Annotated in this window: 49 protein-coding genes and 1 pseudogene (2 of these 50 only partly in view); 37 read left to right on the plus strand and 13 right to left on the minus strand. The window is 73.8% G+C overall.

What is annotated here, in order from left to right:
• Positions 1-464 carry the 5' portion of a pirin family protein gene (locus V5O46_RS02265; protein WP_332882753.1) on the minus strand. It extends 205 nt beyond the left edge of the window, so 464 of the gene's 669 nt are visible here — the first part of the coding sequence; it begins with the start codon at positions 462-464; the stop codon falls past the left edge of the window.
• Positions 465-583: 119 nt separating this feature from the next.
• Here V5O46_RS02265 and fasR point away from each other — a divergent pair, with 119 nt between their 5' ends.
• From fasR to V5O46_RS02290, 5 genes are all read left to right on the plus strand, one after another.
• Entirely contained in the window at positions 584-1,789 is a 1,206-nt protein-coding gene (gene fasR, locus V5O46_RS02270) for a fatty acid biosynthesis transcriptional regulator FasR (protein WP_332882643.1), read from the plus strand.
• Between the two features lie 89 nt (positions 1,790-1,878).
• Positions 1,879-2,826: an ACP S-malonyltransferase gene (locus tag V5O46_RS02275; protein ID WP_332882644.1), complete on the plus strand. Its 948-nt coding sequence runs from the start codon at positions 1,879-1,881 to the stop codon at positions 2,824-2,826.
• A 16-nt stretch (positions 2,827-2,842) separates the two neighbouring features.
• A complete protein-coding gene (locus V5O46_RS02280) occupies positions 2,843-3,874 on the plus strand; it encodes a ketoacyl-ACP synthase III (RefSeq protein ID WP_332882645.1) in 1,032 nt (343 codons plus the stop codon).
• 102 nt (positions 3,875-3,976) lie between these two features.
• On the plus strand, positions 3,977-4,225 hold the full coding sequence (locus V5O46_RS02285) for an acyl carrier protein (protein WP_332882646.1): 249 nt from the start codon (positions 3,977-3,979) through the stop codon (positions 4,223-4,225).
• Between the two features lie 106 nt (positions 4,226-4,331).
• Complete coding sequence (locus tag V5O46_RS02290) at positions 4,332-5,603, plus strand: beta-ketoacyl-[acyl-carrier-protein] synthase family protein (RefSeq protein WP_332882647.1); 1,272 nt, start codon at positions 4,332-4,334, stop codon at positions 5,601-5,603.
• An 85-nt stretch (positions 5,604-5,688) separates the two neighbouring features.
• Here the strand turns inward: V5O46_RS02290 and V5O46_RS02295 are convergent, their stop codons facing one another.
• Positions 5,689-6,183 carry a DUF3145 domain-containing protein gene (locus tag V5O46_RS02295; RefSeq protein ID WP_332882648.1) on the minus strand — a complete coding sequence of 165 codons (495 nt, stop codon included), beginning with the start codon at positions 6,181-6,183 and terminating at the stop codon, positions 5,689-5,691.
• 256 nt (positions 6,184-6,439) lie between these two features.
• Here V5O46_RS02295 and V5O46_RS02300 point away from each other — a divergent pair, with 256 nt between their 5' ends.
• Positions 6,440-7,339, plus strand: a complete 900-nt coding sequence (locus V5O46_RS02300) for an SGNH/GDSL hydrolase family protein (protein ID WP_332882649.1) — start codon at positions 6,440-6,442, stop codon at positions 7,337-7,339.
• Between the two features lie 424 nt (positions 7,340-7,763).
• A complete protein-coding gene (locus V5O46_RS02305) occupies positions 7,764-9,032 on the plus strand; it encodes a pyroglutamyl peptidase (RefSeq protein WP_332882650.1) in 1,269 nt (422 codons plus the stop codon).
• A 36-nt stretch (positions 9,033-9,068) separates the two neighbouring features.
• Here the strand turns inward: V5O46_RS02305 and V5O46_RS02310 are convergent, their stop codons facing one another.
• Complete coding sequence (locus V5O46_RS02310; RefSeq protein ID WP_332882651.1) at positions 9,069-9,872, minus strand: EI24 domain-containing protein; 804 nt, start codon at positions 9,870-9,872, stop codon at positions 9,069-9,071.
• A gap of 123 nt (positions 9,873-9,995) precedes the next feature.
• Between V5O46_RS02310 and V5O46_RS02315 the strand changes: the two genes are divergently transcribed.
• Complete coding sequence (locus V5O46_RS02315; RefSeq protein ID WP_332882652.1) at positions 9,996-11,132, plus strand: serine hydrolase domain-containing protein; 1,137 nt, start codon at positions 9,996-9,998, stop codon at positions 11,130-11,132.
• Positions 11,133-11,218: 86 nt separating this feature from the next.
• On the opposite strand, the gene V5O46_RS02320 is transcribed toward V5O46_RS02315, so the two are convergent.
• Positions 11,219-11,638 (minus strand): organic hydroperoxide resistance protein, encoded by a 420-nt coding sequence (locus V5O46_RS02320; protein ID WP_332882653.1) that lies wholly within the window; start codon positions 11,636-11,638, stop codon positions 11,219-11,221.
• A 135-nt stretch (positions 11,639-11,773) separates the two neighbouring features.
• Positions 11,774-12,796, minus strand: coding sequence for an NADP-dependent oxidoreductase (locus tag V5O46_RS02325; protein WP_332882654.1), 1,023 nt, complete (start codon positions 12,794-12,796; stop codon positions 11,774-11,776).
• A 119-nt stretch (positions 12,797-12,915) separates the two neighbouring features.
• On the opposite strand from V5O46_RS02325, the pseudogene V5O46_RS02330 reads away from it, so the two are divergent.
• Positions 12,916-13,350, plus strand: a pseudogene (locus V5O46_RS02330) (MarR family winged helix-turn-helix transcriptional regulator); the annotation flags it as partial.
• A 253-nt stretch (positions 13,351-13,603) separates the two neighbouring features.
• Here the strand turns inward: V5O46_RS02330 and V5O46_RS02335 are convergent.
• Positions 13,604-14,374 carry an SCO2400 family protein gene (locus V5O46_RS02335; RefSeq protein WP_332882655.1) on the minus strand — a complete coding sequence of 257 codons (771 nt, stop codon included), beginning with the start codon at positions 14,372-14,374 and terminating at the stop codon, positions 13,604-13,606.
• Positions 14,375-14,586: 212 nt separating this feature from the next.
• Between V5O46_RS02335 and V5O46_RS02340 the strand changes: the two genes are divergently transcribed.
• The 7 genes from V5O46_RS02340 to V5O46_RS02370 all read left to right on the plus strand — a co-directional run bounded on the left by V5O46_RS02340 (position 14,587) and on the right by V5O46_RS02370 (position 23,737).
• The gene (locus tag V5O46_RS02340; protein ID WP_332882656.1) at positions 14,587-15,753 is read left to right on the plus strand and encodes a mandelate racemase/muconate lactonizing enzyme family protein; all 1,167 of its coding nucleotides are present in this window, start codon (positions 14,587-14,589) and stop codon (positions 15,751-15,753) included.
• A complete protein-coding gene (locus tag V5O46_RS02345) occupies positions 15,750-16,784 on the plus strand; it encodes a zinc-dependent alcohol dehydrogenase (protein ID WP_332882657.1) in 1,035 nt (344 codons plus the stop codon). Before V5O46_RS02340 ends, V5O46_RS02345 begins: the two co-directional genes overlap by 4 nt.
• Before the next feature lie 124 nt (positions 16,785-16,908).
• Positions 16,909-17,880: a hypothetical protein gene (locus V5O46_RS02350; protein WP_332882658.1), complete on the plus strand. Its 972-nt coding sequence runs from the start codon at positions 16,909-16,911 to the stop codon at positions 17,878-17,880.
• A gap of 87 nt (positions 17,881-17,967) precedes the next feature.
• Positions 17,968-19,080: a multiple monosaccharide ABC transporter substrate-binding protein gene (gene chvE, locus V5O46_RS02355; protein ID WP_332882659.1), complete on the plus strand. Its 1,113-nt coding sequence runs from the start codon at positions 17,968-17,970 to the stop codon at positions 19,078-19,080.
• Positions 19,081-19,126: 46 nt separating this feature from the next.
• Positions 19,127-20,677, plus strand: coding sequence for a multiple monosaccharide ABC transporter ATP-binding protein (gene mmsA, locus V5O46_RS02360; protein ID WP_332882660.1), 1,551 nt, complete (start codon positions 19,127-19,129; stop codon positions 20,675-20,677).
• Positions 20,674-21,918, plus strand: a complete 1,245-nt coding sequence (gene mmsB / locus V5O46_RS02365) for a multiple monosaccharide ABC transporter permease (protein WP_332882661.1) — start codon at positions 20,674-20,676, stop codon at positions 21,916-21,918. The genes mmsA and mmsB overlap by 4 nt, the downstream gene beginning before the upstream one ends.
• A gap of 115 nt (positions 21,919-22,033) precedes the next feature.
• Positions 22,034-23,737 carry a pyridoxal phosphate-dependent aminotransferase gene (locus V5O46_RS02370; RefSeq protein WP_332882662.1) on the plus strand — a complete coding sequence of 568 codons (1,704 nt, stop codon included), beginning with the start codon at positions 22,034-22,036 and terminating at the stop codon, positions 23,735-23,737.
• A 569-nt stretch (positions 23,738-24,306) separates the two neighbouring features.
• Here the strand turns inward: V5O46_RS02370 and V5O46_RS02375 are convergent.
• Together V5O46_RS02375 and V5O46_RS02380 are read right to left on the minus strand one after the other, a co-directional pair.
• Entirely contained in the window at positions 24,307-25,383 is a 1,077-nt protein-coding gene (locus V5O46_RS02375; protein ID WP_332882663.1) for a hypothetical protein, read from the minus strand.
• A gap of 120 nt (positions 25,384-25,503) precedes the next feature.
• Positions 25,504-26,151, minus strand: coding sequence for a DUF4360 domain-containing protein (locus V5O46_RS02380; RefSeq protein WP_332882664.1), 648 nt, complete (start codon positions 26,149-26,151; stop codon positions 25,504-25,506).
• Positions 26,152-26,439: 288 nt separating this feature from the next.
• Between V5O46_RS02380 and V5O46_RS02385 the strand changes: the two genes are divergently transcribed.
• From V5O46_RS02385 to V5O46_RS02400, 4 genes are all read left to right on the plus strand, one after another.
• Positions 26,440-29,196: a beta-galactosidase gene (locus tag V5O46_RS02385; RefSeq protein ID WP_332882665.1), complete on the plus strand. Its 2,757-nt coding sequence runs from the start codon at positions 26,440-26,442 to the stop codon at positions 29,194-29,196.
• Between the two features lie 148 nt (positions 29,197-29,344).
• Positions 29,345-29,953 (plus strand): toxin-antitoxin system, toxin component family protein, encoded by a 609-nt coding sequence (locus V5O46_RS02390; protein WP_332882666.1) that lies wholly within the window; start codon positions 29,345-29,347, stop codon positions 29,951-29,953.
• Complete coding sequence (locus V5O46_RS02395; protein WP_408648857.1) at positions 29,950-31,203, plus strand: MAB_1171c family putative transporter; 1,254 nt, start codon at positions 29,950-29,952, stop codon at positions 31,201-31,203. Before V5O46_RS02390 ends, V5O46_RS02395 begins: the two co-directional genes overlap by 4 nt.
• Positions 31,196-32,590 carry an FAD-dependent oxidoreductase gene (locus V5O46_RS02400; RefSeq protein ID WP_332882667.1) on the plus strand — a complete coding sequence of 465 codons (1,395 nt, stop codon included), beginning with the start codon at positions 31,196-31,198 and terminating at the stop codon, positions 32,588-32,590. The genes V5O46_RS02395 and V5O46_RS02400 overlap by 8 nt, the downstream gene beginning before the upstream one ends.
• Positions 32,591-32,933: 343 nt before the next feature.
• On the opposite strand, the gene V5O46_RS02405 is transcribed toward V5O46_RS02400, so the two are convergent.
• From V5O46_RS02405 to V5O46_RS02420, 4 genes are all read right to left on the minus strand, one after another.
• Positions 32,934-33,776, minus strand: coding sequence for an SMP-30/gluconolactonase/LRE family protein (locus tag V5O46_RS02405; RefSeq protein WP_332882668.1), 843 nt, complete (start codon positions 33,774-33,776; stop codon positions 32,934-32,936).
• Positions 33,773-34,546 carry an IclR family transcriptional regulator gene (locus tag V5O46_RS02410; RefSeq protein ID WP_332882669.1) on the minus strand — a complete coding sequence of 258 codons (774 nt, stop codon included), beginning with the start codon at positions 34,544-34,546 and terminating at the stop codon, positions 33,773-33,775. The genes V5O46_RS02405 and V5O46_RS02410 overlap by 4 nt, the downstream gene beginning before the upstream one ends.
• A 124-nt stretch (positions 34,547-34,670) precedes the next feature.
• A complete protein-coding gene (locus V5O46_RS02415) occupies positions 34,671-35,945 on the minus strand; it encodes a PucR family transcriptional regulator (RefSeq protein ID WP_332882670.1) in 1,275 nt (424 codons plus the stop codon).
• A gap of 3 nt (positions 35,946-35,948) precedes the next feature.
• A complete protein-coding gene (locus V5O46_RS02420) occupies positions 35,949-36,101 on the minus strand; it encodes a hypothetical protein (RefSeq protein WP_332882671.1) in 153 nt (50 codons plus the stop codon).
• 189 nt (positions 36,102-36,290) lie between these two features.
• On the opposite strand from V5O46_RS02420, the gene V5O46_RS02425 reads away from it, so the two are divergent.
• The 15 genes from V5O46_RS02425 to V5O46_RS02495 all read left to right on the plus strand — a co-directional run bounded on the left by V5O46_RS02425 (position 36,291) and on the right by V5O46_RS02495 (position 55,428).
• Complete coding sequence (locus V5O46_RS02425) at positions 36,291-37,253, plus strand: DUF3068 domain-containing protein (protein ID WP_332882672.1); 963 nt, start codon at positions 36,291-36,293, stop codon at positions 37,251-37,253.
• A 276-nt stretch (positions 37,254-37,529) separates the two neighbouring features.
• On the plus strand, positions 37,530-38,681 hold the full coding sequence (locus tag V5O46_RS02430) for a glycosyltransferase family 4 protein (RefSeq protein ID WP_332882673.1): 1,152 nt from the start codon (positions 37,530-37,532) through the stop codon (positions 38,679-38,681).
• A complete protein-coding gene (locus V5O46_RS02435) occupies positions 38,678-39,418 on the plus strand; it encodes a class I SAM-dependent methyltransferase (protein ID WP_408648858.1) in 741 nt (246 codons plus the stop codon). Before V5O46_RS02430 ends, V5O46_RS02435 begins: the two co-directional genes overlap by 4 nt.
• Positions 39,415-44,154 carry an alpha-(1->3)-arabinofuranosyltransferase domain-containing protein gene (locus V5O46_RS02440; RefSeq protein WP_332882675.1) on the plus strand — a complete coding sequence of 1,580 codons (4,740 nt, stop codon included), beginning with the start codon at positions 39,415-39,417 and terminating at the stop codon, positions 44,152-44,154. Before V5O46_RS02435 ends, V5O46_RS02440 begins: the two co-directional genes overlap by 4 nt.
• Positions 44,151-45,419, plus strand: coding sequence for a condensation protein (locus V5O46_RS02445; RefSeq protein ID WP_332882676.1), 1,269 nt, complete (start codon positions 44,151-44,153; stop codon positions 45,417-45,419). The genes V5O46_RS02440 and V5O46_RS02445 overlap by 4 nt, the downstream gene beginning before the upstream one ends.
• Entirely contained in the window at positions 45,416-46,171 is a 756-nt protein-coding gene (locus V5O46_RS02450; RefSeq protein WP_332882677.1) for a class I SAM-dependent methyltransferase, read from the plus strand. The genes V5O46_RS02445 and V5O46_RS02450 overlap by 4 nt, the downstream gene beginning before the upstream one ends.
• A gap of 28 nt (positions 46,172-46,199) precedes the next feature.
• Entirely contained in the window at positions 46,200-47,111 is a 912-nt protein-coding gene (locus tag V5O46_RS02455) for a hypothetical protein (protein ID WP_332882755.1), read from the plus strand.
• Positions 47,108-47,335, plus strand: coding sequence for a Trm112 family protein (locus V5O46_RS02460; RefSeq protein WP_332882678.1), 228 nt, complete (start codon positions 47,108-47,110; stop codon positions 47,333-47,335). Before V5O46_RS02455 ends, V5O46_RS02460 begins: the two co-directional genes overlap by 4 nt.
• Positions 47,332-48,177: an FkbM family methyltransferase gene (locus V5O46_RS02465; RefSeq protein ID WP_332882679.1), complete on the plus strand. Its 846-nt coding sequence runs from the start codon at positions 47,332-47,334 to the stop codon at positions 48,175-48,177. The genes V5O46_RS02460 and V5O46_RS02465 overlap by 4 nt, the downstream gene beginning before the upstream one ends.
• Entirely contained in the window at positions 48,152-48,751 is a 600-nt protein-coding gene (locus V5O46_RS02470; RefSeq protein WP_332882680.1) for a hypothetical protein, read from the plus strand. Before V5O46_RS02465 ends, V5O46_RS02470 begins: the two co-directional genes overlap by 26 nt.
• A 192-nt stretch (positions 48,752-48,943) precedes the next feature.
• A complete protein-coding gene (locus V5O46_RS02475; protein ID WP_332882681.1) occupies positions 48,944-49,801 on the plus strand; it encodes a Rieske (2Fe-2S) protein in 858 nt (285 codons plus the stop codon).
• A gap of 900 nt (positions 49,802-50,701) precedes the next feature.
• Positions 50,702-51,784, plus strand: a complete 1,083-nt coding sequence (locus tag V5O46_RS02480; protein ID WP_332882682.1) for a MerR family transcriptional regulator — start codon at positions 50,702-50,704, stop codon at positions 51,782-51,784.
• A 111-nt stretch (positions 51,785-51,895) separates the two neighbouring features.
• Positions 51,896-52,447 carry an O-methyltransferase gene (locus V5O46_RS02485; protein ID WP_332882683.1) on the plus strand — a complete coding sequence of 184 codons (552 nt, stop codon included), beginning with the start codon at positions 51,896-51,898 and terminating at the stop codon, positions 52,445-52,447.
• A 100-nt stretch (positions 52,448-52,547) separates the two neighbouring features.
• Positions 52,548-53,999 carry an acyl-CoA synthetase gene (locus V5O46_RS02490; RefSeq protein WP_332882684.1) on the plus strand — a complete coding sequence of 484 codons (1,452 nt, stop codon included), beginning with the start codon at positions 52,548-52,550 and terminating at the stop codon, positions 53,997-53,999.
• On the plus strand, positions 53,992-55,428 hold the full coding sequence (locus V5O46_RS02495; RefSeq protein ID WP_332882685.1) for a carboxyl transferase domain-containing protein: 1,437 nt from the start codon (positions 53,992-53,994) through the stop codon (positions 55,426-55,428). Before V5O46_RS02490 ends, V5O46_RS02495 begins: the two co-directional genes overlap by 8 nt.
• A 248-nt stretch (positions 55,429-55,676) precedes the next feature.
• Here V5O46_RS02495 and V5O46_RS02500 read toward each other — a convergent pair whose 3' ends face one another.
• Complete coding sequence (locus tag V5O46_RS02500; protein WP_332882686.1) at positions 55,677-55,817, minus strand: hypothetical protein; 141 nt, start codon at positions 55,815-55,817, stop codon at positions 55,677-55,679.
• A gap of 590 nt (positions 55,818-56,407) precedes the next feature.
• Here V5O46_RS02500 and V5O46_RS02505 point away from each other — a divergent pair.
• Positions 56,408-56,779 carry a CU044_2847 family protein gene (locus V5O46_RS02505; protein WP_332882687.1) on the plus strand — a complete coding sequence of 124 codons (372 nt, stop codon included), beginning with the start codon at positions 56,408-56,410 and terminating at the stop codon, positions 56,777-56,779.
• A protein-coding gene (locus V5O46_RS02510; protein WP_332882688.1) for a VMAP-C domain-containing protein crosses the window boundary here: on the plus strand, positions 56,776-57,671 show its 5' portion. It continues 748 nt past the right edge of the window; the window shows 896 of its 1,644 coding nt (coding positions 1-896); the start codon lies at positions 56,776-56,778; its stop codon lies beyond the right edge, outside the window. The genes V5O46_RS02505 and V5O46_RS02510 overlap by 4 nt, the downstream gene beginning before the upstream one ends.

The following is a 57,671-nucleotide window of genomic DNA, read 5'->3' on the forward strand; positions in this document are numbered from 1 at the left end:
CGTCGTACGTGCAGCATCGCGTCGGCCTCCGGGACCGCGTACGGCGTGGCGTCGGCGATGCCGTGGACGATCCCGTAGGACGGGTCGCCGCCCGGCTCGCGCGGGGCCAGCCACATCTGGACGAAGGTCAGCGGGGTCGGGCCGTCGTTGCGTTCCACATGCCGGACACCGGCGGCCGAGCTGAGCCGCTGGACGTCTCCGGCGCGGACCACCGTCTCGTGGCCGGTGGTGTCCCGGTGGGTCAGCTCGCCCTCGACCACCCAGGTGACGATCTCGGTGTGGCTGTGCGGGTGCTCGTCGAAGCCCGCGCCGGGCGCGAGGCGCTCCTCGTTGCAGGCGATCAGCGCGCCGAAGCGCAGGTTGGCGGGGTCGTAGTGGGGTCCGAAGGAGAAGGCGTGCCAGGACTCGATGCCGGCCGCCGGGTCGCCCCCTGGGTAGCGCTCGTCGGCGCGCCGTACGTCCATCACGGGCACCACGGTAGTCCCGTCGGCGGTGGGTCCGGCCACGCCTCCCGAGGGCGGCCGGGCGGGCGAGCTCCGCCCTGCGGCGCACACGGCCGTCCCGATAAGGCAGTCTTGTCCCCGTGCCCGAATCCGAATCCAGCCAGCGCCCGGCCGCCCCGCACGCCGTCCATCCGCATGCCGCGACACTGAAGCGGCTGGAGAAGTCCTCCGGCTCGCTCGCCGCGCAGGCGATCGCTCGGATGGACGAGACGCTGCCGTGGTACCGGGCCATGCCCCCGGAGAACCGTTCCTGGATCGGGCTGGTCGCCCAGGCGGGTATCGCCGCGTTCACGGAGTGGTTCCGGCACCCGGACGCCCCGCAGGCGATCTCGACGGACGTCTTCGGCACCGCGCCGCGCGAGCTGACCCGGGCGATCACGCTGCGCCAGACCGTGGAGATGGTGCGGACCACGATCGAGGTGATGGAGTCCGCGATCGACGAGGTCGCGGCGCCGGGCGACGAGTCCGTGCTCCGCGAGGCGCTGCTGGTCTACGCCCGGGAGATCGCCTTCGCCACCGCCCAGGTGTACGCGCAGGCTGCCGAGGCACGCGGTGCCTGGGACGCCCGGCTGGAGTCGCTGGTCGTCAACGCGGTGCTCAGCGGGGAGGCCGACGAGGGGGCCGTGTCCCGGGCCGCCGCGCTCGGCTGGAACTCGCCCGAGCATGTGTGCGTGGTGCTGGGCACGGCGCCCGACGGGGACTCCGAGCTGACGGTGGAGGCGATCCGGCGCGCGGCGCGCCACGCCAAGCTCCAGGTACTGACCGGGGTGCTCGGCGACCGGCTGGTGGTGATCGCGGGCGGCAGCGACAATCCGCTGGCCGTGGCCCGGTCGCTGATCGGACCGTTCGCCCAGGGGCCGGTGGTGGCCGGCCCGGTGGTGCCGGACCTGCTGACCGCGACCCGGTCCGCGCAGGCCGCCGCGGCCGGGCTGAAGGCGTGTTCTGCCTGGCAGGACGCCCCGCGTCCGGTGCTGGCGGACGATCTGCTGCCGGAGCGCGCGATCGCGGGAGACCCCTCGGCGCGCGAACAGCTGGTGGAGGAGATCTACAGACCGCTGGAGGAGGCCGGGGCCGCACTGCTGGAGACGCTCAGCGTCTATCTGGAGCAGGCGAGCAGTCTGGAGGGCGCCGCACGGATGCTCTTCGTTCACCCGAACACCGTGCGCTACCGGCTCCGACGTGTGACTGACGTCACCGGTTGGTCGCCTTCTGATGTACGGTCTGCGTTCACCCTGCGGATCGCACTGATCCTGGGGCGTCTGGCCGATGGAGATCAGCAACCCTAGTCTTTTGTCGGGGGCCCACAAAACCCCCTCGTGTTCTTCGTCCCTGTCCCCACGGGCGGCCGTGGCCGTCCCCAAGAGAGAGTGTGAGAGTGCTCGTACTCGTCGCTCCCGGCCAGGGCGCCCAGACGCCCGGCTTCCTGACTGACTGGCTCGAACTTCCCGGCGCCGCCGACCGCGTGGCCGCCTGGTCGGACGCCATCGGACTCGATCTCGCCCACTACGGCACGAAGGCCGACGCGGACGAGATCCGTGACACGGCCGTCGCCCAGCCGCTGCTGGTGGCCGCCGGAATCCTCTCGGCCGCGGCACTCGGTGACATCTCCGAGATCGCTCCGGGCGCGGTCGCGGGCCACAGTGTCGGTGAGATCACCGCCGCCGCCTTCGCGGGTGTCCTCGACGACACCGCCGCGCTGTCCCTCGTACGCACCCGCGGTCTGGCCATGGCCGAGGCCGCCGCGGTCACCGAGACCGGCATGTCGGCGCTGCTGGGCGGAGACCCCGAGGTCAGCGTCGCGCACCTGGAAAAGCTGGGGCTGACCCCGGCCAACGTCAACGGCGCGGGGCAGATCGTCGCGGCCGGCACGACGGAGCAGCTCGCCGCGCTGAGCGAGGACAAGCCCGAGGGCGTGCGCAAGGTCGTCCCGCTGAAGGTGGCCGGCGCCTTCCACACCCGTCACATGGCTCCCGCGGTGGAGAAGCTGGCCGCGGCCGCCGGTGCGCTCACGCCCGCCGACCCGCAGGTCGCCTACGTCTCCAACAAGGACGGCCGGGCCGTCGCCACCGGCGCCGAGGTGCTGGACCGGCTGGTCGGCCAGGTCGCCAACCCGGTCCGCTGGGACCGGTGCATGGAGACCTTCAAGGAGCTCGGCGTCACCGCCCTGATCGAGGTGTGCCCCGGCGGCACGCTGACCGGTCTGGCCAAGCGTGCGCTGCCCGGCGTCAAGACGCTGGCCCTGAAGACCCCCGCCGACCTCGACGCCGCTCGTGAGCTGATCGCCGAGGCGTCCACACCTGCCGCTGACGCGGCGGGCGCCTGACAAGGAGCCCGAGAGCATGCCGAAGATCAAGCCCAGCAAGGGCGCCCCGTCTGCGCGCATCCTCGGTGTGGGCGGCTACCGTCCCACCCGGGTGGTGCCGAACGAGGTGATCCTGGAGAAGATCGACTCGTCGGACGAGTGGATCCGCTCCCGCTCCGGCATCGAGACCCGGCACTGGGCCTCGCCGGAGGAGACCGTCGCGGCGATGTCCGTCGAGGCGGCGGGCAAGGCGATCGCGGACGCCGGGATCACCGCCGAGCAGATCGGCGCGGTGGTCGTCTCGACCGTGTCGCACTTCAGCCAGACCCCGGCCGTCGCCACCGAGATCGCCGACAAGCTGGGCACGGACAAGGCGGCCGCCTTCGACATCTCGGCGGGCTGCGCCGGCTTCGGCTACGGCCTGACCCTCGCCAAGGGCATGGTCGTCGAGGGCTCGGCCGAGCATGTGCTGGTGATCGGCGTGGAGCGGCTGTCCGACCTCACCGACCTGGAGGACCGGGCCACCGCCTTCCTGTTCGGCGACGGTGCGGGCGCGGTCGTCGTCGGCCCCTCCCAGGAGCCCGGGATCGGCCCGACGGTGTGGGGCTCGGAGGGCGACAAGTCGGAGACGATCAAGCAGACGGTCCCCTGGGACAGGTTCCGCGTCGGGGACCTGGCCCACCTGCCCCTCGACAGCGAGGGCAACGTGAAGTTTCCTGCGATCACGCAGGAGGGCCAGGCGGTGTTCCGCTGGGCCGTGTTCGAGATGGCGAAGGTCGCGCAGCAGGCGCTGGACGCGGCCGGAATCACCCCGGACGACCTGGACGTCTTCATTCCGCACCAGGCCAATGTGCGGATCATCGACTCGATGGTGAAGACGCTGAAGCTGCCGGAGCATGTCACGGTCGCCCGGGACATCCGCACCACCGGCAACACCTCGGCCGCCTCGATCCCGCTCGCGATGGAGCGGCTCCTGGCGACCGGCGAGGCGAAGAGCGGCGACACCGCGCTCGTCATCGGCTTCGGGGCGGGTCTCGTCTACGCCGCGACGGTCGTTACTCTCCCCTAGGCACTCCGTGCCGGATCCTGTGGTCCGGTGCGGGAGCAGCACCACCTGCCGCTGACGCGGCGGGCGCCACACCCTCTCGAATATCTACGAAGGAGCGCCACCATGGCCGCCACTCAGGAAGAGATCGTCGCCGGTCTCGCGGAGATCGTGAACGAGATCGCCGGGATCCCCACCGAGGACGTCCAGCTGGACAAGTCCTTCACCGACGACCTGGACGTCGACTCGCTGTCCATGGTCGAGGTCGTCGTCGCCGCCGAAGAGCGCTTCGACGTCAAGATCCCGGACGACGACGTCAAGAACCTCAAGACCGTCGGCGACGCGACCGAGTACATCCTCAAGCACCAGGGCTGATCGACCGATCACCAGGGCGTGGTCCGGGCCGCCCGGCCCGGACCCACAGCCCCGCCACCCGGCGGTGGCGCCGTACGAATCCTCGTTTCTTGGAGAAAGAATCCCCGTGAGCCCGACCAATCGCACCGTGGTCGTCACCGGTATCGGCGCAACCACACCGCTGGGTGGCGACGCAGCCTCGACCTGGGAGGGCCTGGTCGCCGGCCGTTCCGGCGTCACGCCCCTGGAGCAGGACTGGGCCGCCGAGCAGGCGGTCCGGATCGCCGCGCAGATCGCCGTGGAGCCCACCGAGGTCATCCCGCGGCCGCAGGCCCGCCGACTGGACCGCTCGGCGCAGTTCGCGCTGATCGCGGCGCAGGAGGCGTGGGCGGACGCCGGTTTCACCGCGAAGGCCGGTGAGGGCGCCGACGTCGCCCCGGACCGGCTGGGTGCGGTCATCGCCTCCGGCATCGGCGGGGTGACCACCCTGCTCGACCAGTACGACGTGCTGAAGGAGAAGGGCGTCCGCCGCGTCTCCCCGCACACCGTCCCGATGCTGATGCCCAACGGTCCCTCGGCCAACGTGGGGTTGGCCGTGGGTGCCCGCGCGGGCGTCCACACGCCGGTCTCCGCCTGTGCCTCGGGCGCCGAGGCCATCGGCTACGCCATCGAGATGATCCGCACCGGCCGCGCCGACATCGTCGTCGCCGGCGGTACGGAGGCGGCGATCCACCCGCTGCCCATCGCCGCGTTCGGCAACATGATGGCGATGTCGAAGAACAACGACGACCCGCAGGGCGCCTCGCGCCCGTACGACGTCGCCCGCGACGGCTTCGTCCTCGGCGAGGGCGCCGGTGTGATCGTCCTGGAGTCCGCCGAGCACGCCGCCAAGCGCGGTGCACGGGTGTACGCCGAGGCGGTCGGCCAGGGCATCTCCGCCGACAGCCACGACATCGTGCAGCCGGAGCCGGAGGGCCGCGGGATCTCGCACGCGCTGCACAACCTGCTGGACGGCACCGACCTGGACCCGGCGGAGATCGTGCACGTCAACGCGCACGCCACGTCGACGCCGGCCGGTGACATCGCCGAGCTGAAGGCGCTGCGGAAGGTGTTCGGTGACGACACCGACCACATCGCGGTGTCCGGCACCAAGTCGATGACCGGTCACCTGCTGGGTGGTGCCGGTGGTGTCGAGTCGGTGGCCACCGTGCTCGCGCTGTACCACCGGGTGGCGCCGCCGACCATCAACGTCGACAACCTCGACCCGGAGGCGGAGGCGAACGCGGACGTCGTGCGCGGTGAGGCCCGGAAGCTGCCCGTCGAGGGCCGGATCGCGGCGCTCAACGACTCCTTCGGGTTCGGTGGGCACAACGTGGTGCTGGCGTTCCGGTCGGTCTGATCCAGGTCGCCCGAGCCGAACGGCTGATGGCCCGGACCCCGGGAAGGGGTTCGGGCCATCAGCCGTTCCGGTACGGCCCGCGTCGCTAGACCACCTGGTGGAGCCAGCGGACCGGGGCGCCCTCGCCCGCGTAGCGGAAGGGTTCCAGTTCGTCGTCCCAGGGCTTGCCCAGGAGTCTGGCGATCTCGGCCTCCAGGTCCGTGGCCTCCCGCTGGGCGCGGACCAGGGCGGCGCGCAGCCGGTCCTCGGGGATGAGGATGTCGCCGTGGATGCCGGTGACGGCGTGGAAGATGCCGAGGTCGGGGGTGCAGCTGTAGCGCTCGCCCTCGGCGGTGGCGCAGGGCTCGGCGGTGACCTCGAAGCGCAGCAGCTGCCAGCCGCGCAGAGCGGAGGCCAGTTTGGAGGCGGTGCCGGCCTGGCCCTGCCAGGAGAACTCCGAGCGCCAGGTGCCGGGGGCCGCGGGCTGCCGGATCCAGTCCAGGCTCACGCGTGTGCCGAGCACCCCGGCGACGGCCCACTCGACGTGCGGGCAGAGCGCGCGCGGCGCGGAGTGCACGTACAGAACTCCACGTGTCGTCACCGGAACCTCCGGGCTGAGCGGGACATCTCGGAACGGGCGGAACGGCTGCGGCCGGGCGGGCCGCGTTGATGGCGAGGCTACCGTGCGGTGACGCAAGGAGTGTGACGTACCGTCGCTCCCGCTGCCGGGAACCTCCACCATTCACCCGGCAGGACGCTTGTACGGGTGTGAGCCGTTGCACCGGCGGCGTCGGGAACCCTCGCGCGGTGTCATGGGTTGATCAGGGTTGGAGGGCCGAGCGAGGGACGGGAGCGGGATGCAGCAGGGGAAGCGTGGCCGCCGTCACCGTGTGCGGGCCGTTCTCGCCGTGGTGGGCGCGGTCGTGCTCGGGGCGGCCGGCTGTGACGCGGTCGGCGGTGACTCCCCCGCGCCGTCCGGGAGCGCCGTGAAGCCGTCCCCGAGTCCGACGCCCGTGTGGGACACCAGCCCGGAGTCGATCGCGGCCGTGGGCGACTCCATCACCCGTGGCTTCGACGCCTGCACGGTCCTGTCGGACTGCCCGGAGGTGTCGTGGGCGACCGGCAGCAGCCCCGAGGTGGACAGTGTGGCGGTGCGGCTGCTGGGTGCCGACGCGGCGGAGCGGAGCTGGAACCACGCGGTGAGCGGGGCCCGGATGGCGGATCTGGCCGCGCAGCTGACGCAGGCGGCGGCGCGGAAGCCGGAGCTGGTCACGGTGCTGGTCGGGGCGAACGACGCGTGCCGGGCGTCGCTTTCGGCGATGACCCCGGTGGCAGACTTCCGTACCCAGTTCGAGACCGCGATGAGCACGCTGCGCAAGGCTCTGCCCAAGACCCAGGTGTTCGTGGCCAGCATCCCGGATCTGAAGCAGCTGTGGTCGCAGGGGCGCACCAGCCCGCTGGGCAGGCAGGTGTGGAAGCTGGGCGTCTGTCCCACGATGCTGGGCGACGCGGACGCCGTGGACACGGCGGCCACGGAGCGCCGGGAGACGGTGCAGCAGCGGGTGGAGGACTACAACACGGTGCTGCAGGAGGTCTGCGCCGAGGACCGGCGGTGCCGCACGGACGGCGGCGCGGTGTACGACTTCCGCTTCGGCGCCGCGCAGCTGAGCCCGTGGGACTGGTTCCATCCGAGCGTGGACGGTCAGGCCCGGCTGGCGGAGATCGCCCATCGCGCGATCACGGCGAAGGGCCGCTGACCGCCGGCCCGTCGACCGCGGCGCCGAGCCGGAGGTCCGCGGCGGAGCGGGCCCACCCGGGGGAGCCCAGGCCGATCTCCGGCAGGGCGGCAGGGACCACGTGTCCTGTCCGGACAGCAGCCGGGTCCTCGCCGCCGGTCCAGCCGGCCCAGCGCGGCCTCGACGACGGCCTTCCGCGCCGCGCCGGCGGCCGGGCCGGCGCCCGCGTCCGGGCCCGCGTGCCGCTCCTCCGCCGCCCTGCGCCTGCCCGCGTCCCAGCCACGCGGCACCTCCCCGTCGAGAACCAGCCGGACGTCTCCCCCTCATAGTGCTCTCTCGCCCGGCGAATTCGTGATCCCCACCCATGGCGCCGGCCGCTTCCGTCACGCGATACTGCCGCCGTCCGGCGGACGCACCCCACGGCGACGGAAGGACCTGAACTCCCTTGAACCACATACGTGTGCGAGTCGGCGTGCTCGGACTGGCCCTGGTGGCCGGGCTCGTGGCACCGACGACGACAGCGGTCGCGGCGGACGACGCCCCCGCCCTCTCCCCCACCACCGAGGAACGACGGCTCGACCGGGACGCACCGCAGGAGATCCTGCGTCGGTCCGGATTCGACGAGGTGGCCCCGGCGTTCGCCCGGAGACTCGGCCGGGCCGGCTCCTACGCCGAGGCCCGGCGCACCGTGGTCCGCGAGGGCTCGGCGCTGTGGCGGCGCGCCGTGGACCGGGTGCAGGGCCGGGGCCCGGCCGGCGGGGATCTCAGCCGGGACGACGACCGCCCGCTGTACTGGGCCCGGCTCGGTATGACACGGGAACTGCGCACCTGGGAGCCGGGGTTCGGGCTGCCGGACCGGCAGCGGGAGGCGCTGCTGGGCGCGCTGGAGCGGTCCTCGCGCGGGCAGACCGCGATCCGCTACCCGCACGGCACGGGGCTGAAGCGGGTGCTGCTCACCGGGTTCGATCCGTTCACTCTCGACCGTGACATCCGGATCTCCAACCCGTCCGGCGCCACCGCGCTCGCCCTCGACGGCACGGTGATCCGGACCGCCGACGGTCCGGCGCGGGTGGAGACCGCGGTGTTCCCGGTGCGCTGGGGGGACTTCGCGGAGCAGACGGTGGAGCGGACGCTGTGGCGGCACCTTCCGCGGGTGGATCTGTTCACGACGGTGAGCCAGGGGCGCGTGGGCCGGTTCGACATCGAGCGGACCAACGGGGCCTGGCGGGGCGGCTTCCCGGACAACGACAACCTCTCGCGCACCGGGACGATCCCGGTCCTGCACCCGGCCTCGCAGCCGCAGTGGACGACGACCACCCTGCCGTACCGGGAGATCGTGGCCGCGGACACCGGGCGGTTCCCCGTGTACGACAACACGACGGTGACCGAGATCCCCGCGGGCGGCGGCGAGCCGGTGGTGCGGCCGGACGGGCCCACGCCCGGTTCGACGGCCCGGGAGGGCGGCGGCGGGGACTATCTGTCCAACGAGATCGCCTACCGGGCGACGCTGCTGCGGGACCGGCTGGGGCTGCACGACCGGCTGCCGGGCGGGCATGTGCACACCCCGGTGCTGCGGTTCGGCACCGGCAACACCACCGAGGTCACCGATCCGGAGTTCGTCCGCAACCGGCTGGACATCGTCGACCAGGTGCGGTCCATCGTGGCGGTGGCCGTCGGCGCGGCCACCGGCGGTCCGGAGCGGACGCGAGGCTGATGCCGGGGCCGGGCGGGGCTCACCCGGCGGCCTCGGTCATCGGACGGTCTGCTCGTCGGGCGCATCGTCGGAGGCGGCGTCCTCGCCGCCGCGGGTCTCCTCGCCGAGCAGTTCGCGGGCGAGGAGGGTGGCACCGGCGACCGCGCCCGGCATCAGGAACACCGCGACGAACGGCACCAGGAAGGCCAGGGCGAGCGGGGTGCCGAAGCCCCAGACCAGCGCCTTGCGGGAGCGCAGCAGGGCGAGCCGGTCGCGGAGTTCGACCCCGCGGCGCTGCAGGGCGACGGAGGTGAGCTCCTCGGTGAGGAAGAAGCCGGTGACGAAGAATCCGGCCACCGGGACGGCGGTCTGGCCGACGACCGGGACGAAGCCGAGGGCGAAGAGCAGCACGCCCCACAGGGCGGCGCGGACCAGGATGCGCAGGCTGTCCCGGCCGGAGATCCACAGGTCGCGCCAGAGCGGCAGCTCGGACTCCGGTGCGGTGCCGTCCGGTGAGACGTCCCGGTCGACCCGCTCGGAGAGGCTCTCGTAGAAGGGCTGGCCGATCAGGAGCGTGACCGCGGTGAAGGTGAGTACGGCCAGCAGCAGGGCCAGGGCGAACAGGACGGCGGTGAGGAAGCCGCGGAACAGGCCGAGCCAGGGGCTCGACCAGTCGTCGGCGAACGGCGTCGCCCAGGCGACCGCGTCCGTGCCCCACAGCGCCAGCGCGATCAGCGCGGCCGCGTAGAGCACGAGGGTGATCAGACCCGGGACCAGCCCGAAGCCGTAGCTCCTGCCGTGCCGGGCCACCCAGCGCTGGCCCCGCAGAAGATGACCGAATCCCGCCCCAAGATCGCGCATGGCGGCACTCTATCGGGCCGCGCCGCGCGCCGTCTGCCGCCGGTGTCACGGTTGAGTCGAACGGGCGCCCCGCACCGTACCGGTCTGCGGAACGGTCCCCCGGAGTGCGTGGGAGGAGTTCGGATGAAGCAGAAGATCCACGGCACCGTCGCCGACGGCTTCGAGGAGGTCCGCGAGGAGTTCGCCGCGCTCGTCGCCGGGGGCGGCCCGGACCACGAGGGCCAGGTGTGCGCGTATCTGCACGGCCGCCGGATCGTCGATCTGTGGGCGGGCGACGGCGGCGACGGCGACTCGCTGTACGGGGTGCGCACCGCCACCCAGGGCGCCGCCCATCTGGTGGCCGCGCTGCTGGTGCAGGACGGCACGCTGGAGCTGGACCGCAAAGTGACGTACTACTGGCCGGAGTTCGCGGCCGAAGGCAAGGGCGGGCTGACGCTGCGGGACCTGCTCGCCCACCGCGCCGGGCTGGTCGGGACGGACTCGGGGTTCACGGGCGCCGAGCTCGCCGACGACCGGGTGATCGCCGAACGGCTCGCCGACCAGCGGCCGTTCTGGCGCCCGGGCACCGCCTTCGGCCACCACACGCTGGTGATCGGCGCGCTCACCGGTGAGGTGGTGCGCCGGGCGACCGGCCGCACGCTGCAGGAGGTGTACGAAGAGCGGGTGCGGGCTCCGCACGGGCTGGACCTCTTCCTGGGTCTGCCGCCCGCCCTGGACGCGCGCTACCGCACCGTGCAGCGGGCAGCTCCGGCCGCCCCGCCCGGGTCCCCGCACACGCTCGCCGCCATCGCCCTCAACCGCAATGCGGCCCGGCCCACCGACCTGGCGGCGCTGCCGGACGAGCCGCTGGTCCGCGCCCGCGGCCCGGCGTCGGTGGGCGGGACGGCCTCCGCTCGGGGGCTGGCGGGGCTGTACGCCGCGGCGATCGGCGAGCGGGGCGGGAAGGCGCCGCTGCTGAAGCCGGACACGGTGGCGGAGATCGGGCAGGTCCACGCCACGGGCCGGGATCTGGTGGCGCGGGCGCACCGCTCGTACGGGCTCGGTTTCGAGGCGACGGCGGACGTCTGGTATCCGCTGCTGGGTGCCGGGGCGTTCGGGCACCGCGACGGGGGCGGCGGCTGCCAGGGCTTCGCGGATCCGCGCGGCTCGCTGGCGTACGCGTGCACACGGCGGCGGTACTCGGAGGCTCCCCCGGGCTCCGGGAGCCCGGAGGACGGCCGGCTGGTGGCCGCGCTGTGCCGGGCGGCGGCGGGGCGGTGACCTCGGAGGCACCCCGGCCGGCGGCACAGGCGGAGGCCGCACCCCACGTCCAAGGGTGCGGCCTCCGTCGTACGCAACGAACCCCGTCAGGCGAGCGTCACGGTGATGTTTCCGCGGGTCGCCTTCGAGTACGGGCAGACCTGGTGGGCCTTCTCCACCAGCGACCGCGCGGTGGCGGCGTCCACGGCCGGGATCTCGGCGGAGATCTCCACGGTGATCCCGAAGCCGTCGGCGTTCTTGCCGATCCCGACCTTCGCGGTGACGGTCGAGCCGGTCAGGTCGGCGTTCTCCTGGCGGGCGACGACGCCGAGCGCGCCCTGGAAGCAGGCGCTGTAGCCCGCGGCGAACAGCTGCTCGGGGTTGGTGCCCTCGCCGTTGCCGCCCATCTCCTTGGGCGGGTTCACGACCACGTCGAGCTTGCCGTCGTCGGTGGCCACCCGGCCGTCGCGGCCGTTCTCGGCGGTGGCGGTGGCGGTGTACAGGACCTCGGACTGCTGGATCGGCATGCGGTTCGTCTTCCTCCTCGGTCCGTCGCGACTCGCGCCCACGATCGAGACGGATTTCGGAAAGAAGCTACCGCATTCCGGAAAGTCACGGAAGTCGCGGCCCGAGGCCTGGAGGGGAGGCCGCCGGCCCGTGGATCACAGCTTGACGACCATCTTCCCGATGTTGTCGCCGCGCAGGACGCCGAGGAACGCCTCCAGGTTGTTCTCGATGCCCTCCACGACGGTCTCCCGGTACTTGAGCCGTCCGTCACGCACCCACGGGCCGACCTCCTGGACGAACTGCGCCTGCAGGTCGTAGTGGTCGCCGACGAGGAAGCCCTCGATGCGGCCGCGGGTCTGGATCAGCCGGGCGAGGTTCCTCGGGCCGGGGGCGGGCTCGGTGTCGTTGTAGACCGAGATCATTCCGCAGACGGCGATGCGTCCGTCCCGGTTGAGGGAGCCGATCGCGGCCTCGAGGTGGTCGCCGCCGACGTTGTCGAAGTAGACGTCGACGCCGTCGGGGGCGGCGTCCCGCAGCTGGGCGCTCACCGGCCCGTTCTTGTAGTTGAAGGCGGCGTCGAAGCCGTACTCCTCGACGAGCAGCTTCACCTTCTCGTCGGACCCGGCGGAGCCGACGACCCGCGAGGCGCCCTTGAGCCTGGCGATCTGGCCGACCTGACTGCCGACGGCACCCGCGGCGCCGGAGACGAAGACCGTGTCGCCCTCCTTGAAGGCGGCGGTGCGCAGCAGTCCGGCGTAGGCGGTGAGGCCGGTCATGCCGAGCACGCCGAGGTACGTCGAGAGGGGCGCGGCCTGCGGGTCGACCTTGACGGCGTTCGCCGCGTCGACGGCGGCGTACTCGCGCCAGCCGAAGAAGTGCAGGACATGGTCGCCGACGGCGATGCCCTCGGCGTTGGAGGCGACGACCTCGCCGACGGCGCCGCCCTGCATGACCTTGCCCAGCTCGAAGGGGGCGACATAGCTCTTGGCGGAGCTCATCCGGCCGCGCATGTACGGGTCGACGGACACGTACTGGTTCCGCACCAGCACCTGACCCTCGCCCGGGGTGGGCATGGGGGCCTCCACCAGGGCGAAGTCCTCAGGCTTCGGCCAGCCGACCGGGCGGCCGAGGAGGTGCCATTCGCGGTTGACGGCGGGGAGGGCGGGGGATTCGGTCATGGCCGGGCCTTTCGGGTCACGAGGGAGTGGCGGTCGATGCAGGGCCGCAAGTATTTCAGTTCCTGAAACAAAGATGCGCCTCAACATTTCAGGTTGTCAAACACCTGTACCCTGGAAACATGGTCCGCTCACCGCAGTCCCGTCGTCCGGACGCACTGACCCTGGAGGTCGTCGAGCTCATCGGCGAGGTCGTGGCCCGCTTCCACGCGGACTACGAGGAGGCGGCGGCGGACCGCGCACTGACCGGTGCACAGGCGCGGCTGCTGAGCATGCTGGCGCTGGAGCCGCTGCCGATGCGGAAACTCGCGCAGAAGCTGAAGTGCGAGCCGTCGAACGTCACCGGCATCGTGGACCGGCTGGAGTCACGCGGCCTGGCCGAACGCCGCCCCGACCCGGCCGACCGGCGGGTGAAGCTGGCGGCGGCGACGGACGAGGGCCGCCGGATGGCCCTCGACCTGCGCGACTCCCTCCGCTTCGCCCGCGAGCCGCTGGCCGGCCTCACCGGCGGGGAGCGCGAGTCCCTGCGCACCCTGCTGCGCCGGATGCTGGAGACGGACGGGCCGGAGCGGTCGGGGGCGGGCGACGGCCCGGACGGACCGCACGGCGTGGAGCGCCCTCACGACCTGGACGAGGCCCGGGACCGGGCGGCCGACGGGGGCCCTGCGGCCACCGGGGACACGGCCCCCGGGGACACGGCCACCGGCAGGGGCCGGGCGGCCGACGGGCAGACGAGCACCGACGGGGACGCGGCGACCGGCGAGCGCGCACAGCCGCAGGAGTGAACCGCGGGAGGTCCCGCCCGGCCGGCTACGTGCACCACCACAGGAAGCGTTCGCAGGTCTCCGTGGGGGTCGGCTCGGGGGCCGGGGCCGATGTGGTCGGGTCGTCGGACGTGGAGGGCGGGTCGGCCGGTGCGGGCGGGGTGGAGGACGGCCGGGGCGGCGGGGCCGAGTCGGTGTCCGGCGGGGCCTCGGCCGGCTCGGTGGATCCGTCCGGCGACTCGGACGCGCTCGGTGACGCCGAGGGGGACGCGGAGGTGTCGTCCGGAGAGGGCGAGGCGGACGTCGGGCCGGCAGCGGAGCGGGAGGTGTCCTCCAGCGGGGCGGCCGGTTCCGCGCCGACCTCCGACGTGGCGCCGCCGTCCGGCGTGTCGTTGCCCGCGGCGGCGGGCTGCGGGGAATCGCCCGGCGCGTCCATGCCCAGTTCGGCGAGGCTGAGCCCACCGGCCGCGAGGACGAATCCGGCCGCGACCAGCAGGGTCCGGCGCCGGCGCCGACGGTGCGCCGCCGCCTTGCGGTCCCGGCGGCTCGCCCCTGCGGCGGCCGGTCCGGTCGGGGCAGGCCCCTCCTCCGGCTCCCGTTCCCGGCCGCGGCGCCCCCGTGCCTCCCGGCGCCGGGCGGCCCGGCCCGGCTGCGGATCGTCGCCCCCGTACGGGTCGGCGTCGCGCGCGTCGCCCCCGGTGTCGTACTCCTGGCCGAACTCCTCCGCGTTCGGGGCGAGCTGCTCGGCAGGGGTGCCGCACCCCGGGCAGGCGAGGGCGCCGTTGAGGTGCCGTCGGCACGGGTGGCAGTAGTCCATGACGGGGGAAGGTTAGATTCCGCACGGGTTACGTCTCCAGTGACGGCTGTGAATGTTGTGTGGGAACCCGCGGGACACGCCCCGCCGTGACACCGAAACGTCCGAAACCGTGGTGTGTCCGCCCCATTGACACGCCGTGGGCCACGTCCCTACTGTCGCGCCAGCATTTCGAACGTGTGCCGAAATATCGAACACAACGAGGGGCAACCGCCGTGCGCATCACCGGAATCAGCACCCATGTGGTCGGGACGCCCTGGCGCAATCTGACCTACGTCCAGGTGCACACCGACGAGGGCCTCACCGGAGTCGGCGAGACCCGGATGCTGGGGCACACCGACGCGCTCCTCGGCTATCTGAAGGAGGCCGAGGCCAACCACGTCCTCGGCTCGGACCCGTTCGCCGTCGAGGATCTGGTCCGGCGGATGAAGTACGGCGACTACGGGCGCGCCGGGGAGATCGTGATGTCCGGTGTCGCCGTCGTCGAGATGGCCTGCTGGGACATCAAGGGCAAGGCGCTCGGCGTGCCCGTCTGGCAGCTGCTCGGCGGAAAGGTCACCGACCGGGTGAAGGCGTACGCCAACGGCTGGTACACCACCGAGCGGACCCCGGAGGCGTACCACAAGGCGGCGCGCGGGGTGATGGAGCGCGGCTACCGGGCCTTGAAGATCGACCCCTTCGGCACCGGGCACCTCGAGCTCGACCACGAGCGGACCCGGTACGCCGTGTCGCTGATCGAGGCGGTCCGCGATGCCATCGGCCCGGACGCGGAGCTGATGCTGGAGATGCACGGCCGCTTCTCCCCCGCCACCGCGGTCCGGCTGGCGAAGGAGCTGGCGCCGTACCGTCCGGCCTGGCTGGAGGAGCCGGTGCCGCCGGAGAACCTCCGGGCGCTGCGGAAGGTCGCCGAGAAGGTGGACCTGCCGGTCGCCACCGGTGAGCGCATCCACGACCGGATCGAGTTCCGCGAGCTGTTCGAGGACCAGTCGGCCGACATCCTGCAGCCGGACGTCGGCCATATCGGCGGCATCTGGGAGACCCGGAAGCTGGCGGCCACCGCCGAGGCCCACTACATGCTGGTGGCCCCGCACAACGTCGGCGGCCCGGTGCTCACCGCCGCCTCGCTCCAGATCGGCTTCAGCACCCCGAACTTCAAGGTCCTGGAGCACTTCAACGACTTCGCCGATGCGGAGATCAAGAAGGTGGTGAAGGGCGCGCCCCGGGTGGACCCGGAGGACGGCTGCTTCCACCTCTCCGACGCCCCCGGTCTCGGTGTGGAGCTGGACACCGACGCGGCGGCCGGGTTCCCGCAGCAGCAGGCCCGGTTCGACCTGTGGGCCGAGGGCTGGGAGCAGCGGCGGCCGAAAGGTGCTCGGGGATGAGCACAGAGATCGTCGTCGATGCCCCCGGCGTCCACCGGCTCGTCCCGCATGTGCCGCGCGAGCCCGGCCCCGGCGAGGCGCTGGTGCGGGTGCACGCCGTGGGGATCTGCGGCAGCGACCGCGAGGTGTACCGGGGCAACCGGCCCGAGGGGTACGTCCGTTATCCGCTCACGCCGGGCCACGAGTGGTCCGGCACCGTGCAGCGGACCGGCGCCGGGGTCGCCGCGTCGCTGGCCGGCCGCAAGGTGGTCGGGGAGGGGTTCCGCAACTGCCAGGTCTGCGACCGCTGCCACGCCGGCGAGACCACGCTGTGCACGGCCGGGTACGCCGAGACCGGGTTCACCGAACCGGGCGCCATGGCGCCGACGCTGACGCTGCCCGCCCGGCTGCTGCACCCCCTGCCGGACGACGCCGATCCGACGGCCGCCGCCCTGCTGGAACCGGCCGCCTGCGTCGCCGCCGCCGCGCTGAAGGCGGACGCCCGGCCGGGCGAGCGGGTCGCGGTGGTCGGCACCGGCACGCTCGGGATGCTCGCCGTGCAGTTCCTGCGTGCCGCCTCTCCGGCCGAACTGCTGGTGGTCGGTACGGACACCGGCCGCGAGGCGCTGGCCCGCGGGTTCGGCGCGACCGGCTACCACACCGCCGGCCGGGAGCTGCCCGGCGGCTTCGACGTGGTGGTCGAGGCCGCCGGGTCCGCCGACGCGGCCCGCACCGGCGCCGCTCTGCTGCGACGCGGCGGCCGGCTGGTGCTGACCGGGATCCCGGCGCCGGGCGCCGACGGCCTCGGCCCCACCGGCCTGGTGGTGCGTCAGCTGGAGGTGCGCACCGTCTTCGGGGCACCGCCGGCGGCCTGGGCGCACGCGGTGCGGGTGTTCGCGGCCGGACTGCTCGACCCGCTGCCACTGGTGACGCACGAGCTGCCGCTCGACGCGTTCCCGCGGGCGATGGAGCTGGTGGGGTCGGGGGATCCGGGGGTCGGCAAGGTGCTGCTCCGCCCGGAGCCGGGGCAGCTCGGCCCGGAAATGGGGTAGCTCGGCCCGGAGCCGGGGCAGCTCCGCCCCGCACCTTCCCTCCCGGTGCCGCTGCGCACCGCCGCGCCCAGCACTCCGAACAACATCCGGAATACCGAACAACAAGACTCAGTGAGGACAGCTCGTGACGGACACTTCCGCTCCGCCGGCCGCCCGCAGACCGGGCGGCCGGGTGCTCAACGCCCTGGGCCTCGGCGCCCCCGCACCCGACCCCGCCGACGCCTCGCCGCACTCCTTCCCCGGAGGGGGCCGCTGGCGCACCGAGGTCCCCTCCTGCGAGGGCCCGGAGGCGCTGGCGGTGATCCTGAAGGAGTCCTCCCGGCTCGACGTGCCGATCCACCGCATCAGCCAGGGCAGCGGCGTGTGGATGCTCACCGACGCCGAGATCACCGAGATGGCCGAGGCCACCGCCGAACGGGACATCGAGCTCTGCCTGTTCACCGGCCCGCGCGGCACCTGGGACATCGGCGGTTCCGCCCGCACCGACTCCGGCGGGGCCGGGCTGCGCGCCCGCGGCCAGGACGCGGTCGCCGGCTGCGTCGAGGACGCCGTACGCGCCACGGAACTGGGCGTGCGCTGCCTGCTGGTCGCCGACGAGGGCGTGCTGTGGACGCTGCACCGGGCGCGGACGGCGGGCCTGCTCCCGGCCGGCACGACGCTGAAGGTGTCGGCTCTGGTCGGGCCGGCCAACCCGGCGTCGTACGCGGTGTACGAGCGGCTCGGCGCCGACTCGGTCAATGTGCCCGGCGATCTGACACCGGCTCACCTCACCGAGATCCGCAGGGTTTCGGCCGCCCCGATGGACCTGTACATCGAGGCGCCCGACGACCTCGGCGGCTATGTGCGGATGTACGAGGTCGCCGAGCTGATCCGGCGCGGCGCTCCGCTGTATCTGAAGTTCGGCCTGGCGAAGGCGCCCGGCATCTATCCGTACGGCCACCATCTGCGGGAACTGGCGCTGTCCGGGGCCCGGGAGCGGGTGCGGCGCGGGCGGCTGGCGCTGGACCTGCTCGCACGGCACGGCGCGGACACCGGGATGGCGCCGCTCGGTTCCCGGCTGCCCGGCCCGCTCAACCGGTTCGCGCCCTCGTCATAACGTTACGGAAATCCCCTTCACAAAAGGCGACACAGTCGCGCACAATCCAACACACCCGAGCTCGCAGACACATCAAGGATGATGACCATGCGCAACCGCAGAGCCGCGCTCGCCACCCTCGCCGGCGCCGCCTCCCTCGCCCTGACCCTGACCGCCTGCGGCCAGGACAGCGAGGGCGGCAGCGAGGAGGACAAGGGCGGCGCCGAGGGCGCCACCATCGGTATCGCGATGCCGACCAAGTCCTCCGAGCGCTGGATCGCCGACGGCGACAACGTCAGGAAGGACCTGGAGTCCCGGGGCTACCGGACCAAGCTGGTCTTCGGCGAGGACGATCCGGACCAGCAGGTGTCACAGATCGAGAACCTGATCACCCAGGGTGTGCGTGCCCTGATCGTCGCCGCCATCGACAACAAGTCGATGAACAACGTCCTCCAGCAGGCCAAGGACGCCGACATCCCGGTGATCTCCTACGACCGGCTGATCCTCGGCACCGAGAACGTCGACTACTACGCGTCGTTCGACAACGAGAAGGTCGGCGAGCTCCAGGGCACCTACATCGTGGAGAAGCTCGGCCTGAAGGGCGGCGGCGAGAAGGGCCCGTTCAGCATCGAGCTGTTCGCCGGCTCCAACGACGACAACAACACCCGCTACTTCTTCCAGGGCGCGATGAACGTCCTGCAGCCCTACATCGACGAGGGCCAGCTGGTCGTCAGGTCGGAGCAGACCGAGCTCAACCAGGTCACCACCCTGCGCTGGGACGGCGGCACCGCGCAGAAGCGCATGGACGACATCCTCACCTCCGCCTACCGCAGCGAGCGGGTGGACGCGGTGCTCTCGCCGTACGACGGCATCTCCATCGGCATCCTGTCGTCGCTGAAGTCCGACGGCTACGGCACCGGGGACAAGCCGCTGCCGGTGGTCACCGGCCAGGACGCCGAGGTGGCCTCGGTGAAGTCGATCATCGCCGGCCAGCAGTCGATGACCGTCTACAAGGACACCCGCGAACTCGCCCAGGTCGCCTCCGACATGGTCGACGCCGTACTCAACGGCGAGGAGCCGGAGGTCAACGACACCGAGACCTACGACAACGGCGCGAAGGTCGTACCGGCCTATCTGCTGGAGCCGGTCGCCGTGGACAAGGGCAACTACAAGGAGATCGTGGTCGACTCCGGCTATCTCGAGGAGAGCGACCTCGACTGACCGCCCGTCCCGACAGACCACTCACCACACCTGGGAAGGCACGACCATGGCGGGACCCGTCCTGGAAATGCGCTCGATCGTCAAGACCTTTCCCGGCGTCAAGGCGCTGTCGGACGTCACCCTGACCGTCCGGCAGGGCGAGGTCCACGCCATCTGCGGGGAGAACGGCGCCGGCAAGTCGACCCTGATGAAGGTCCTCTCCGGCGTCCATCCGCACGGCAGCTACGAGGGGGAGATCCTCTTCGAGGGGGAGGCCTGCTCGTTCCGGGACATCCGGGCCAGCGAGCGGCGCGGCATCGTCATCATCCACCAGGAGCTGGCGCTGGTGCCCTATCTCTCCCTCGCGGAGAACATCTTCCTCGGCAACGAGCACGCCACCCGCGGCATCATCAGCTGGACCGAGACGCTGCGGCACGCGACCGAACTGCTGCGCCGGGTAGGGCTCGGCGACCATCCCGACACCCGTGTCGCCGACATCGGCGTGGGCAAGCAGCAGCTGGTGGAGATCGCCAAGGCGCTGTCGAAGAAGGTGAAGCTGCTCATCCTGGACGAGCCGACCGCCGCGCTGAACGACGAGGACAGCGGCAAACTCCTCGGTCTCATCCTGGAGCTGAAGAAGCAGGGCATCACCTCGATCATCATCTCCCACAAGCTGAACGAGATCCGCCGGGTCGCCGACTCGGTGACGATCCTGCGCGACGGCCGCACCATCGAGACCCTCGACGTGACGGACCCGGGGACCACCGAGGACCGGATCATCAGCGGGATGGTCGGCCGAGACCTGGAGCACCGTTTCCCGGAACGCACCCCGCACCGCGCCGAGGAGGGCGCCCCACCCGCCCTGGAGATCCGCAACTGGACCGTGCACCACCCGATCGACCAGCAGCGCAAGGTCGTCGACGATGTGTCGCTGCAGGTGCGGCGCGGGGAGATCGTCGGTATCGCCGGGCTGATGGGCGCCGGCCGCACCGAGCTGGCGATGAGCGTGTTCGGCCGCACCTACGGCCGGGGCGCCACCGGCACGGTCCTCAAGGACGGCACCGAGATCCGCACCCGGACCGTCCCGGAGGCGGTCCGGCACGGCATCGCGTACGTCACCGAGGACCGCAAGCACTACGGGCTCAACCTCATCGACACCGTCAACCGGAACATCTCGCTGACCGCGCTCGGCAGGGTCGCCCGGCACGGGGTGATCGACGAACACCAGGAGCGCCAGGTCGCCGAGGGGTTCCGTACCTCGATGAACATCAAGGCGCCGACGGTCTTCGAACCGGTGGGCAAGCTGTCCGGCGGCAACCAGCAGAAGGTCGTCCTCAGCAAGTGGATCTTCGCGGGTCCGGATGTGCTGATCCTCGACGAGCCGACCCGCGGCATCGATGTCGGCGCCAAGTACGAGATCTACACGGTCATCGACCGGCTGGCCGCCGAGGGCCGGGCGGTCGTCTTCATCTCCTCCGAGCTGCCCGAGCTGCTCGGCATGTGCGACCGCATCTACACGATGGCGGCGGGCCGGCTGACCGGCGAGTTCGCGCGGGCCGAGGCCTCCCAGGAAGCGCTGATGCGTCAGATGACGAAGGACAAAGAGGTAACCGGATGAGCACGGACGTGACCGCCAGGACGCCGGCCCCCGCGCCGCCCGGCAAGCCGGGGGCGGGCACCGGCGGCGGACTGCTGCAGCTGCTGCTGGCCGGGATGCGCCGCAACATGCGGCAGTACGGCATGCTGATCGCGCTCGGTCTGATCGTGGCGCTCTTCGCCGTGTGGACCGACGGGGACCTGCTGCTGCCGCGCAACGTCTCCAACCTGGTGCTGCAGAACAGCTACATCCTGATCCTCGCGATCGGCATGATGCTGGTCATCATCTCGGGCCATATCGACCTGTCGGTCGGCTCGCTGACCGCGTTCGTCGGCTCCATGGCCGCGGTGTTCATGGTCCGGAACGATCTGCCCTGGCCGCTGGCGGTGGTGCTGTGCCTGGCCGTGGGTGCGCTCGCCGGTGCGCTGCAGGGGTTCTTCATCGCCTACGGAGGCATACCGTCGTTCATCGTGACCCTGGCGGGCATGCTGCTCTTCCGCGGGCTGACCGAGATCTTCCTGGAGGGCCAGACCCTCGGCCCGTTCCCCCGGAGCCTGCAGAAGGTCGCCAACGGCTTTCTGCCCGAGGTGGGGCCGGAGACCAACTACCACAACCTCACCCTGCTGCTGGGTCTGGCGCTGATCGCGTTCGTGGTCTTCCAGGAGGTGCGCGACCGCCGCAGGCAGCAGGAGTTCGCCCTGGACGTGCTGCCCGCCCGGCTGTTCGCGCTGAAGCTGGTGGCGCTGGTCTCCGCGATCCTCGTCGTCACCCTGCTGCTGGCCAGCTACAAGGGCACCCCGATCGTGCTGCTGATCCTCGCCGCGCTGGTGGTGGGCTTCGGCTATGTGATGCGCAACGCGGTGATCGGCCGTCATGTCTACGCCATCGGCGGCAATCTGCCCGCGGCCAAGCTGTCCGGGGTGAAGGACCGGAAGGTCACCTTCCTCGTCTTCCTGAACATGGGCATGCTCGCGGCGCTGGCGGGGCTGGTCTTCGCCGCCCGCTTCAACGCGGCCTCGCCCAAGGCGGGCCTCAACTTCGAACTGGAGGCCATCGCCGCCTCCTTCATCGGCGGCGCCTCGATGAGCGGCGGGGTCGGCACCGTGCTCGGCGCGATCATCGGCGGGCTGGTGCTGGGGGTGCTCAACAACGGCATGAACCTGGTCGGCGTCGGCACCGACTGGCAGCAGGTCATCAAGGGCGCGGTGCTGCTGGCGGCGGTCGGTTTCGACGTGTGGAACAAGCGCAGGGTCGGCTCCTAAAGTCCTCCTGGTTCACGGTTTCCTCACATCAGATGAACGCCCTCCGGTCCGCCTCCGTACTCATGGGTGGCCCGCGCCCCCCTCGCGCGGGCCGCCCAGAAACGGAGGTCCCCCCTTGGCCGGCAACGTCACCTCGCTGTTCCGCAGCACCGCGGCGCACAGCCCCTCGATGGCGGCGCTGGCGAGGGAGAGCGACGGGGCGGGCCCGGTCGACTTCTGCATCCCCTGCAACCCCTACTTCCCCACGCAGGCGATGTTCGACGACATGGCGGACCGGCTGCAGGACATCATCACGTACTACCCGAGCAGCGCCGACACCATCACCGCGGAGCTGTGCAGCCTGCTGCAACTGCCGCCGCAGTGCGTGGCGATGGGCAACGGCTCCACCGAGCTGATCACCTGGATCGACCATCTGCTGGTCCGCGAGTCCCTGGCCGTCCCCGTCCCCACCTTCGGCCGCTGGACCGACCAGCCGATGGAGACCGGCAAGCGGGTCGACATGTTCCCGCTGCAGGAGTCCGGCGGATTCGCCCTCGATCTCGCGCAGTACGCCGAGTTCATCCGGGCCCGCGGCACCCGCGTCGCCGTGATCTGCAATCCGAACAACCCGGACGGCGGCTTTCTGCACAAGCACGCGATCGTGCAGTTCATGGACGCCATGGCCGACCGGGACCTGGTGGTCGTCGACGAGTCCTTCCTGGAGTTCGCCGACGCCGAGGCCGAACCGTCCGTGGTCCAGGAGGCAATGCTGCGGCCGAACGTGATCGTGCTGCGCAGCCTGGGCAAGAACTTCGGCCTGCACGGCATCCGTTTCGGCTATCTGGTCGCCAACCCGGCGCTGGCCGGGCGGGTGCGGGCGATGCTGCCGAAGTGGAATCTCAACTCCTTCGCGGAGCACGTGGTGTTCATGCTGCGCGACCACGGCACCGAGTACGCGCAGAGCCTGAACCAGGTGCGGCGTGACCGCCTGGAGATGGCCAGCCAGCTGTCCGCCCTGCCCGGCCTGACCGTCTACCCCTCGCAGGGCAACTTCCTCTTCGTGCGCCTTCCCGTCGGCGCCGAGGGCACCGTGGTCCGGGACCGGCTGCTCACCGAGCACCGCGTCCTGGTCCGCGAGTGCGGCAACAAGATCGGTTCGTCCAGTCGCTTCCTGCGTCTCGTGGTGCGCCCCCAGGTGGACGTGCGTCGCCTGGTGTCCGGCCTGGAAGAGGTGCTCTACGGGTCCAGGAGGGGAGCCGCCGTGCCCGAGCAGGCTACCGGGACCAGCTACAGCTCGGGTACGGCGGCGGTGGACCGCCTGGTGAGCGAGACCAACGGGCGCGGTATGCGGGAGCTCGCCGCACAGGCCGCCGCTGCCGGCGCCCCCGGTCTCGCCGCCGCACCGGCCGCCGGCACCGGCATGCCGCTCCCCGCCGCCGTACCGGCCGCCCCGGCGGCCGTCGGCGCCGGGATGCCGCTGCCGGCGGCACCTCAGCCCGCGCCGCAGCCCGTTCCCCCGCAGATGCCGGTGCCGCAGCCGGCGCCGGTCCCGGCCGCCGCCCCGCAGCCGCTGGCCCCGGCGGCCCAAGCACCCGCGCCGATGCCGGCCCCTCTGCCGGCCCCGGCCCCCTCCCCCGCGATGTCCCCCGTGCCGCCCGGCCCCACCCCGCCCGGTGTCCCGGCCCGCGGCGGCCTGACCGCGGCCCAGGTCCGGGGCACCGACGGACTGGAGACCGCCCCGGCGACGGGCTGGCCGGGCGCGCAGAGCTGGCCGAACGCGGCCGGGACGGGCCAGGGGTGGGGAGGGGCGACGGGACAGGGCATGGACCGGACGGGCTGACCGCACCCCGGCCCTCGCCCCCGGCCCCCGGCCCCTCGCCCTCCGGAGGGTCGTGTCCCCGGTCGTGGTGCAGCCGATCACGGTCCGTCGCTTCTGCTTTGGAACCGTCCGGTACGTGCCGCTGCCAGCCGTCGTGCGATCACCGCTGGTTCCAGCCCGGCGAGCCTCAACAGGGCCTCCGGCGAGGTCGATTAGGGCCGCGACCTGGGGATTCCGTCAGGTTGATCGGCTACACCACTCTGCGGGACGCCATCCTCCGGAGGGCCGGCCGGTGTCGCCGGCGACCGCGGACAGGTCCGGATCAGCCCCGGAGAGGGGCGTCCGGACCCGGGCCGGTCCGGACGGTCACGTCGGGCTCCGGGCCGGTCCGCACGGTCATGGCGGACCCGGACGCCGCCACCGACGGCCCGACCGCTCCCGGAAACCCGGCGCGCCCACGCGGCACGACGCCGGAAGCCGCGGCCCGGCAGCCGCCGCAGGGCCCCGGTCGTACACGGGCCGCCACGCCCGGACCCGAGCATCCCCCCGACAGCCCGACCAGGCCCGGGAATCCGTCGTGGACCCGCGGGTCAGGTCCGGGTCGTGGTCAGGGCGTCCAGGATCAGGGACGCGTCCTGGCGGCGGGCGGCGATCAGGACCGGCTTGTCCCCGTCGCGGCACTCGATGGCCACGCCGGCGTAGGTGTAGGCCTGCAGCCAGCTGTCGGGGTCCTCCCCGAGGCGGAAGCCGCGGACGCCCTCCACGGTGAGCGTCTCCGGCAGGGTCACGCGGGCGCAGCGGCCGGCGGGGTCGGGGGTGGTGGCCGGGCGGCCGTCGCCGACCACCAGAAGGTGGTGGCCGGACACGCTGTAGGGGACGTCGCCGGACACGCTCGCGCGCACGGTCCGCCGCTTCGTCGCCGGGACCGGGACCACGTCGCGGGTGTCCGCCGCCCTGCGGAGCCGGCGCCACACCAGCCACATGCACAGGGCGCCGACCGCGGCGGACGGGGGAATGCCGCAGGCGGTGATCAGCAGCGCGCCGGGTACTCCGTCACCGGCGAGGCCCGCGAAGAAGCCGACCGTGCCCACCAGCATTCCGGCGAGCATCACCGCGCCGGGCAGGAGTGCGCGGCGGCCCTTCGGCGCGGTGGGGCGACGGAAGCGGTAGTACCAGCCGGCCCAGACGAGGACCAGCCCCACCGTCAGCAGTGCCAGGCCGATGCCGAGCGGCATCCGCCAGTCGTCCAGCGGGTTGGCGCGGGTGTCCTCGGTGATGCCGTCGAAGGTCACGGCACGCACCTCGCCCCGCCAGTGCGTCAGGGTCACCGCGTCCCCGGGCCGCACCGAGTCGACCACCGGACCCGGCTCCCGCATGCGCAGACGCTGCACACCGGCCGCGTCTTCCGCACCGCCCTCGGTGACATGCAGCCAGTACCGCGCGCCCTTGCCCCGGACCTCGCGCTCCACGGACTCGACGGTCGCCGGGACCACCTGGCGGCAGTCGTCGGCACGGGCACCGGCCGGGCAGGCGGGTGCGGCGAGGTAGGCGCGCCCCTCTGCCCGGTGGCCCGGGACGGTGGCGAACAGCCAGGCGGAGACCGCCATGACGAGCACGCCGAAGATGGCGGGCAGCGCCGTCTGCCACGGGGCGGGCTTCTTAGTCAAGGTGTCCTCCGAGGGATGGTGCAGCCGGACGGCACCCCGTACGGTACGGATTCGGTCCGTTGCCGAAGAAGGTCACCCCATGGCAGAGGCGGCGCGCCTGTGTTGCCGGAGTCCGGCAACTCAGCCGGCCGGGCACTCCTTCCAGGCCAGGTGGTACACGGTGCTGATGTCACCGTCGGTCGAGTCCATGGTCATGAAGCTGACCCTGTCGGGGTCGTTGCCCGCGGTGACCCGGAGCTCGGTGTTGATGTTGAAGTTGCGCTGGACTCCGCAGGGCGCCCAGACCAGCTGGGCCCAGTCGGTCTCGTCGGTGGCCTGCCAGTTGTCGTTCAGCGGGCCGCTGAAGGGATGGCTGCGGTACTCCGTGTTCGGGGATCCCTGGAAGTAGTACGAGGCCCGCTGGACGCCCCAGGCGCCGGACTGGAGGGCGGCGAAGCCGCGGTAGTCGGCGCTGGCGATGGCGTAGGTGAAGCCCTGCGGGACGTGGACGACCAGGTTGAGCTGGCAGTTCTTACGGAATGCCGTGGGGTCGGAGTTGCCGCCGGCCTGGGCGAGATAATCGCTGTAGGTCACCGTGAAGGCGGTGTTGTCCTCGGAGACGGCGACGGCCGTGGTGCCCTGGGGGCAACCGGAGCCGTTCACCGTGGCGACCTTGATGATGATCTTGTCCGGGGGCGGGTCTTCGAACGCGTCGGCAGGGCTCTGCGCGGGCAGCGCGGAGGTGAGGAGCGCGGCGATCGCGCCACTCAGGAGCAGGCCACCGGCCATGGTTCTCCCATCCGTTGCGTGGAGGGTGGATCGTGCATGATGTGTGCACATTGTGTGCGCGCCATGTGCATGTCAGAACGTACGCCGCTCTCCGTCCCGCGGACAGATGGGTGCCCAGCCATTCACAGCCGCACAGCCGGGCGTGAAACGTACGCCCGTCCGCCCCGGCGAGCCGGGATTCGGGACACCACCGCGGACGAGTACACAATGGGCCCGCACATGAACAGGGCATGAACCCGCGCCGAAGCACCGGCCGCGCCGCAAGGACAGGCAACAGGAGGCGCTCCCTTGGAGCTCACCAGACGTACATTCAGCGCCCTCGCCGGCACCACGGTCCTCGGTCTCTCGCTCGGCGGCGGCAGCATCGGTGCGGCGATCCCCTCCGACGCCGGGAACGGGACCGACGGCACCCAGGTGCCCACCGGTCCGCCCCCGGCCCCGCCCACCGCCGACGGGCACCGCCACCAGGTGGGCTTCGACCGGCACTCCCTGCTGGTGGACGGCCGCCGACTGGTGCTGTGGCCGGGCGAGCTGCACCCCTTCCGGCTGCCCAGCCCCTCGCTGTGGCGGGACGTGCTGCAGCGGATGCGCGCGCACGGCTACAACGCGGTCAGCGTCCCCGTCGCCTGGAACCACCACTCCTTCGGGCCGGGACGCCACGACTTCACCGGCGTCCGCGATCTGGACCTGTTCCTGCGCACCGCGGCCGAGGAGCGGCTGTACGTCGTCCTGCGGCCCGGTCCCTGGCTCGGCGCGGACCTCGACACCGGAGGCCTCCCGGCGTGGCTGGCCGCGACCGGCTGCCGGGCCCGGAGCACCGACCCGGCCTATCTGCGGCATGCCGACGCCTGGCTGGCCGACGTCGACGCGGTGGCGGCCCGGCACCTGTACACCCACGGCGGCGGCACGGTGCTGCTCTACCAGCTGGAGGAGACCCCCGACCGGGCCTACCGGGACCATCTGCGGCGCAGGGTGCGGGCCGACGGCATCGACGTCCCCCTCGTCACCGGGTACGCGGAGCGGCGGCCGAGCGGCGGTGCGGCCGACGAACGGCTGCGGCGGCTGGGGCGGTTCGCCGAGGGGGCCGCGCTCCCCAACGTCTCCCTGGCGTACGGCGGGAGTTCCTGGGGCTGGCTTGCCGCGGCCGGTGCCACCGCGTCCCACGGCGCCGGGGCCGCCCTCGACGGGGGACGGCAGCCGACCGACGAGCTGGCCGTCACCCACCAGCTGGGCCATCTGCTGCGCCACGTACCGGACTTCGCGCGGCTGGAGCCGGCGGCCCGGGCGCGGGCCTCGGACGAGCGGCTGGCCGTCACCCATCTGGCCAACCCCGACACCGGCCTCCAGGTGTACGTGCTGCGCAACGACTCCGGCGCCGCCGTCACCGCCTCCCTGTCCGGCACCCCCGTCGAGCCGCCGGTCACCGTGCCGGCCGGGGACGCCCGGCTGCTCGTCGCCGGGATGTCCCTCGGCGGCGAGCGGAAGCTGGCGTACAGCACGGCACAGCCCATGGCGCTGCTGTCCGCCGGGCGCTGGGACATCGCCGTGTTCACCGGCCGGCGCGGCGAGACCGCGCACGTCGCCCTGGACTGCCCGAGCCGGCCGAAGCCGACCCGACTGGACCCGGAGGCGGCCTGGGCCTACGAGCGGGGGCGGCTGCACGTGACCGCACCGCTCGGCAAGGGCGGGCTGACCCGGGTCCGGGTCCGGGACGGCGGCTCGGACCGCACGCTGCTGCTGCTCTTCGCCGACGACGCCACCTCGCTGCGGCTGTGGCCGTGCACGACCCCGTCGGGCGGCGCGTTCCTCGTCTACGGGCCGACGCTGCTGCGCTCCGCCTCCGTGCACGGCGACACCGTCCGGCTCACCGGCGACACCACCGACGACCTCGGGGTGGAGGTGTGGGGACCGCACGGCACCACCGGCGTCGAGTGGAACGGCAGCCCGCTGCGCCCCGACCGCGGTCTGGGCGGCAGCATCACCGCCGAGCGTCCGCCGGGCGGCGCGCCGCCGATGGTGCTGCCCGCGCTGACCGGCTGGCGGCGGCGCACCGGGGATCCGGAGTCCGCGCCGGAGTTCGACGACTCGGACTGGACGGTCGCCGACTGGCGGACCTCCACCGGGGCGACGCCCGTGCCCGACCACCAGCCCGTCCTCTTCGCCGACGACTACGGCTGCCACACCGGCGACGTCTGGTACCGGGGCCGGCTGGCGCACCCCGCCGGGCTGGAGGCGCTCTCGCTGACCTGGGGCGCGGCGGCGGACGGCCTGCTGATGGCGTGGCTGGACGGCGAGCCGCTGGGCACGCACCGGATGCCGGACGCCGACGACCCCGCGGCCGGGCGGCGCACCCGGACGGCCACGGCCCGCTTCGCCCTGCCGGAACGGCTGCGGCGGCGTCTGCGCGAGCGCCCCGCCGCCGGTCCCGCGACCGTACTGTCGGTGCTGGTACGGCCGATGGGGCACAGCGCGCAGGTCGACGCCCGTGGCACCCATCGGGCGGCACGCGGCCTGATCGGCGCCTTCTTCGAGGGTGCGACCCCTCAGGTGCGCTGGCGGCTGCAGGGCGCGGCCGGCACGGACCCGGTGCGCGGGCCGCTCAACACCGGCGGGCTGTACGGGGAGCGGGAGGGCTGGCATCTGCCCGGGTACGACGACGGCGGCTGGCAGCCCGTCACCCTGCCCCGCGCCGAGCCCCGGCAGGGCGTCACCTGGTACCGGACGGAGTTCCGGCTGGGCGTCGACCCGGATGTGGACGCCTCGGTCGGGCTCGAGTTCGGCGACGGCGGCCCGGCCGTGCGGCGCCACCGCGTGCAGATCTTCCTCAACGGCTGGAACCTGGGCCAGTACGTGGGCGGCGGCCCCCCGCACACCTTCGCCCTGCCGTCCGGCATCCTGCGCACCGGGGCCGCCGTCAACACCCTGGCCCTGGCGGTGCTGTCCGACGGGGACTCCCCCTCCGGGCCGGGCGAGGTCCGGCTGACGCTGCTGGGCGTGGCGGCGGGCGGACTCCCGGTGGCACCGGTGGACTCCCCCGGACGGTGACCTCCGCGCGGCCCCGCCCGCCGCGCCGTACGGCCGGCGGGCGCCGGGGAGTCTCGGTCGCACAACGGTGCGCGGATCGCCTGACGTGGGCCGAGCCGGGCGCGTAACCTCGGGAAAGCCGCTGACGGGCGGTGCGGAAAGGGGAGCGATGGGCATAGCGGGCGCGCGCGTGTGGGCGGCCCGGGCCGCCGTGGCGCTCACACGGCCGCGGAGCGGCTCCGCCATGCGTGCTCTGCTCGCCGAGTTCGACTCCGCGGTACGGGCCCGGCCGGGACGGCCGCGGGACGTGCGCGAGCTGTGCCGGGCGGTGTGCGAGGAGCTGGCCGCGCGCCGCGGGCGGCCCATCGAGCTGCGCTTCGACCGGTTCCCCGACGAGATCGAGGTGACCGGGGTGTGGGTGGCCTTCCAGGACTTCGACCTGGTGATCGTCGAGGAGCGCGCCGAGGAGGTGCAGCAACTGGTGATTCTGGGCCATGAGTTGTGGCACATGCAGGCCGGGCACGGGCATCACGACCACGGCCACGGCGGGCTGACCGGCCATGCCGCGCTGGCCGACCGGGAGGGTCGGCGGGGCACCGCGCTCGCCGCCGCCGCCCGCAACGGCTCCCGGGAGGCCGAGGAGGCCGAGGCCGACGACTTCGGCCACCGCCTGGCCGCGCTGTTCCGCCCGCTGCTGCCCGGGTATGGGCAGGACACCCCTCTCGACCCGGTGCAGCGATCCCTCGGCTACCGCCGCCGCGGAGGTGGCCGACGGTGAGGCAGGCGCTCGCGGCGAGCGGCACGCTCGCCGGGCCGGACCCGGCCGGGTTCGTCGGCGGGTTCAGCATCTCGTTCTGGATCCCGACCGCGGTGCTGGCCGCCGCGCTGACCATCAAACTGCCCACCATCCTCCGGCTCTGGCGGGATCCGCTGCTGCGCGCGGTCGGCGGTCTGCTGCTGCTGGCGTGCGCCGTCTTCGTGTTCGTGGCACCGTCCACCATCGCGTGGACCAACCGGGTCACCGGCGTCCCCAACATCTCGGCACCCTGGTGCTATTCGCTGATCACCGCGTTCTGCGGCTCCTGCCTGCTGCTGATCATCGCCTGGCGCAACGGGCTGTCGGACCGCTCGGCGGCCACCCGGCGCGCCATGCGCTGGGTGGTGTCGGTGTACTCGTCGGTCATCGTCGCGCTGTGGGTGCTGTTCGCGCTGGCGGACGCACCCGTGGAGCGGGTGCGGGACCTGGACACCTACTACGCCACCACGCCGTTCATGCGCGAGGAGATCCTGCTCTACCTGCTCGCGCACACCGTGGCGGTACTGATCACGTCCTGGCTGATCTGGAACTGGGTGCGCACCGACGGGCTGGACGCGTGGCTGCGCTGGGGGCTGAAGTTCCTCGGTGTCGGGTATGCGCTCAACCTGGTCTTCGACGCCGTGAAACTCACCGCCGTGGTGGCCCGCTGGACCGGCCACGACCTGGACTGGCTCAGCACCGACCTGGCGCCGCCGGTGGCCTGTCTGTCCGCCATCGTGATCGCGCTGGGCTTCATCCTCCCGCACGCCGGGCAGTATCTGCACGACCGCCGGCTGGTCCGGGCCGCCCACCGCGAACTGCGGCCCCTCTACCAGCTGATGCGGTCGGTCAGCGGCTCGGGCGTGCCGTTCGTCCTGCGCTCCACCCCGGAGCTGCGGCTCATCCGCCGGGAGACGTTCATCCGGGACGTGCTCCTCGGGCTCGCCCGGCACATCGACGAGCGACGGCGGCACGCCGCGTACGGCGCGGCGCTCGCGCTCGGTTTCCCGCCGGACCGGGCCAAGGCGCTGGCCGCCGCGGTGGCGATCGTGGACGCCGTGGAGAGCGGACGCCGGTCGCCGGAGCTGCCGGGCGACGACGACGTCGACACCGCCGACCTGCTCAGGGAGATCGGGGCGACCTCCCGAGCACTCCGCCGGCCCCACGAGATCGAGGCGGTGCGCGCCCGTGCCGCCACCGCCCCAGCAGAGAGCGTGCCCGTAGATGAGTGACCGTGTCCCGACCGCCGTCGTCCTCGGCGGCTCGCTCGCCGGCATGCTCGCGGCCCGAGCCCTGGCCCCGTTCGCCGACCGGGTGACCGTGCTGGAGCGTGATGTGCTGTCCGCCGGTCCGGCACCGCGCCGGTGCCTGCCCCAGGCCCGCCACGCCCACCAGCTGTGGTCGGGCGGCGCCCGGGCCCTGGAGGAGCTGCTGCCGGGCGTGACCGGACGGCTGCGGCGGCAGGGGGCGCACCGTCTGCCGGTCACCACCGACATGGTGGTGCTGTGCCCGCGCGGCTGGTACCGGCGGTGGGAGGAGTCGCACTCCATGCTGCTGTGCACCCGGGATCTGCTGGACGCCGAGGTACGCGCCCGGGTGTGCGCCGACGAGCGGGTCGAGGTGCTGGAGCGGGCCGAGGCGGTCGGCCTCGCCGGCACCGGCGCCGCCGTGACCGGTGTGCGGGTGCGGGAGCGGGGGGCCGCCGAGCGCATCCTGCCCGCCGGTCTGGTCGTCGACGCCACCGGGCGCGGCTCCCGCATGCTCCACTGGCTGAGGGAACTGGGGCTGCCCGGCCCGAGGCAGCGGGAGGTCGACTCGGGGCTGGTCTACGCCAGCCGGCTGTTCCGCGCCCCGGAGGCGGCGCGGGACGGGTTTCCGGTGGTCAACCTGCAGATGGACCCGCGGTCCTGGGGGCCGGGGCGGGGCGGGGTGCTGCTGCCGGTGGAGGACGGACGGTGGCTCGTCACGCTGTTCGGCACCCGCGGGGGCGAACCGCCCTCCTCGTCCGACGGCTTCGCGGCGTATGCGCGCCGGGAGCTGCGGCATCCGGTGATCGGCGAGCTGATCGCCCGGGCCGAGCCGCTGACCGGCGTGTCGGTCACCCGGGCCACCGCCAACCGGCGCCGGTTCTACGAGCGTACGGCCCACTGGCCGGAGAACCTCGTGGTGCTCGGGGACGCGCTGGCCGCGCTGAACCCCGTGTACGGGCACGGGATGTCCGTCGCGGCGCAGAGTGCGGCCGGTCTGCGCTCGGTGCTGCGCCGGCGCGGCTGGGGCGCCCCGGGCCTGGCGCGTGCCGCGCAGCGGGCGGCGGCACGGCCGGCGGGTGCGGCGTGGGACCTCGCGGTGGGGCAGGACGTGTTCTTCCCCGGCGCGGCACCGGGCGGTCCGTCGCTGCGGGAGCGGCTGGCGGCGGCGTATGTCGACCGGCTCGCCCACACCGCCACCGGCAACGGCCGGATCGCGCGCCGGCTGACGGATGTGATGGCGCTGGAACGGGGGGCCGAGGTGCTGTTGACGCCGTCCGTGCTGGTGGCCGCGGCGGCGGGTCCGCTCGCGCCGCCGCTGAACGGACCACCGCTGACGGCCCAGGAGCGCAAGGCGGCCGAACTGGACTGAGCGGTCCGCCGGAAGTGCCGCGCTGTGCCGCGCTCGTCCGCGGCGCCGTCGTGGCCGGTCGCGCCGTTCCCCGCGCCCCTTCAGGGCGCTGCCGAACGGCAGCGGACTTCGCCCGACCTGCTCCGGGCCCGTCCGGCGGATCACGTCGCAGGAGTGAGGTCACTGACCAGCGCAGGTGAGCGGGGCGACGGAGGTGTCCCCCGCGGGGGCGAGGCCGCGCTCGGGGAATCGGCAACCGACGACGCCCCCGCCGGGGTCCCCACGCCGTTCCGGCACTGGGAGGGGGCGTGCCACGCCCCGCGTCTGCCGCTTGATCCGCCGGACAGGCCCCGGCCCCCGCGGGTCAGCCCGCGAACGCCGGCTGTGCCAGCCCCGTGCCCGCGCCCGGCACCACCAGCAGGGAACCGGCCACCGGATGCGGGGCCGCCAGACCGGTGCGGGCGGTGGTGAGGTACAGGTCCCCGAGGCCGGCGCCGCCGAAGGCGCACGCGGTGACGCGCGGCACCGGCAGCGGGAGCACCAGGTCGAGCCGGCCGTCCGGCGTGTAGCGGCGGACGGCCGCGCCGTCCCACAGGGCGACCCACACACAGCCGTCGGCGTCCACGGTGAGCCCGTCCGGGAAGCCGGCACCGTCCTCGATCCCGGCCAGCGGGCGGCGGCCGGAGATCCGCCCGCCGTCGTGGTCGAAGACGTCGATCCTGCGGGTCGGGGTGTCGGCGTAGTACATCAGCCGCCCGTCGGGGCTCCACCCGGTGCCGTTGCTGACCGTCACGTCGTCCAGCACGGTGACCGCGGTGCCGTCGCCGGTGACACGGGTGAGGGTGCCGCCGCCCGGCGCCTCGTCGTAGCGCATGGTGCCGGCCCACAGGCTGCCGTCGGGCGCGACGGCGGCGTCGTTGCCCCGGCGGCCGGGGACGGCGTCGCGCACCAGCATGCGGAAGGTGCCGTCGGGGTCGGCGAGGCCGATGCCGTCGCGCAGGTTGAGGACCAGCCCGCCGCCGGTGCGCGGCTTGGCGGCGCCCACGTGGGTCTCGGTGGTGCGCACTGTGCGGCGGCCGGTGGCCGGGTCGTAGGTGTGCACCCGGCGGCCGAGGATGTCCACCCAGATCAGCCGGGCCCCGGCCGCGTCCCAGGTGGGGCCCTCGCCGAGCGCGGCCTGCGCCCGTACCGCCACCTCGTACCTCATGCCGCGCCCCGGTGGCCGAGGCGCTCCGACAGATCGGCGGCGCCCTTGGCCGCGAGCTGCTCCAGCTCCCCGCGGCGCTCCTCGCTCCAGCGGATCATGGGTACGGAGATGGACAGGGCGGCGACGATCTGCCCGGTGCGGTCGCGCACCGGGGCGGCCACGCAGCTGACGTCCGGGTTGGACTCGCGGCTCTCGACGGCGATGCCGCGCCGCCGGACGGCGGCCAGCTCGGTGCGCAGGGCGGCCGGGTCGGTGATGCTGTTCGGGGTCATGGCGGCCAGCTCGGTGCCGTCGGGCACGCGGGCCGCGAGCTCCGCCTCCGGGAGGGAGGCCAGCAGCATCTTGCCGACGGAGGTGCAGTGCGCGGGCAGCCTGCGGCCGGCCGCCGACACCATGCGCACGGCGTGGGTGGAGTCGACCTTGGCGATGTAGATGACGTCGGTGTCCTCGAGTATCGCCACGTGCACGGTCTCGTCGCAGGTCTCGGCGACGGCCCGGGCGACCTGGTGGCCCTCGGCGGCGAGGTCGAGCTGCTCGGCGTAGCGGGCGCCGAGCTGGTAGGGGCGGACACCGAGCCGGTAGCGTCCCGGCTGGCCGGGCACGGGGACGAGGTAGTGGCGCGCGGCGAGTGTGGTGACCAGCTCGTGCACGGTGGTCCGCGGCAGCCGGAGCCTGCGCACGATGTCGGGCGCGGAGAGCGTGCCGTCCCCGTCGAGGAAGAGCTCCAGTATGTCGAGAGCCCGGGTCACGGCAGGTACGAGGCGTCCCATCGTCCGGCCCCCTCCCTAGGTGTCGTCTCGGCCTGTTCGATATTTCAACAGGCGATCGGCATGGCGAACAGCAGGCTAGTCGTGGTGTCTGCGGCAGGCAACGGCCGGGAGACGAGGGTGCGGGTCAGTGCGGCGGCCGACGCGGCCCCGGCGCGCCGAGTTCGCCGCGCAACCGCTGGGCGCGCAGCACCAGTTCCAGCTCGAAGCGGCGGTCCGGGTCGTCGATCTCGTCGCCCCACAGTTCGCGGATCTGCCGCAGCCGGTAGCGGACGGTCTGCGGGTGGACGCCGAGCCGGGCCGCGACCTCCGGCGCGCCGCCGCGTGTCTCCAGCCACGCCAGCAGCGTCTCCGCGAGCCGCCGTCCGTGCGTGGGGCCGCAGTGGGCCAGCGGGCCCAGGCAGCGCAGGGCGAGGTCGTCGATCAGCTCCTCGGGCTGCAGCAGCACCAGTGCCTCGGTGTGCTCGGTGCAGTGCAGCACCTCCCCGGTGGGCAGCAGCCGCCGTTCCATCAGCCGTACGGCTGCCTCCGCCCAGCGCAGCGACTTGGCCGCGTCGGCGAGCGCGACGGGTGGGCCGATGGCGCCGGACCAGCCGGTCAGGGCGCGGTGCAGCAGCTCCGGGCGGCCGGCGGCGTCCGGTTCGGGCACCACCATGCGGGGCTGCTCGTACTCCATGTCGAGCAGCACGCCCTGGCCGACTGCGGGGGCGACCGCCTCGCGGGCGGGGCGCAGCAGCACGCCGGCGGCGACCTTCCGGGGCAGCGGCCAGCCGATCCGGGCGGCCCGCTCGGCCAGTGCCTCCGTCGGGTCGCCCCGGTGGTGCTCGGCGAACAGCAGCTCCATCAGCCGGCGCTGGAGCCGCAGCCGCTCCCCGGCCTGGCGGGCGGCGGCCTCGGCGTAGCCGCGCACGGACTGGTCGACCAGCCCGTCGAGGTACTCGTAGCCCGCGTCGACCAGTTCGTACATGGCGGGCGGCGGGATCTCCACGCGCTGGCCGATGTCGGCGAACCGGCGCCAGGCCAGCCGCACCCCCATCCGGTAGATGGCCTGCAGCGAGTCCAGGGAGCGGCCGTGCAGACCCTCGCCGCGGCCGAACTCCTGGAAGACGTCCGGCGGGGCGGAGGGCGGGCTGCCGTTGCTGCCCGCGGAGTCGGCGGAGTCCTCCAGGTGCCTGATGAAGGCCTCGATGGCGTGGCGGATGCCGACCAGGGCCATCGGCTCGCCGGAGTCGTCCAGGACGACGGGCAGGTGCGGGTACTCGCGCCGGATCTCGTGCAGGATCTGCTCGGCGAGGGACGGCGCTTCGGCCAGTGCAATCGTCGCGAACTGGCGCACCTGGAAGCGGGGGACGTCCTGCCAGGCCGAGCGGGCGGCGACGGCCCCGGGGCGGGCGGGGGGCACGGCTCAGTCCCCCTGGCCGGCGTGCTCGTAGGTGATCATGGGGGTGTCGGGCTGCTCGGGGGTGGCCTCGAGCACGGCGACGACACCGAACGCGGCGCCGACGGCGAGGGCGGCGCAGAGCGCGACGGTCAGCGCGGCGGCGAGCAGTCTGGACATCGCAGGGTCACCTTCTCGGTACGGGAGGTTCTCGGCCGGCCCACCCGGGCGTCCCGCCCCTGCCTGTCGGAGCCAGTCTCGACAAGCATTGACACCTAGTCAAGAGCAGCCTACGGTTCCCGGCCCATACCGAACGCGCACGTTCCTGCCACGTTCCTGCAACGTTCCTCCCCCTCCTGGAGCGCCCGGATGCGCCGTACATCCTCCCCGTTCTCCCTGATCACGCTGGGTCTCGGCACCTTTCTGCTGGTGCTGGCGCCGATGCTGGCCTGGTATGTGAAACCGCGGGCCGCGGTGAACCCGATCGACATCGACACCACCGCCGTCTACACCGGAACCGGCAGCGTCTTCGACCTGGAGCGGGTCGAGACCGTGCCCGGCCGGAAGATCACCGTCACCCAGCGGGTGCGCGGCGACGTCGCCGAGAGCGAGCGCAGCGGCGCCGCCGTGTGGGACGTGACGACCTCGATCGACACCGAGGACTCGCTGCCGGCCTCCGATCCGCACGACGCGCTGGACTTCACCCCGCACCGCTGGGTCAGCGACCGGGAGACCAACCGGCCGGTGCACTGCTGCGGCGAGCAGCCGTACTTCGAGGGCGAGGCGTACCTGAAGTTCCCCTTCGACGTGCAGGAACGTTCCTACCGCTGGTGGGACAACACGCTCGGCGCCACCGTGGTCCTGCGCTACCAGGGCCGCAAGGAGATCCTCGGCTACGAGGGGCTGCGCTTCACCGGCACGGTCCCGGCGACCCGCACCGGCACCCGGCTGGTCCCGGGCGGCATCGTGGACCAGCCCGAGAGGGCACAGGTGCTGGCCGAGGAGTGGTACGCCAACCACGGCGTGGAGCTGGTGGTCGACCAGGCCACGGGCCGGGTGCTGTACGCGCAGACCGGACCGCGCCGCACACTGCGCGCCCCGGGCGCCGACGAGGACGCCGCGGTGCTGCTGGACAGCCGGAAGGTGGCGTTCACCACAGAGACCCAGCAGGCCGCGGTCGACCGGGCGCGGGAGGACAGCGGGCTGCTGCGGATGGTGGGCACCACGCTGCCGATCGGAACGGCTGCGTCCGGGTTCGTGCTCGCGGTGGCTGGGGGCGTGCTGGTGGCACGGGGCCGGAACACCCGCAATCGACCCGGTATGGCCGAATAGCACCGCCTCGAATTCATGAAGTGATGTGACGTCAGCTCTAACAAAGCCGGAAATTGTCACACCGGTGAGTAGCCCTGACGAACGGCTGGGCGAAAACTGTCCAACCCCACCCGAGCACAGCCCGTCCACACCCCCCGCCCAGAGACAGGACAGCGCTCCCACAGCAAGCCGTCGCCCAGCAAGCCGTCGCCGCTCCGGCGTCACGCCGGCCCGGTCGCATCACGCACCGCCCTCCCCACCGTGAGTTCCGCACCCCGAGACGAGTTGGAGCACCCCATGCCCCAGCACGTGCCCTCCTCGCTGCGCACCGCGCCCCCCGGCGCGCGGCAGCTCCCCCCGGCGCGCCCCGCACCTCCGCGCAGGATCACCTTCCTCGCCCACCGCGACCTGGACAACCCGTCGGCCGGCGGCTCCGAACTGCTGGTCGACCGGCTGGCCGACGGGCTGACCCGGCTCGGCCACCAGGTCACCCTGCTGTGCGGCGGTCCGGCGGCGTTCCGCGACTACCGCGTGGTGTCGGCGGGCGGTGCCTACGGGCACTATCTGCGCGCCCGGTCCGCCTTCGCCCGCCAGGTCGGCGAGACCGATCTGCTGGTGGAGGTGTGCAACGGCATGCCGTACCTGGCGCCGCTGTGGCACCGCGGCCCCACGCTGTGCCTGGTCAACCACGTCCACACCGACCTGTGGCGGATGCGGTTCGGCGGTGCACTCGCCCCGGCGGCACGGATCGGCCGCAGGCTGGAGCACTGGGCGCTGTCCGGGGGGCGGCGGCACGGACTGCTGGTGGCCGTCTCCCCGTCCACGGCGCATGCGCTGCGCGCCATCGGCGTGGAGCGGGACCGCATCCGGGTGGTGCACAACGGGGTGGAGGAGCCGGGTCCGCGCGCCGACCGCAGTGCCGAGCCGCTGTTCGTGGCGGTGGGCCGGCTGGTCGAGTACAAGCGGATCGATCTGCTGCTGCGGCTGTGGGAGCGGGTCCGCCCGGTCACCGGTGGCCGGCTGGTGATCGTCGGCGACGGCCCCGAGCGGGCGCGCCTGGAGCGGCTGGCCGGTCCCGGTGTGGAGTTCGCCGGGCATGTCACGGAGGCGGAGAAGCACCGGCTGCTGTGCGCCGCGTGGCTGCTGCTGCACCCCTCGGCGGTGGAGGGCTGGGGGCTGGTGGTGACCGAGGCGGCGGCCCGGGAGACCCCGGCGGTCGCCTTCGACGTCCCCGGGCTCCGGGACTCCGTCGTCGACGGCGAGACCGGGATCCTCGCGCACGGCGAGTCCTCGTTCGCGGCGGCCTGGTGCACGCTGGCGCTGTCGGCGCACCGCCGCGAAGTGATGGGCAAGGCGGCGCGGGACCGGGCGGCCGGCTACCGCTGGCACCGCACGGTCCGGCAGTTCCGCGCGGTGGCGGCGGAGGCGGCGCGGGGTTGGGCGCCGTGAACACCACCGAGCTGAAGGACCCGTCGATACGCCGGTCCCTCGCTCTCTTCCGGGCCTTCCTGCGGGAGCAGGACGACCCCGACACCTGCTACGCGCTGCTGGCCCGGGACGCCGCCGACCAGGTGGAGCGGTACGGCGGCCCGCTGGCCGGCCGTACCGTGGCCGACGTGGGCGGCGGCAGCGGCCACTTCACCGCCGAGTTCCGGCGCCGCGGCGCCCACGCCCACCTGTTCGAACCCGATGTGCGGGAGCTCGGCGCGGCGCCGCCCCGGGGCACGGTGATCGCCGACGGCTATCTGCTGCCGCTCTCCGACGGGGTCACGGACGTCACCTTCTCCTCCAACGTCCTCGAGCACGTGGCCGATCCGCAGACCTTCCTCAGCGAACTGGTGCGGGTGACCCGGCCGGGCGGGCTGATCTACGTCTCCTTCACCAACTGGCTGTCGCCGTGGGGCGGGCACGAGTGGGCCCCGTGGCACTACCTCGGCGCCGAGCGGGCCCGCGCCCGCTACCGGCGCCGCACCGGCAGGGACGCCAAGCACACCCTCGGCGAGAACCTGTTCCCGGTGCACGTCGGCACCACCCTGCGGCAGGTGCGCGCCCGCGACGACGTCCGGGTCGTCGCCGCCCGCTCCCGCTACTGGCCCTTCCTCGCCCAGGCCGTGGTCAAGGCGCCCGGTCTGCGCGAGATCGCCACCTGGAACCTCCTCCTCATCCTCCGGCGGTGTCCTTCATGACGACCACGGTCCAGGCTCCTCCTCCGGCAGCGGTTCCCACCGGCACGGGCACCGCGGGCCCGCCGGACGGCCCGCGCTCACGGCGCTGGCTGCTGGGCTTCTGGGCCGCGGTGTTCGTGCTGTTCCTGGCCGTGCAGCCGGGGCGGCAGACCTTCGACACCAAACTCGGGGTCACCGTCGACCCGGGACGGTTCCTCGCCGACCTGGGCCAGCTGTGGCACGACCAGAACAACTTCGGCGGCATCCAGGACCAGTACGTCGGCTATCTCTGGCCGATGCTGCCGTACTACTGGCTGGCCGACCTGGTGCAGCTGCCGGTGTGGCTGGCCGAGCGGCTGTGGCTCTCGCTGATCGTGGCCGTCGCCTTCTGGGGCGCGCTGCGGCTGGCCGAGCGGCTGCGGATCGGCAGCGGCCCGACCCGGCTGCTCGCGGCGGCGGCGTACGCTCTGTGGCCGCTGTTCACCACCGTGGTCGGCTCCACCTCGGCCGCCGCGCTGCCCGGCGCGTTCCTGCCGTGGGTGCTGCTGCCGCTGGCCGACGAGCGCTACAGCGCCCGGGTCGCGGCGCTGCGCTCGGCGCTGCTGGTGCCGTTCATGGGCGGGGTGAACGCGGCCTCGACGCTGGCGTCGCTGCTGCCGGTCGGGCTGTATCTGCTCACCCGGCCGCCCGGACCCCGGATGCGCCGGCTGATCGCCTGGTGGGCGCCGGCGGTGATCGTGGTGACCGCCTGGTGGTGGATCCCGTTGCTGCTGCTCGGCGCCTACGGGGAGAACTTCCTGCCGTTCATCGAGACCGCCGAGACCACCACGTCCACCATGTCGGCGACGGAGGCGCTGCGCGGCGGCGGCAACTGGGTCGCCTATCTGCACTTCGGGGAGGCCTGGCTGCCCGCCGGGTGGACGGTGGTGTCCTCGGTCCTGGTGGTCGTCTGCTCGGCGCTGGCGGCCGGTCTGGGACTGGCCGGGCTGGCCCGGCGGGACCTGCCCGAGCGACGCTGGCTGGTGCTGACCGTGCTGGTGGCCGCGCTGGTGCTGCTCGCCGGGTACGGCGGCGCGTTCGGCGCCCCGTTCCACGGGACGGTGCAGGACTGGCTCGACGGCCGGCTGGCGCCGTTCCGCAACATCTACAAGTTCCAGACGGGTCCGGCGCTGGCGCTGGTGCTGGGCATGGCACACGTGGTGAGCGTGGCCGCCGCGGCACGCGGGGCCGCCGGCAGCCCGCGCGGGAACGGCGGCCGGGCCCGCCCGGTGCGCGGGACCGGCGGCGGCCCCCGCGCTGCCCGCGGGCGCCGGTTCGTCCCGCCGGCCGCGGCCGTGCTGATCCTGCCCGGCCTGCTGTGGCCGTACCTCAACGGCTCGATCCTCAGCCCCGGTTCCTTCCAGAAGATCCCCACCTACTGGCAGGCCACCGCCGACTGGCTGGAGAAGTACTCCCCCGACTCGCGCGCCCTGGTCGTCCCGGCCACCGCGCACGGCCTGTACACCTGGGGAAGTCCCATCGACCAGCCCCTCGACGTGGTCGCCGGCTCCCGCTGGGCGCAGCGCGACTACGTCCCCTTCGGCACCCCCGGCAACCGGCGTGCGATGGACGCCGTCGAGCAGTCCCTGATGACCGGCGCCGCGGTGCCGGGCCTCGCCGACTATCTGAGCCGCGCCGGGATCTTCTACGTCGTCGTCCGCAACGACCTGGACCCCGACCGGATCGGCCACGTCCCGACCGCCACGGTGAAACGGACGCTGGAGCAGTCCGGGTACGAGCGGGTGACCGGCCTCGGCCCGGTCACCACCGGTGGCGTGATCGCCGAGGACACCCCACTGCAGGTCGAGGGGCTGTATCCGCGGCAGCGGGCGGTGGAGGTCTACCGTCCGGCGGGCCAGGACGTGCCGCGGCCCGGGCAGGCCGGGCTGGCGCCGGTCGCCGACACGGCCGTCGTCTCCGGCGGCCCGGAGGCGCTGCTGCCGCTGGCGCAGCAGCTGCGCGGCCGGCCCACCGTGCTGACCGGCGACCGCCACCCCGGGCTCGGCACCCCGGAGGTGCAGATCACCGGCGACGGGCTGCGCCGCGCCGACACCCGGTTCGGGCTGGTCAACGCCAACACCTCGTACACGTACACCCGTGACGAGCGCAACGCGCCGGACGCCGTGCAGAATCCGGGCGAGAAGCCGCACCAGATCCTGCCGGTGGAGGGCCTGGACCACCAGACGGTCGCCGAACTGCGCGGTGCCCGCTCGGTGACCGCCTCCTCCTACGGCAACTGGCTGTTCCACCTGCCGCAGTACGACCCGGTGAACGCCTTCGACGGCGATCCGGCCACCGCCTGGGCGGAGGGCGTGCCCGGCCCGGCGGACGGGCAGTGGCTGCGGATCGGCTTCGACGGCTCCTACGACATGCCGGACTCGTTCGAGGTGACACCGCTGCCGCAGGACGGGGTGCGCGCGGCGGCCACCCGGGTGCGGGTGGCGACGGAGCAGGGCGAGCGGACCAGCTATCTGCGGGCCGACGGGACGACGCAGACAGTCCGGGCGCCCGAGGGGGCCACCGACTGGATGCGGCTGACCATCGTCGGCTCCACCGCCCGCAAGGCCGGGCTGACCGGCGCCGGCTTCTCCGAGATCGGCCTGCCGGACATCCAGGTGACCCGGCTGCTGCGGCTGCCCGTCGACGCGGCGGAGTCCGACGCCCGCGCCGAGATCGTCTCCCTGCACCGGGCCGCCGACCCGACCGGGCTGTCCCCGGCCGGCACCGAAGCGGGGCTGCACCGCCGCTTCACCACCGCCGCTGACGGCACCTTCGAGGTGCGGGCGAGCGCGGTGCCGGTGACCGGTGCGGAACTCGACCGGCTGCTGTACGAGGTGGCCCCCGAGCAGCCCGGCCGGATCACCGCCACCGCCGGCTCCACCGCCCGGCTCGGCGCCGGCCTGGACGCCCGCAACCTCACCGACGGCGATCTGACCACGGCGTGGATCGCCGGGGACCGGCCCACCATCCATCTGAGCTGGGAGGGCAAGGTACCGGTGGAGGAGCTGGTGCTGGCCGCGGCGGGCGGGCTGTCCACCCGCCCCACCGAGGTGCACATCAGCTCCCCGGACGGCGCCGCCATCGCCGGCGTGGACAAGAACGGGCTGGTCCGCTTCGGCCCGATCACCACCGACCGCCTCGACATCACGATCACCGAGACGGCACCGCTGACCCTGCACAACCCGGTCGTCGACGAGAAGCTCCAGCTGCCGGTGGGCCTGACCGAGGCCTACCTCCCGGCCCTGGAGCAGCACCGCACCCCGCGGCCGGACGCCGGGCGGGAGTTCACCCTGCCGTGCGGGAAGGGCCCGGACGTGGCGCTGGACGGCGAGCTGTACCAGACCGGCGTCCGGGGCACCGTGGGCGACCTGACCGAACGGCGGCCGGTGGAGGTGACGCTCTGCCAGGAGGGCCGGGCGGACACCGAGGTGCAGCTGGCTGCCGGTGAACACCGGCTGGAGGGCGGCGACGCGGGCCCGCTGGCCCTGACCGGCGTGACCCTGACCCGCGGCTCGGTCACCGGTACCTCGGCCGGGCGCGAGCTGGAGATACTCGACTGGCTCGGCGACCGCCGCGAGGTCGGCGTCGGCTCCGGCCCCGCCGCCTACTTCACGACGTACGAGAACTACAACGAGGGCTGGACGGCCACGCTGAACGGCCGGGAGCTGACCCCGGTACGGCTGGACGGCTGGCAGCAGGGCTGGCGCATCCCGGAGGGCGCGGGCGGCTCGGTCAAGCTGTCCTACGCACCGGCGACGACCTACGACGCCGGGCTGATCGGCGCCGGGGCCGGCATCGCCGCGGTGCTGGGCCTGGCACTGTGGCGGCGGCGCGAACCCAACCCCGACGCACCGCAGCCGCCCGCGCCGCCGCCCGGCCGGTGGCTCGGCACGGTGGCGCTGACGCTGGTCGGCGTGGTGATCGCGGGCTGGCTGGCACTGCTCGTGCCCGCGCTGGCGGTACTGGCCTGGCGGCGCCCCGCGCTGCTGGCGCCGGTCGCCTTCACGGCCCTGGCCGCGGCGGGCGTCGCCGCCGCCACCGGCGCGGGGGACCCGGCTCCCGCGGGGGCGGGCCCCTTCGGCCACACGGCCCAACTGCTCGCGCTGCTGGCCCTGTTCGCAGCCCTGGTGACCTGGGGCGGCGGCGAGGACGCGGCGGCGGCGCCCGCGGCACCGGGGGCGCACCCACGGGCCGACGGATCCCCACAGGCCGCGGGGCCCCCGGAGGCCCCGGGATCCCCACCGGGGGCGGGCCCCTCAGCGGCCGGGGGTCTCCCACCGGCCGAAGGCCCGTCACCGGCCACGGCACACCCGACCGAAAAAACCCCGTCAGCAGGGACGTTCCGCAGGGCCGGGGACTTCCCACCAGCCGGGAGGTTCCAGGCGGCCGGGGACTTCCCACCAGCCGGGAGGTTCCAGGCGGCCGGGGACTTCCCACCGGCCGAAAGCCCGTCACCGGCCACGGCACACCCGACCGAGGAAACCCCGTCGGCAGGGACGTTCCGCACGGCCCGGGACCTCCCACCGGCCGGGACGTTCCAAGCGGCCGGGGACTTCCCACCGGCCGGGGAGTTCGCACCGGCCGGGTCGGCGGGCGGCGCCCGCTGGGCCCCTCCTCCCGGGAGGGAGGGCGGTCCGCCGGCCGGGGCGGTGCGCCCGGAGGCGGCGACCCGGCCGCTGCCCCGGGCCGGCGGGCAGGAGAAGGGCCGGCGGCCATGAGCACCCCACCGATCCGCATCCCGTTCCCGGTGGTGGACGAGGTCGCCCGGCACTGCCTCCAGCACGAGGAGCCGGAGACGGTCCACATCGAGGTCCATCTGCCCGGCCGGCTCGATCCGCCGCGGCTGCGCAAGGCCGTCGCCGAGGCCCTGCTGCGGCACCCCCGGGTCCTGATGCGGGAGGCCCCGGGCCCCTGGTACCGCCGCCGCTACGAGTGGGAGCTGGCCGACGCCGCCGACGTCGACGTGGTGAGCGTGGCCCCGCCGGGGCCGAGCGCGCTCCGGGACGCCCGGACACGGACGCTCACCCATGCGCCCCCGCTGTCCGCCGCCCCGCCGATCCGGCTGGAGGTGGTGGAGCGGGGATTCGAGGGGACGGCCCTGCTGCTCACCGTCAACCACACCGCCCTCGACGGCCCCGCCTGTCTACGGGTCCTGGCCACCGCCGCGGAGCTGTACGGCGGCCGGGACAACGCCCCTGCGGCGCCCCCGGTCCGGGCAGCCACCGCCGCGCCCACCGGAGACCTCACCGCCCCCTCCCCCTGGTCCCGGCCGGCCCGGGTGGCCCCGGGCTCCCCCGGTACCACCCCCGGCAACGGCCTGCTCGTCACCGAACTCGCCCTCCCGCACCGCCCGGAGGGTGCGGGCTACACGGTCAACGACCAGCTGATGGTCGCCACCGCGCTGACCGTCGCCCAGTGGAACCGGGAGCACGGCGCCCGCCCCCGCCCGCTGCGCATCACCATGCCGGTCGACGACCGGCCCCGGGACGCGGGCATGCCCATCGGCAACGGCACCCGCCTGGTCGACGTCCCCTTCGCACCCGACGAGCTGACCAACCCCGACCTGCCCGACCTGCTGCGCCGGACCGCCGCCCGCACCCGCGCCCTGAAGGCGCGGCCACGCCCCCAGCTCGGCCACGGCGCCGCCCTGCTGACCGCCCCCTGGGCGCCGGTGGTCTGCCGCGCCGCCCTGACTCGCGGCCTGCGCCGCGCGGTCGCGCCCTGGACCCCCACCACGCTGCTCAGCAACATCGGCCGGATCCCCTACCCGCTGGACTTCGGTGCGGAGGCGGGCCGCGCGCAGGCGGTGTGGTTCTCGGCCCCGGCCCGCACCCCCCGCGGCCTCACCTTCACCACCGCCTCCACCGCGGGCCGCCTGCACCTCGCGGTGCGCTGGTCGCGGACGCTGCTCGGGCACGGGGACGGGGCCCGGCTGCGCGACCTGTTCGCCCACCACCTGCACACCACGGAGGCGACGCCATGACGCCGACGCCGACGCCGACCACGGCCGCCGCCACCCGGCCCCCGGGCCTGCGCGACTTCTACGAGAACCCCGCCGTCCCCGTCGCCTCCGGCACCCCGCGCAGCCGCCGCCAGGCCCGCATGCTGGCGGCGGCGCTGCGCGGCGCGGACCGCCCGCAGACCATCGTCGACATCGGCTGCGGCGACGGCACCGCGGCCGCCACCGCCGCGCCCCACCTCCCCGGGCACCGCCTCGTCGGCGTCGACTGGTCCCAGGACGCGCTGCGCCGCGCCCGCACCCGGATGCCTGACGCGGTCCGCGGCGAACTCACCGGCGGAGGCCTGCCGTTGGCCACCGGCTCGGCCGACGCCGTGCTGTTCAGCGAGGTCGTGGAGCACCTGGTGGACCCGGACGCCGCCCTGGACGAGATCCGCCGGGTACTGCGCCGCGGCGGCCATCTGATGCTGTCCACCCCGAACCTGGCCGCCTGGTACAACCGCGCCCTGCTGCTGGCCGGTGTGCAGCCGGTGTTCTCCGAGGTCAGCCTGCGCGCCATCCACGGCCGCCCCGGCTCCGAGGTGGTCGGCCATCTGCGGCTGTACACGGCCCGCGCACTGCGGGAGTTCGTCACGGCGTCCGGCTTCGACGTCGTACGCCTGAGAGGGGCCCCGTTCCACGGGGTGCCGCGCCCGCTGCGCCCGCTGGACCGGCTGGCGTCGGCGGCCCGGGCGCCGTGGGCGTCGATCCTGCTGCTGCATGCACGCCGGACGTAGGAGGGGGCAGGGGGACATGTGGTGGGGAGTGGCCGCGGCCTTGCTGGCGAACGTCCTGTACAGCGCCGGGTTCGTGCTGGAGAAGCGGGCACTGGCCGGCCTGCCGGAGGTGAGCGTCCGCCGACCCGCCCGGTTGCTGCGGCTGGTGCTGGGCAGCCCGCTGTGGATCGGCGGCTCGCTCGCGCTGGCTGCCGGGTTCGCCGCGCAGCTGATCGTCTACCGGACCCTGCCGATCGCCGCAGCGCAGGGCATCTTCGTCTCCGGCCTGGTGCTGCTGGTGCTGCTCTCCGCCCGGCTGCTGGGCGAGGAGACCACCGGCAGGGAGCGGTACGCGCTCGCCGCGATCGTGGCCGCGCTGCTGATGGTGGTGCTGTCGCTGCGCGAGGGCGCCGAGACGGTGAGCCGGGGCGCGCCGTACGCGCTGGTGCTGCTGGTGTGCGTGCCGTCGCTGGCCGCGGGGGTGTGGCTGTACCGCTCCGCCGAGCGCCGCGCCGGCCGCCGCCACCGGCTGCCGACGACCGGCGTCGAGTACGGGGTCGCGGTCGGCCTGCTCTACGGCGTCAGCTCGCTTGCGATCAAGGGCGTCTCCGGCCATCTGCCGGCCGAGGACGGCGCGACCGCCGCACTGCTCGGTGTGCTCGGCTCCCCGTACCCGTACCTCCTGCTCTTCACCGGCGCCTTCGGTCTCGTCATGTCCCAGGCAGCGCTGCAGCGCTGCCGGGCGTCCCTGATCGTGCCGGTGTGCACCACCGTGAGCTGCATGTACACGGCGGTGCTCGGCACGCTCTCGTTCGGCGAGGCGCTGCCCGAGGACCCGGCCCGGCTGACGCTGCGCGTCACGGGCACGGTGCTCGCCCTGACGGTGCTGCTGAGCATGCCCAAGCACGACACCGCGTCCCGACCACCCCCCATCGGCGCCAAGGAGCTGACCTCGCGATGAAGCCCGACGACCCGCTGCTGAAGATCCTCGCCTGCCCGCTGGACAAGGGCCCGCTGCACCTGCTGGCCCCGGAGGCGGGTTCGGCCGGGGAGGAGGCGCTGTACAACCCGCGCCTGCACCGCCGCTACCCGATCGTCGACGGCATCCCGCAACTGCTGCCGTCCTCCGGCGAGCAGGTCCCGGAGGACGAACACGAGGAACTGCTGAAGCGGATGGTCACATGAGATCGAGCCCGGGCCCCGCACCGCGCACCCTGGCCGCCCGTCTGGCCCCCCTGTTCCCCCGGCGCCTGGTGGCGGCGACGGCACGGGCCGTCTACCCGCGTTTCGAACCCGAGCTGGCGCGGCTGCCGGAGCTGTGCCCGCCCCGCTGCGGCACCGCCGTGGACGTCGGCGGCTGGTACGGCCCGTGGACGCACCGGCTGGCCCGTCACGCCCGCCGGGTGGTGGCCGTGGAGCCGGTCCCCCATCTGGCGCGGCTGCTGGCCGCCGGCGCCCCCGCCAACGTGCGCGTGATCCGGGCCGCCGCCTCCGACCACCCGGGGCTGTCCCGGCTGTGGCTGCCCCCGGACGACCCCGGCGACCGGGGCGTGTCCTCCCTGGTCCGCCGCGACATCCACGCCCGCGCCCTGGACGTGCCGTGCGTGACCCTGGACGACCTCGCCCTGACCGACGTCGGATTCATCAAGATCGACGTGGACGGGAACGAGGCAGCGGTCCTGCGCGGCGCGACGGGACTGCTGGCCCGCGACCGCCCGGCCCTCTTCATCGAACTGGAGTCCCGGATCCAGCCGATCGCACCGGTGATCACCTACCTGTCGATGCTCGGGTACGACGGCTGGGTGCTGCCCGGCACCACCTGGGTCCCGCTGGGCTCCTTCCCGCTGGAGTCCCACCAGGCCGACACGTCCTGGGTGGCCACCCGCGGACTGCTCCCCCGCGTCCTGCCCTTCCGCCCCGGCCCCCGCTACGTCAACTCGGTCCTGTTCCTCCCGGACGGCCGCCGCCCCGGGGACCGCCCCTTGGGCGACGATGATGCCCATGCCGACCGGAAAACGCCCAGCTAGCCCCTTCACTCCCGTCGACCTCCAACTGGTGCTGCTGCGCCGCATGGCCGACCACAACCCGGACCGGGTGGCGGACGCCCGCCGCGAGCTGGGCGCCTCGGTCACGGACCTGCGCGAGGCCAACAAGCGCTGGCAGGCGATGCTCCGCTCCCCGCGGGCGCGCCCGGCGGCCTCGCGGTACGGCTCGATCCTGGGCGAGCCGGAGTCGACGGTCCCCCGCCGCCTCGGCGACCTGGACTGCGAGGCCCGCCTCTGGCGGCTCCCCCTCTGGCCGGACCTGCGCTTCGAGGTCCTGGTCGGGGCCGACGGCACCGTCTGGAACGAGTGGCTGGTCCGCGCCCCGGGCGTCGCGGGCCCCCGACTGCGCACCCTGGCCGACCTCACCCCCTGGTCCTGCACGGTGGACGAGGCCGCCCGCGCCTTCGCCCCGGCCCGGCCCCTGCAGGGCTCGGCCCCCACCCGCTGGGGGCTGGCCTTCACGGCGCCGGACGCGGAGAGCGGCGTACGGCGTGAGGTGGTGGCGGAATTCACCTGGGGACTGCTGCAGCGCACGGCGGTGGGCGGGCAGGGGTGAGTCCGGTGCGGACATGCGGGACGCCGCCCTCGTGGGTGATCGAGTAGCCGGTGGAGGCAGCACGAAACCCGGAGGACACCGGGAGTCGTCGTACGCCGTCGGCACCGCCGGCGCGCCGCCGCAGCCGCCGTGCGCTTCGCGCTGCCCGTACGCCTCCCGTTTGACGCCACGTGACCGGGCTACCCGGCGCTCATGCGCAATCCCCTGTCGAAGATCGAGGCGCTGGAGAACGCCCGGGCGCTGGACCGCGTGGCGACGCCGTACCGCGAGTTCGTGCACGCGCTCCCCCTCGGGCGTGCACGGGACGTGCTGCACGGCCGGTGGCAGGGCCATCCCCTGCACCCGGCCCTGGTGCAGCTCCCCATCGGCAGCTGGACCTCCGCCGCCCTGCTGGACCTGACCCGCGGCAACGAGCGCGCGGCCCGCCTGCTGGTCGCCGTGGGGCTCGCCGGCGCACTTCCGGCGGCCCTGTCCGGAGCCGTCGATTCCGCCGACCAGCTTCCGGAGCAGGAGCGGGTCGGCGTGGTACACGCGGCGGCGAACGCCACGGCGGTGGCCCTCTACGCGGCCTCGCTCGCGGTCCGCTGCCGGGGCGGGAGCGGCCGGATGCTCGGCTTCGCCGGGCTCACCGTCGCCACGGCGGGCGGGTTCCTCGGCGGTCACCTGGCCTACCGGCAGGCGGCCGGGGTGAACCACAGCGAGGCCGTACCGCATCTGATCGGCGCGGGCTGGCACGCGGTCGGTGCTCCGGAGGAGTTCCCGCGGGGCCGGGCCGTACGGCGCCTCGTCGGGGAAGTCCCCGTGCTGCTGATGCGGGACGCCCAGGGAGTGGGCGAAGTGCACGCACTGGCCGACCGATGCGCCCACCTCTCGGGTCCGCTCTCGGAGGGCGAGTTCAGCGACGGCTGCGTCACCTGCCCCTGGCACGGCAGCACGTTCCGTCTCACGGACGGCGCCTGCGTCGCCGGACCGTCCACCGCACCCCAGCCCTCCTTCGAGGTACGCCTCAACGACGGCCTGGTCGAGGTCCGCCTGCCGGGGGCGGCGTAACGCCACGCCGGTTCGGTCGCGCTCCCGGCGACTTCGAACTCCAGCAGGTACCCGCTGGTCAGACGGCGTCGGCCTCGGAGACCACCCTCGTGGGCGGATCCTACGAAGGTGCCTCACGGAGGACCCGATGGTGTGCATCGACTCCGTGATCTTCTACTGACCCGGCGGCTCGGCCGCCTCGCGCGGCTCCGTCCGGCCAGACCACATCGACGGGAAGCCCGATCCCGCGCGCTTCGAGCACCGTGTCGGCAGTGCCACCGCCCTCGCCGCTCGGAAGCTCGCCGTTCCAAACGGCGACCAGACGGTCAGCACGGCGGAGCAGCATGCGGTTGGTAAGGTGCCCTCTCCTTTCCCGCGTCGGCCAGCGATTCAGCAGCCTCGCCAGTGGCCCGACGGAATGCCGCCGCACGTCCCATGGCTGCGTACGCCCACGCTTCTCGCGTATGCAGCATGGCCCGCAGTCGTGGGCCGGCCGTCTCTTTCACTCCTTTCTGCGCGAGGTGCACCAGTTTCGAGGGCGTCCTGTGGACGATCCCGATACAACATCTGCCGGGCCAGGCCCGCCAGGACGTTGACGCGGAACGCCAAGTCGGAGGCGGCATGCGCCGCCCGCAGTGCGAGCAGGTAATAGTCCTGCGCCTGCCTCTGGAGCCCCGAGTCCCACGCCATGGTGGCAGCGGTGCCGCTGAGGTGCGACAACACCTGGAGCAGACGCTGTTTGACGTCGGGCACCCGATGTTCCTCAAGGTGGCTGGCCACCTCGCTCAGCTGTCCGTGGACTGCCTTGCGGCGCAGACCGCCACTGGGCCCGGCGTCCGCCCGCGGAACCGGAGACTCTCGCTTGACCTTCCCCTTCGGGGAAGCCACAGCATCGGTGGCGGAACGCGAGGGGAGTGCTCGATGGAGCAGGGCATGCTGACGATCGGGGCGTTCGCCCGGGCCTGCCGGCTGTCGCCGAAGGCGCTGCGGCTCTACGACGAGCTGGGGCTGCTGCGCCCGGCGCGGGTGAACCCGTACAACGGGTACCGCTACTACGGCGCCGGGCAGTTGGAGCAGGCGCGGCTGGTGGCGTGGCTGCGGCGGCTGGGGATGCCGCTGGCCGAGATCCGTCGGTTGTGCGCCCTGGACGAACCCTCGTCCGCCGCACGTGAGATACGCGCCTACTGGGCGCGCGTCGAGCGGGAGACGGCGGCCCGGCGCGACCTCGCCGCGTTCCTCATCGACCATCTGTCGACCGAACCCACGGAGGAACCACCCATGCTGGAACTGCGCTACTTCGCCCACTCGGACACCGGCCGCGTCCGCCCCGCCAACCAGGACACCGCGTACGCGGGCACCCGGCTGCTGGCCGTGGCGGACGGGTTCGGCCCGGCGGGCGCGCCCGCGAGCAGTGCCGCCGTGGAGGCGCTGAGGTTCCTCGACGCCGAGGAGATCCCGGCGGACGGGGTGCTGAATCTCCTGGAGGACGCGGTGCAGGGCGCCGCCGAGGCGGTACGGGACGCCGCCGGCGGCACCGACGGCGCCGGCACCACGCTGACCGCGCTGCTGTGGACCGGCTCGCGGCTGGCGCTGGTGCACATCGGGGACTCCCGGGCGTATCTGCTGCGCGACGGCGGGCTGTTCCGGATCACCCACGACCACACCATGGTCCAGTCGATGGTCGACGAGGGCCGGCTGACCCCGGAGGAGGCCGTCTCGCACCCGCAGCGCGCGCTGCTGCTGAAGGCGCTCACCGGCGCCGCGTCCGCCGCCCCGGACCTGCGTCTGCACGACGCCCTGCCGGGTGACCGGTACCTGCTCTGCTCCGACGGGCTGTCCGCGGTGCTCCCCGAGGACCGGGTGCGGCAGCTGCTCACCGACACCCCGGCCGCCCCGGACACGGCGGTACGCCGCCTGGTCGACGCGGCGAACGACGCGGGCGGCCCGGACAACGTCAGCTGCGTGGTGGCCGACGTGGTGGACGTAGGCGAAGCGGCTGCCTGACGCAACCCGCCCGCTGCGGCAGGATCGACGCCAAGTCGCTCTCCGGTACCGACTCCTACGACGGCGTCGATCTGCTGCCTCCCTTGGTCGAGCGGGCGCTCGCCGCCGCCCGTGGGCACGGCTTCCCGTATTCCTGCCGCCGCGAACAGTCTGCTGCTCGCCGCGCCGGCCGGTGGGGCGGCCGGGGTGATCGGCGAGACGGGTACGGGCTGCGGGGTCGGGCCGGCATGGCTGGCCACCGGGGCGGGCGCGGGCGTACGGCTGGTGAGCGTGGAGCGGGACCCGCGGCGGGCAGGTGTCGCGGCCGGGGTGTTCGCGGACCGGCCCGACGTCGAGGTGGTGGTCGGCGACCGGCGGCGGATCGCCGAGCAGGGACCGTACGACCTGCTGGTCCTGGACGGCGGCAGGGCCGGGAAGAGCGGCGCGGACGATGTCTTCGCCGATCCGGCGCGGCTGCTGGTCCCCGGCGGCAGGATCGTCGTCGACGACTTCACCCCCGCCGGGTCCTGGCCGCCCCGGCACGCCGGAGACGTCGACCGGGTCCGGCTGCACTGGCTGGAGCGTCCGATGCTCGACACGGTGGAACTCCCGCTCGCCGGGGACCTGGCCACGCTGGTGGGCACCCGGCGTCGCGAGCGACAGGCAGCGCGCCCGGGGGAGTGACGGAGATCAAACGCCGGTGGGGGAGGATGGGGGACGGCCCGGGGTAGGAACGGTGGTGTCCGGTGGCAGTACGTGCGACCACGACCGACAAGGAGTCGCTGTGTCCTCCCTCTTTCCGGCCCTGACCGGCGGTGGACCGGGTGAGCGGGCCGCTCTGCGGTTCGGTGACCGGTCCCTGACGTATGCGCAGCTCGCCTCGGCGGCCGGAGCCGTCGGGGAGCGGGTGCGCGGCAGCGGCCGGGTGGCCGTGTGGGCGACCCCGGCGCTGGAGACGGCCGTCGCGGTCGTCGGCGCGCTGCTCGCCGGGGTGACCGTGGTGCCGCTCAACCCGCGGTCCGGGGAGAAGGAGCTGCGGCACATCCTGGGCGACAGCGCGCCGGAGCTCGTCCTGGCCGCGCCGGGTGACACGTTCCCCGGTCCGGTGCAGGCCCTCACCCGCGTCGATGTCGATCCCGGCGCCACCGGTCCCGGGCCCGACGACCGCGCCGTCGACGAGACCGCCCCGGCGCTGGTCGTCTACACCTCCGGTACCACCGGCCCGCCCAAGGGCGCGGTCATCCCCCGGCGGGCGGTGGCCGCGACGCTGGACGCGCTCGCCGACGCCTGGCGGTGGACCGGCGACGACGTGCTGGTGCACGGCCTGCCGTTGTTCCATGTGCACGGGCTGGTGCTCGGGATCCTGGGTCCGCTGCGGCGTGGTGGGTCCGTGCGGCACCTGGGGCGGTTCAGCACCGAGGGCGTGGCCCGCGAGCTGGGCTCCGGTGCCACCATGCTGTTCGGGGTACCGACGATGTACCACCGGATCGCCGAGAGCCTGCCGGGCCGGCCGGAGCTGGTCGAGGCGCTGGCCGGGGCGCGGCTGCTGGTGTCCGGGTCGGCGGCGCTGCCCGTGCACGACCACGAGCGGATCGCCGCGGCGACCGGGCGCCGGGTCGTCGAGCGGTACGGCATGACGGAGACGCTGATGAACACCAGCGTCCGCGCGGACGGTGAGCCGCGGGCCGGGACGGTGGGCGTGCCGCTGCCCGGGGTGGAGCTGCGGCACGTCGCCGAGGACGGCACTCCGGTGACCGACTTCGACGGGGAGACCGTCGGCGAGATCCAGGTGCGCGGTGCCAACCTGTTCACCGAGTATCTGAACCGGCCCGACGCCACCGCCGCCTCCTTCACCGCCGACGGCTGGTTCCGCACCGGCGACGTGGCGGTGCGCGACCCGGACGGCTATGTGCGGATCGTCGGCCGCAAGGCCACCGACCTGATCAAGAGCGGCGGCTACAAGATCGGTGCCGGGGAGATCGAGAACGCACTGCTGGAGCATCCAGGGGTGCGGGAGGCGGCCGTGACCGGTGAGCCCGACCCCGATCTGGGTGAGCGGATCGTGGCGTGGGTGGTGGCTGCCGGTCCGCAGGACCCACCGTCGCTCGAGGACCTGGCCGGGCATGTCGCGCGACGGCTCGCGCCGCACAAGCGACCCCGGGTCGTCCGGTACCTCGACGCGCTGCCCCGCAACGACATGGGGAAGGTCATGAAGCGGAGCCTCGGGCATGGCTGAGCGGCTCTCCGCCCGGGAGTTCCTCGGCCTCGTCAGCGACGACTTCACCGAGCTCCCGTACACCGGCTCTTCCGAGCTCCCGTACACCGGCTCTTCCGGACTCCCGTACACCGAATCCGCCGAACCCCCCTCCCCCGAGCGGGAGTCCGCGGCCGACGGGCCGCTGGGCTGGCCCGGCTACGACGCCGCCCGCGTCCGTGCCGCCGGACGCACCGGTGAGACCGAGTCCGTCGTCTGCGGGACCGGCGCCGTGGACGGCACCCGGGCGGTGCTGATCGCGTTCGAGTTCGGGTTCCTCGGCGGTTCGCTGGGGCAGCGCACCGGGGACCGGCTGGAGGCGGCGTACCGGTATGCCCGCGCCCATCGGCTGCCCGTCGTGCCGCTGGTCGCCACCGGCGGCAGCCGGATGCAGGAGGGCATGCTCGCGCTGACCCAGTTGCAGCGGGTGGCCCGCGAGTCGGTCCTCACCCGGGAGGCGGGTCTCGCGCAGATCGCGGTGGTGCGGGATCCGGCGACCGGTGGCGGCTGGGCCACGCTCGGTGCGGGCGCGGACGTGGTGCTGGCGCTCCCCGGCGCCCAGGTGGGCTTCGCCGGTTCCCGGGTCCGGCCGCCGGACGCGGACCCGGCGGCGTACACGGCCGAGGCTCAGGTGGCGGCCGGTTCGGCGGACGCCGTCGTGCCGCCGGAGGAGCTGCGCCGGACCCTGGGGCGGTGGCTGCGGCTGCTGACCTCGCCGTCGGGCGCCCCGGCGCCGGTGCCGGAGCCGCTCGGCACAGCCGGCCCCCCGGCCTCGGGGTGGGAGGCGGTGCAGCGGGCCCGCGCTCCCGAACGCCCGCGCGCGCACGCCTATCTGGACGCCTACTTCACCCACCGGGTCGCGCTGCACGGGGACCGCTGCGGCGGCGCGGACCCCGACGGCATGCTGTGCGGCTTCGGGGAGCACACCGGGCGGACGGTCGCCTACGCCGCCCAGACCGGCACGCCGACCCGCCCAGCCGGGTACCGCACCGCCGCCCGGCTGATCCGGCTCGCGGACCGGCTCGGCATCCCGGTGCTGACACTGGTGGACACCCCGGGCGCGGCCAACGACGCGGCGGCGGAGCGGCTGGGGGCGGGACCGGCCATCGCCGAGCTGTTCGGTGCGGTGGCCGCGGCGCGGACGCCGGTCACCACGCTGGTGGTCGGCGAGGGCGGTTCGGGCGGCGCGCTGGCGCTCGCGGCGCCCGGCAGCACCTGGGCCACGCCGGACAGTTACTTCTCCGTCATCGCGCCGGAGCTCGCGGCGGCGATCCTGAAGCGCCCGCCGGAGGAGGTGGAGGCGACGGCGGACCAACTCCGGCTGACGCCGCAGGACCTGGCGGAGCTTGGCCTGATCCGGATCCGAACACGGGGTCGGACATCCCCTGGAACAGGTGATCGTCGGCCATGAGTGCGCGTGTGGCGCCTGGGACCAACGAGACTCACGGTGTGCGGGCAACGGGCTGCAGACCGTGGCCGCGGCACAGGTCCCACTGCCAGGCAACACCGCAAGGAGCAGCACGATCATGAACCTTCTCACCGACATCCTGGCCGGCCTCGTCCACTTGGTCGGCCGACTGGTCTGACGGTCGCCGGGTACGCGGACGGCGCCGCCTCCCCGTCCCAGGGAGGCGGCGCCGTCCGCGTACCCGCGCGGGCCTACTTCATACCCACGGCCCGGATGATCTCCTGCGTCACCGAGCCGCCCCGGTCGTCGCGCACCGACACCCGCAGGGAGACGTACTCCGCGTCCCCCGGCACCCGGAGCAGACCCGTTCCAGGACGCCTCGCCGTCGTCACCGCCGCCGCGGCCGTGCAGCCGCACCCGGTCCCGGGTCCTCCCCTCGTCGTACGACGCCTCCAGTTCGGCGCCGCCGATCCGGCCGGTGTCCGGAGCCCGCACGTAGTCCGCGCCGAGCCCGATCCGCGGCGGCCGGCCGCTGCGCACCTCGCCGGCGCGGTCGGTGTCGACGTCGAAGGCGAGGTTGATCAGCGGCAGGAAGGTCCAGCGGTCGGCCGGTGCAGCGGCCCGGGCGGAAGGTCCACTCGGCGTGGCCTCTTCACCCCGAGCTCCCAGCGGTCGGCGTACGAAGAGTCTCAGGAGGCTTGTGCTGCAGCGGGGTCGACGGGGCGTGGCGGACTGACGCCTTGGCGGGTATCCGCCAGCCGGGCTGTCGGCGGTCTGCCGGCAGGCTGTCAGGCCGTCCCTCGGGCGGTCATCAGGCGTCGGTTCGGCCGGTCGCCCGGCCGTCGTCCGGTGGAGGACGGCCGCCGGACGTCGGGCAGGACGGCCGACAAGTGCGGGGACATCATCAAGCCCCGTCCGTCACAATGGTGTTGGCGAACGGCGGGTGAAGACCGGTGAACAGGACGGGGGAGCGAACGGCGCCATGGACGATGCGTTGGTGGAGTTCAAGACCGAGGACGGCGCGCAGGTGATGGTCCAGGCCGTCGACGACGCCTCCGGCGCCCGGCTGGTCTCCCGCGGCGACGGACCCGCCCAGGCGGCGCGCACCTTCGAGGGGGCGCTGGACGGGGTGCGGGCCGCGGCCGAGTCCGCGCTGCGGGTCTTCCGTGACGGCTCGCTGCGACCGGACAGTGTGGAGCTGGAGTTCGGGGTGCGGCTGAGCGCGGAGGCGGGGGCGGTCATCGCCAAGGGCACGGCGGAGGGGCACCTGGTGGTGAAGCTCAGCTGGTCGCCGGCCGGTTCGCCGTCCGCCGCCCCGCGACCGGCGGGCGGGGAGGACGCCGGCCGGTCATGAGCAGTGCTGCGTGGCAGGCCCGGATCGAGTGCGGCCAGGAGGTCGGCGCGGGCTTCCTGGTCTCCGCACGTCAGGTGCTCACCTGCGCCCACGTGGTGCGCTGGAGCGACCGCGCGGAGGTGACCGTGAGCTTTCCGGGCCGCACCGACCTGGGCGGGCTGGCCGCCACCGTCGCCGTCCACGGCGGATGGCGGAGCGGCCCCGCCGACCGCGGCGACCTCGCCGTCCTCGAACTGGACCGCGAAGTGCCCCTCACCCCGGCCGCGTTCGCCCCGCCGGGCGCGGAGCAGGGCAGCGAACTGGTGGCCTACGGCTTCCCGAAGGGCTACGACGAGGGCATGCTCGCCTCCTACCGGGCGGTGCCCGGCCCGCTGATCTCCGACGAGTGGCGGCAGCTGGAGGCTCTCACCGCTCACGGCCAGCCGCTGGCGGCCGGGTTCAGCGGCGCCGCGGTGGCGCTCGCCGACGGCAGGGTGGTCGGCATGGTCTCGGCGGTCGCGGGCGCCCGGGACGTCCGGGTCGGCCGGATGCTGCCGGTCGAGGTGATGGCCCGCTACTGGCGCGGACTGGGCGAGCTCGTCCCCACCCCAGGGCACCGGGCGGACGCCCGCAGACGGCTGTACGCACTGGTCCGTCGCGCCGAGGAGACCGGGCTGTCCTGCGACCCCGGCCGGCTCTACGTGTCCGCCGTGGACGCCTTCGCCCCGCCGCCGCCGGAGCGGGGCTTCGCCTCCCTGTGGGCCGCCGCCGCGTACGTGCAGTGGGAGGTCCCGGATCCGGACGCGGTGGCCCGGTTCGCCGACCGGCTGCAGGAGCTGCTGGAGGCTCCGCCGCCGCCCCCGGCGGCGTGGTCGCCGATCGTCGTCGAGATCGACCGCAGCGGCGCGGGCAC

The sequence above is a fragment of the Streptomyces poriticola genome (genome assembly GCF_036689765.1).
Classification (GTDB): domain Bacteria; phylum Actinomycetota; class Actinomycetes; order Streptomycetales; family Streptomycetaceae; genus Streptomyces; species Streptomyces poriticola.

What these genes read in the sequence shown, in the direction of transcription:
- V5O46_RS02320 (WP_332882653.1), bottom strand. Translation starts at nt 11,638, where the DNA reads ATGCCGATCCAGCAGTCCGAGGTCCTGTACACCGCCACCGCCACCGCC.
- V5O46_RS02445 (WP_332882676.1), top strand. Translation starts at nt 44,151, where the DNA reads ATGAGCACCCCACCGATCCGCATCCCGTTCCCGGTGGTGGACGAGGTC.
- V5O46_RS02425 (WP_332882672.1), top strand. Translation starts at nt 36,291, where the DNA reads ATGCGCCGTACATCCTCCCCGTTCTCCCTGATCACGCTGGGTCTCGGC.
- V5O46_RS02390 (WP_332882666.1), top strand. Translation starts at nt 29,345, where the DNA reads ATGGGCATAGCGGGCGCGCGCGTGTGGGCGGCCCGGGCCGCCGTGGCG.
- V5O46_RS02280 (WP_332882645.1), top strand. Translation starts at nt 2,843, where the DNA reads ATGCCGAAGATCAAGCCCAGCAAGGGCGCCCCGTCTGCGCGCATCCTC.
- V5O46_RS02440 (WP_332882675.1), top strand. Translation starts at nt 39,415, where the DNA reads ATGACGACCACGGTCCAGGCTCCTCCTCCGGCAGCGGTTCCCACCGGC.
- V5O46_RS02430 (WP_332882673.1), top strand. Translation starts at nt 37,530, where the DNA reads ATGCCCCAGCACGTGCCCTCCTCGCTGCGCACCGCGCCCCCCGGCGCG.
- V5O46_RS02495 (WP_332882685.1), top strand. Translation starts at nt 53,992, where the DNA reads ATGGCTGAGCGGCTCTCCGCCCGGGAGTTCCTCGGCCTCGTCAGCGAC.
- mmsA (WP_332882660.1), top strand. Translation starts at nt 19,127, where the DNA reads ATGGCGGGACCCGTCCTGGAAATGCGCTCGATCGTCAAGACCTTTCCC.
- V5O46_RS02315 (WP_332882652.1), top strand. Translation starts at nt 9,996, where the DNA reads ATGAAGCAGAAGATCCACGGCACCGTCGCCGACGGCTTCGAGGAGGTC.
- V5O46_RS02475 (WP_332882681.1), top strand. Translation starts at nt 48,944, where the DNA reads ATGCGCAATCCCCTGTCGAAGATCGAGGCGCTGGAGAACGCCCGGGCG.
- V5O46_RS02465 (WP_332882679.1), top strand. Translation starts at nt 47,332, where the DNA reads ATGAGATCGAGCCCGGGCCCCGCACCGCGCACCCTGGCCGCCCGTCTG.
- V5O46_RS02460 (WP_332882678.1), top strand. Translation starts at nt 47,108, where the DNA reads ATGAAGCCCGACGACCCGCTGCTGAAGATCCTCGCCTGCCCGCTGGAC.
- V5O46_RS02310 (WP_332882651.1), bottom strand. Translation starts at nt 9,872, where the DNA reads ATGCGCGATCTTGGGGCGGGATTCGGTCATCTTCTGCGGGGCCAGCGC.
- V5O46_RS02450 (WP_332882677.1), top strand. Translation starts at nt 45,416, where the DNA reads ATGACGCCGACGCCGACGCCGACCACGGCCGCCGCCACCCGGCCCCCG.
- V5O46_RS02300 (WP_332882649.1), top strand. Translation starts at nt 6,440, where the DNA reads ATGCAGCAGGGGAAGCGTGGCCGCCGTCACCGTGTGCGGGCCGTTCTC.
- V5O46_RS02420 (WP_332882671.1), bottom strand. Translation starts at nt 36,101, where the DNA reads ATGTCCAGACTGCTCGCCGCCGCGCTGACCGTCGCGCTCTGCGCCGCC.
- V5O46_RS02400 (WP_332882667.1), top strand. Translation starts at nt 31,196, where the DNA reads ATGAGTGACCGTGTCCCGACCGCCGTCGTCCTCGGCGGCTCGCTCGCC.
- V5O46_RS02480 (WP_332882682.1), top strand. Translation starts at nt 50,702, where the DNA reads ATGGAGCAGGGCATGCTGACGATCGGGGCGTTCGCCCGGGCCTGCCGG.
- V5O46_RS02325 (WP_332882654.1), bottom strand. Translation starts at nt 12,796, where the DNA reads ATGACCGAATCCCCCGCCCTCCCCGCCGTCAACCGCGAATGGCACCTC.
- V5O46_RS02345 (WP_332882657.1), top strand. Translation starts at nt 15,750, where the DNA reads ATGAGCACAGAGATCGTCGTCGATGCCCCCGGCGTCCACCGGCTCGTC.
- V5O46_RS02405 (WP_332882668.1), bottom strand. Translation starts at nt 33,776, where the DNA reads ATGAGGTACGAGGTGGCGGTACGGGCGCAGGCCGCGCTCGGCGAGGGC.
- mmsB (WP_332882661.1), top strand. Translation starts at nt 20,674, where the DNA reads ATGAGCACGGACGTGACCGCCAGGACGCCGGCCCCCGCGCCGCCCGGC.
- V5O46_RS02470 (WP_332882680.1), top strand. Translation starts at nt 48,152, where the DNA reads ATGCCGACCGGAAAACGCCCAGCTAGCCCCTTCACTCCCGTCGACCTC.
- V5O46_RS02380 (WP_332882664.1), bottom strand. Translation starts at nt 26,151, where the DNA reads ATGGCCGGTGGCCTGCTCCTGAGTGGCGCGATCGCCGCGCTCCTCACC.
- V5O46_RS02285 (WP_332882646.1), top strand. Translation starts at nt 3,977, where the DNA reads ATGGCCGCCACTCAGGAAGAGATCGTCGCCGGTCTCGCGGAGATCGTG.
- V5O46_RS02335 (WP_332882655.1), bottom strand. Translation starts at nt 14,374, where the DNA reads ATGGACTACTGCCACCCGTGCCGACGGCACCTCAACGGCGCCCTCGCC.
- V5O46_RS02410 (WP_332882669.1), bottom strand. Translation starts at nt 34,546, where the DNA reads ATGGGACGCCTCGTACCTGCCGTGACCCGGGCTCTCGACATACTGGAG.
- V5O46_RS02505 (WP_332882687.1), top strand. Translation starts at nt 56,408, where the DNA reads ATGGACGATGCGTTGGTGGAGTTCAAGACCGAGGACGGCGCGCAGGTG.
- chvE (WP_332882659.1), top strand. Translation starts at nt 17,968, where the DNA reads ATGCGCAACCGCAGAGCCGCGCTCGCCACCCTCGCCGGCGCCGCCTCC.